This window comes from Streptomyces cinereospinus, from assembly GCF_042430725.1.
GTDB classification, from domain to species: Bacteria; Actinomycetota; Actinomycetes; order Streptomycetales; family Streptomycetaceae; genus Streptomyces; species Streptomyces cinereospinus.
In genome coordinates, this window is record NZ_JBHMCY010000021.1 from 1 (window position 1) to 56,866 (window position 56,866).

A 56,866-nucleotide genomic window follows, 5' to 3' on the forward strand; every position below is an offset into this window, starting at 1 on the left:
CGTCACGGACATGGCCCGCATCCGTCTTCAGCGCCGCATAATCCTTCTCCAACTGGGCCAGGTCACCGGTGAACTGCGGGATCTGCTCCGGTTTGATCACGCTCAACTGCCCCCGCTCGTCCGCGTGTCATCGGACCGATTCTCAACAGGATCTGTCGGATCATCATATAAGGGGGTGCTCTGAGTCCTGTGGGGCGCGAAGTTTGTTACGAGGGCAGGACGTTACGGCGAGTCCGGCTCCGTGGGCCGCCGAAGCTCGCCGCCGGGGGGTGCGGGGTGCCGGGGGTGCGGGTGTCCTGCCGGGCCAGGTGCAGGGCGGTGCGGGCGAGGGCGTCGGCGGTGAGGAGGTCGTCGTCGGACGGTCCCGCACCGGGGCGGTCCCCGGCCAGCAGGCGTTCGGCGGACGCCAGGCGCGTGCGGGCCTCGGCACCCACCGCCTCCCGGTGCGCCGCCACGAAGCCGGCCGCCACCGCGGTGGTGCTGCGGGCGACCAGCTCCGCGGCCACCGGCAGCACCCCCGCCCGCCCCGCCGCGACCGGCCGCACGGCCCGCACGATCCGGCGCAGGGCGTCGAGCGGGTCGAACGGCCCGCCGGTCAGCGCCTGGCGTACGCCGGCCAGCACGGTGTCGGCGTGCAGCAGCCGCGACCGCAGCTCGCCCACGGGGAGGTCACCGGCGACGGGTCCCGCCGCCATCCGGTCCCGCGCCGCCGCGATCTCCACCTCCGCCCCGGTCAGGACCGCCGGCAGCAGCGCCCGGGCCCTCGACAGCTCCCCGGCGAGACGGTCGACGGCGGCCACCGGGGCCGCGGCCCGGCCGAGCGCCTCCTCGGCCGCGCGCAGCCGGGCCGCGGCGCGGTCGGGGGCGCCCGAGTCGGCGCTCTGCCGCGCCTGGTTGAGCCGGAACGTCGTGCGCACCAGGTGGTCCTTGGCCCCTTCGACGGAGCCGGCGACCAGGTCCACCGCCGTGGGCCCGTACCGCCGCGCGAGGCCGGCCAGGGTCGCCTCCGCGGCCGGCGTACGGGCCGCCACCTCCCGGAACCCCGCCTCGGCGACCTCCAGCGCCGGGCCGAGCCCCTGCTCCAGGCCGCGTACCGCGTCGAACCCGGCCGCCACCGCGTCCAGCCGCCGCCCGGCCTCCGCGCACCGCCCGACGATCCCGGCGAGCGCCTGCCGCCGGGCCGACGCCTCGCACGGGACACCGTCGTCGTAGCGCTGCCGCATCGCGAACGCGGCCGACAGTTCCCACTCCGCCTGACGCACGGCCCGGGCGAAGGGCTCCACGGGCCCCGGGCCCGTCACGGCCTCGGCGCAGGCGAGCTCCTCGCGGCTGGTGCGCACCCACTCGTCGGCCTCGACCAGCAACGACCGGGCCCGCGCGTCGAGTTCCGGACCGGGCGGGGGGACGGCCGGCGCGGCGGACGGGACCGGGCCCGGGGCGGTGCGGTCGCGGGCCCGCCGGGTCCGGCGCAGATAGCCGTAGCCGGCCAGGACCGCCGCCGTGACCAGGGCGACGAGCGGCAGGACGAGGTCGGCGGTGGGCGTCTGCTCGACCTCCTGCCGCGCCGCGGGCGGGGCGGACCCCGCCGCGGCCGGGCGGTCACCGCTCGGCGCGGCGGTCAGCTCCGGCCACACCAGCCACAGGAGCGCGACCACGGTGCCGATCAGCGCGTGCACGACCCGTGCCGACAGGGGCGAAGTCGCACGCCGGTGCCGGCCGCGGGGCGGGAAGGACGTCACGTTTCGGAGCGTATGAGCAGGAATGCGGCTCCGCGAGTGGTGTGCATCTCTTACGGGGGATCCGGCTCCGTCGTGCGGTGGCGGCCGGAGGGCCGTCCGCCGTCGTGTCACCTGCTCGCCGCGCAGATGTCATCTGCGCTTTCCCCCCAGGGGTGCTCCCGTCGGTTGTGGAGGGGCTGTGCGCGGCCTACGGTCCACGCCACTTCCCCTACTCCCTGTGAGGGTCACCCAGTCATGCGAGCTTTACTCACCAGCAGCGTCGCCCGTCGGGCCCTGCGGCCCATCACCGCCCTCATCGACCAGCGCATAGCGCGTGAGGTCCGGCGGGCTGTCGGGACCACCTCCTACGACGCCGTGCGGCGGGAACTCCAGGCGGTGCGCGACCGGCAGCGGCCCCTGGAGCTGTTCTTCGACGGGACCGGGCGGGGTGTGTCGCGGATGCCGTCGGCGGTCCACCTGGACCGGCTGATCGAGGAGCTGACGCGGGTCACCGGCGACCGCGACGGCGCGGAGCGGGCCGTCGCGCAGGCGTTCCGGCTGCTCATCGCGATGGAGGCGCTGGGCGTCGGCCGGATCGCCGGCGGCACGATGAACATCTGCGGCAAGCTCTCCGCGGTGCCGCTGCTCGACCCGCCGAACGACGAGATCCTGGAGATCGGCACGCTCTACGGCATGTTCGCCGCGGCGCTGGTCCGGATGATGGAGCGGTCGGGGCGGGACCCGCGGCTGACGATCGTCGACCCGCTGGCCGGCCTCCAGCTGCAACCCGGCACCAGCATGGGCGGGGACGCGACGGGCACGCCCGTCCGGGAGGCCGCGGTGCGCGGCAACCTGGCGCTGGCGGGCCCGGCCGGTGCCGCGGCCCGGATCCGCCAGGGCTTCTCCGAGGACCCCGAGGTGCGCGCCGCCGTCTCCGACCGCGCCTACGGCGTGATCATCGTCGACGGCGACCACTCCGCCGAGGGCGTGGCCAAGGATCTGGAGTGGGCCGAGCAGATCATCGCCCCTGGCGGGATCGTCGTCCTCGACGACTTCGGGCATCCGAAGTGGCCGGGCATCAAGGAGGCCTTCGAGAAGCACATGGCCTCCGACACCCGGTTCACCTTCCTCGGACAGGTGGCGCACTCGGGGTACCTGCGGGCCTCACTCGGCTGACGCGGGCCGCCGGCGGATCTTGTCGCCGAGCCAGACCAGCGGGTCGTACTTGCGGTCCACGGCCCGCTCCTTCAGCGGGATCAGCGCGTTGTCGGTGATCCTGATGCCCTCGGGGCAGACCTCCGTGCAGCACTTGGTGATGTTGCAGTAGCCGAGGCCGTGGTCGTCCTGGGCGGTGCGCCCGCGGTCCAGACCGGCGTCGGCCGCCGCGTCCAGCGGGTGCATGTCCAGCTCCGCGACCCGCATCAGGAAGCGCGGCCCCGCGAACGCCTGCTTGTTCTCCTCGTGGTCGCGGACCACATGGCAGGTGTCCTGGCACAGGAAGCACTCGATGCACTTGCGGAACTCCTGCGACCGGTCCACGTCCTGCTGCATCATGCGGTACTCGCCGGGTCCCAGACCGGGCGGCGGCACGAAGGAGGGGACTTCGCGCGCCTTCTCGTAGTTGAAGCCGACGTCCGTGACGAGGTCCCGTACGACCGGGAAGGCGCGCAGCGGGGTGACGGTGACCGTCTCCGCGCGGTCGAACACCGACATCCGGGTCATGCACAGCAGCCGGGGGCGCCCGTTGACCTCGGCGGAGCACGAACCGCACTTGCCCGCCTTGCAGTTCCAGCGGACGGCGAGGTCGGGGGCCTGGGTGGCCTGCAGGCGGTGGACGATGTCCAGCACCACCTCGCCGTCGTTGACCTCGACCGCGAAGTCCTCCAGTCCGCCGCCGTCCGCGTCCCCGCGCCACACCTTGAAGCGGGCCTCGTAGCTGCTCACTCGTACAGCTCCTCTTCGGCGAGGTACTTGACCAGCTCCTCCTTGTCGAACAGGGCGAGCAGGTCGGCACGGATGGGTTCGGTGGTCTCGCGGGTGAGCCTGATCCGGCCCCGGACCGGGTCCGTGGCCGGAAGGCCGCCCGCGGGGTCGGTGAGCCGGCAGACCAGGTTGACCCGGCGCCACCTGCGGTCCATCGACGGGTGGTCCTCGCGGGTGTGGCCGCCGCGCGACTCGGTGCGCTCCAGCGCCGCGCGCGCCACGCACTCGCTGACCAGCAGCATGTTGCGCAGGTCCAGGGCGAGGTGCCAGCCCGGGTTGAACTGGCGGTGGCCCTCGACGCCCGCGCGCCGGGCGCGTCCCCGCAGCTCGGCCAGCTTCTCCAGGGCCTGCTTCATCTCCGGCTCGCGGCGGATGATGCCGACCAGGTCGTTCATCGTCTGCTGCAGTTCCTGGTGGAGGGTGTACGGGTTCTCCGGCGGCCCGCCGGCCGGCTCCTCGGTCTCCGCCTCGGCCGAGAACGGCCGCAGCGCCTCGGCCGCCGCGGCGGCCACCTGGCCGTCGTCCACCCGGGGGCGGGCCGCCGCCGTCCCGGCCGCGTACTCGGCGGCGTACTGTCCGGCCCGGCGCCCGAACACCAGCAGGTCGGACAGTGAGTTCCCGCCGAGCCGGTTGGAGCCGTGCATCCCGCCGGCCACCTCGCCGGCCGCGTACAGCCCCGGCACGCCCCGGGCCGCCGCCGAGTCGGAGTCGACGGCGATGCCGCCCATCACGTAGTGGCAGGTGGGCCCGACCTCCATCGCCTCGGCGGTGATGTCGACGTCGGCCAGCTCCTTGAACTGGTGGTACATCGACGGCAGCCGGCGCCTGATCACCTCGGCGGGCATCCGCGTCGACACGTCCAGGAAGACACCGCCGTGCGGGGAGCCCCGGCCCTCCTTGACCTCCGTGTTGATCGCCCGGGCGACCTCGTCGCGGGGCAGCAGCTCCGGGGGGCGCCGGTTGCGGTCCGGGTCGTCGTACCAGCGGTCGGCCTCGTCCTCCGTCTCGGCGTACTTCTCCTTGAAGACGTCCGGGACGTAGCCGAACATGAACCGCTTGCCGTCCGCGTTGCGCAGCACGCCGCCGTCGCCGCGGACGGACTCGGTGACGAGGATGCCCTTCACCGACGGCGGCCAGACCATCCCGGTCGGGTGGAACTGCACGAACTCCATGTTCAGCAGGGGCGCCCCGGCCAGCAGCGCCAGCGCGTGGCCGTCGCCCGTGTACTCCCAGGAGTTCGACGTGACCTTGAAGGACTTGCCGATGCCGCCGGTCGCGATCACCACGGCCGGGGCCTGGAGGACGAAGAAGCGGCCCGACTCCCGCTCGTAGGCGAAGACCCCGCTCACCCGGGAGCCGTCCTTCAGCACGCGGGTGACCGTGCACTCCTGGAACACCTTCAGCCGGGACTCGTGGTCGCCGGTTGCGCGGTGGTCCTCCTGCTGGAGGGCGACGACCTTCTGCTGAAGGGTGCGGATCAGCTCCAGGCCGGTGCGGTCGCCGACGTGGGCCAGGCGCGGGTACTCGTGGCCGCCGAAGTTGCGCTGCGAGATCCGGCCGTCCTTCGTACGGTCGAACAGGGCGCCCCAGGTCTCCAGCTCCCACACCCGGTCCGGGGCCTCCCGGGCGTGCAGCTCCGCCATCCGCCACTGGTTGAGGAACTTGCCGCCGCGCAGAGTGTCGCGGAAGTGCGTCTGCCAGGTGTCGTGCGGGTTGGCGTTGGCCATCGCGGCGGCGATGCCGCCCTCGGCCATCACCGTGTGCGCCTTGCCGAACAGCGACTTGCAGATCACCGCCGTCCGGGCGCCGCGCTCGCGGGCCTCGACGGCGGCGCGCAGCCCCGCCCCGCCGGCCCCGACCACGACGACGTCCCACTCCTGCCGCTCGACCACGGACATCAGAAGAACCTCGGATCCTCGAAGACACCGGACGCGATCAGGTAGACGTAGAAGTCGGCGAGCGCCACGCTCGCCAGCGACGTCCAGGCGAGCAGCATGTGCCGGGCGTTGAGCTTCCCCACGAACCGCCATGTCCGGTAGCGCACCGGGTGCCGGGAGAAGTGCTTGAGCTTGCCGCCGACGATGTGCCGGCAGGAGTGGCAGGACAGGGTGTACGCCCAGATCAGCACGATGTTGACGACGAAGACGAGGGTGCCGAGGCCCATGTGGCCCCACGCGTAGGTCTCGTCGCGGAAGGCGAGCACGGTGTCGTAGGTGAGGATGCCCGCGACCGGGATCGCCGCGTAGAAGAAGTAGCGGTGGACGTTCTGCAGGATCAGCGGGAAGCGGGTCTCGCCGGTGTACTTCCGGTGCGGCTCGGCCACCGCGCAGGCCGGCGGGGACGCCCAGAAGCCCCGGTAATACGCCTTGCGGTAGTAGTAGCAGGTCAGGCGGAAGCCGAGCGGGAAGATCAGGACGATGACCGCGGGGGAGACGCCCCACCAGCCGCCGAAGATCTCCCAGTTCGGGCCCGCCTTCATCGGCTCGCAGCTCTCCGCCAGACACGGGGAGTAGAACGGCGAGACGTACGGGGCCGCGTAGTAGTCGGCGCTCGCGAAGGCCCGCCAGGTCGAGTACACGACGAAGGCGAGCAGCCCGGCGGCGGTGGCGGCCGGCGCCAGCCACCAGCGGTCGGTGCGCAGGTGCGGGGCGCCGATCGCGGCACGGCGGGGCGACCGGACGCCGCCGGGGTGAGGGGGATCCGTGGCGGGGGGTTCCGTACCAGTGGCCAAGGCATGACTCCGGTCGGTCGGGACTCGGGCCGGTCAGGGAGCGCGTCGGTCGCGGGCGCCGAGTCCTTCGTCGTCCGTGTCGACCCACAGGCTGTTGTCGTACGGCGTGTCGGAGATGGTGACGAGCTCGGGCCGCCGCTGCGCGGCCGGTGTGCTGGCCGCCGCGCGGAGCAGCGCGACACTGTCGCGCAGGTGTTCGCAGTCGGTGCGGACGCGGCGCACGTCGAGCCCGCCGGAGCCGAGCTGCTGCTCCAGACGGCCCAGCGACCGGGACAGATCGTCCAGGCAGCGCTGCATCGTTGTCAGTTCGTCGTGCACGGACATGACGTGACCTCACTTCCGTCGGCCCGGCGGCCTGGGATGGCAACGGTCATGCGCCTGCGAGTGTTGCGCGTCACACCTGTCGCTGGGAAGGGACGTGCACCGATTGGCCGAGGCGCGCGGGTGCAGCCCGGGGTGCGTTGCGCCGCACGGGTGGGCTTCCCGGCGGGGGCCGCCGTGTCGCCCGGTGTTGCCGAACCCTTTCCTCTTCAGTGGCCGCGTACAGCCGAAAACATCTGATCAGCTCCATATACCACCAAAAGTGATCGTAACCCCCGCGGCTCCCGGAGGTAAGCAGAGATGTCCCACGACGGCGCCGGACCCAGGCCCTCACCCGCTGTGCTGCGCTCGGCCGCGTTCCTCGCCGCGGGCGTGCTCGCGGTGTCCGCGCTGACCGGGTGCGGCTCGGACGACGCGGCCGGCAAGCCGCTGGCCGGGCAGGACATCGCGCCGGCCGCCCGGGCCCGGGTCGCCGACGGGGGCACCCTGCGCTGGGCCGTGGACACCGTGCCGGAGACGCTGAACACCTTCCAGGCCGACGCCGACGCGACCACCACCCTGATCGCCCAGGCCGTGCTGCCGTCGATGTACCGGTTGGACGACAGCGGCCGGCCGGCCCTCCACCCCGCCTACCTGGAGTCGGCCGAGGTGGTCGACACCGAGCCGCGGCAGGTGGTCCTCTACAAGCTCAACCAGCAGGCCGTCTGGAGCGACGGCCGGGAGATCGGCGCGGCCGACTTCGCCGCCCAGTGGCGGGCCCTGTCCGGGAAGGACAGCGCCTACTGGACCGCGCGCAACGCCGGGTACGACCGCATCGAGCGGATCGAGCGGGGCGGCAGCGACCTGGAGGTCAAGGTCACCTTCGGCCGGCCCTACGCCGACTGGAAGTCGCTGTTCTCGCCGCTGTACCCGAAGGAGGTCATGGGCACGCCCGACTCCTTCAACGACGGGGCCCGCACCAGGCTCAAGGTCACCGCCGGACCGTTCGCCGTGCAGCGGGTCGACCGCAGGAAGCGCGAGGTCACCCTCGTGCGCAGTCCGCGCTGGTGGGGGGAGCCGGCCAAGCTCTCCAAGATCGTGCTCCAGGCCGTCCCGCGCGAGCGGCGGGCCGAGGCGCTGGCCGCCGGGACCGTGGACCTCGCCGAGGTCGACGCCGCCACCGCCCGGCGCGTCGACCTGGCCGGGCGGCCCCGGGGGACCGGCACGCCGCTCCAGGGCGCGACGGCGGAGGGCGCCGGGGAGACGGGGGCGCTGGGCCGCTACGAGGTCCGCAAGTCGCTCGAACCGGCCTACACCCAGCTCGCCCTCAACGGCGCCGGGGGTCCGCTCGCCGACGAACGCGTCCGCCGGGCCGTGGCCCGGGCCCTGGACCGCAAGGAACTGGCCGAGATCGTCCTCGAACCGCTGGGGCTGCCCGCGGTGCCGGTCGGCAGCCACCTCGCGCTGTCCGGGCAGGCCGCCTACGCCGACAACAGCGGGGCGCTCGGCGGCGAGGACACCAAGGAGGCGCAGGCGCTGCTCGCGGACGCGGGCTGGGTGCGCGGCGGCCCGCTGAAGGAGCGGCGGAAGAAGGAGGGGGAGAAGGCGGCGGGGGCGGAGGGGGACCCGGCGTCGCCGGAGACCGGGACGCCGGGGGCCGGACCGGGCGAGCCGGACGGGGAGGACGACGGGACGTACATCGTGGGGGAGGACGGCAAGGCGGGGGAGGGCCCCGAGGGCGGTGACCGGTCGCGGGACCCGCGCAGCCTCGCGCAGGACGGCAAGCAGCACGTCCAGCAGGGCGGCGGGGCGCAGGGGGCGTACGCCCCCAAGGGCACCGCAGCTCCGGGGGCCGCGGCCGGGCCGCTCGCCAAGGACGGGCAGCCGCTCACGCTGCGGTTCGTGCTGCCGGCGGGGCCGGGGTCGCGGACGCTGCACACGGTCGCGGACCGCGTCGCGCGGATGCTCCAGCGGGTGGGGATCCGCACGGAGACGGCGAAGGTCTCCGACGCGAGCTACTTCCGGGACCACATCGCGAACGGCGAGTACGACCTGGCGCTGTACTCCTGGCCCGCGTCGGCGTTCCCCGCGACCGACGCCCGGCCGATCTACGCCAAGCCGGTACCGGCCGCCGACGGCTCCCTGAACATCGAGCAGAACTACACCCGGGTCGGTACGGACCAGGTCGACCAGCTCTTCGAGCAGGCCGCGGCCACGCTGGACGAGGAGGAGTCCCGTGACCTGGTCCGCAAGGCGGACTCCCGCATCTGGGCCGCCGCCGGCTCCATCCCCCTCTACCAGCGCCCCCAGCTCACCGCCGCCCGCAGGAACCTGGCCAACACCGGCGCCTTCGGCTTCCGGACCCCGGTGTACGAGGACATGGGCTTCCTGAAGAAGGCCGCGAGACCCTCCCCCCGGACCTCCGCCGGCTGATCCGCGGGCGGCTGCCGGGCCGGGCGCGCCGCGGCCCGGGCCCACCTGCGGTGACGTATCCGCGCAAGCCCCACCCGCGGCGGCCCCGTACCATGGGGTGAGGCCGTGGCATGTCAAGCCCGGCAGGGCGCGCGTAACACAGTCCTACGCGTAGCCGTCCTCACCATCCCGGGAGTACGCCGCAATATGGCCACGCGCCACGACATCCGCAATGTCGCCATCGTCGCCCACGTCGACCACGGCAAGACGACCATCGTCGACGCCATGCTCAAGCAGGCCGGTGCCTTCGCCGCGCACCAGCTCGACTCCGTCGACGACCGCATGATGGACTCCAACGACCTGGAGCGTGAGAAGGGCATCACGATCCTCGCCAAGAACACCGCGGTGAAGTACCACCCGAAGGACGGCGGGGAACCGATCACCATCAACATCATCGACACCCCCGGCCACGCCGACTTCGGCGGCGAGGTCGAGCGCGGCCTGTCCATGGTCGACGGTGTCGTGCTCCTCGTCGACGCCTCCGAGGGCCCGCTGCCGCAGACCCGCTTCGTGCTGCGCAAGGCGCTCCAGCAGCGGCTGCCCGTCATCCTGTGCATCAACAAGACGGACCGCCCGGACTCCCGTATCGACGAGGTCGTCAACGAGACCTACGACCTCTTCCTCGACCTGGACGCCGACGAGGACCAGATCGAGTTCCCGATCGTCTACGCCTGCGGCCGGGACGGCGTCGCCTCCCTGACCAAGCCGGACGACGGCACCGTCCCGGCCGACTCCACCAGCCTGGAGCCGTTCTTCTCCACCATCCTGGAGCACATCCCGGCCCCGGCCTACGACGAGGAGGCCCCGCTCCAGGCGCACGTCACCAACCTGGACGCCGACAACTTCCTCGGCCGTATCGCGCTGCTGCGCGTCCAGCAGGGCGAGCTGAAGAAGGGCCAGACGGTCGCGTGGATGAAGCGCGACGGAACCGTCGGCAACGTCCGCATCTCCGAGCTGCTGATGACCGAGGCGCTCACCCGCAAGCCCGCCGAGAAGGCCGGCCCCGGTGACATCTGCGCCGTCGCCGGCATCCCGGACATCATGATCGGCGAGACCCTGGCCGACCCGGAGAACCCGGTCGCCCTGCCGCTGATCACGGTGGACGAGCCGGCCATCTCGATGGTCATCGGCACCAACACCTCCCCGCTGGTCGGCCGCGGCGGCACCGGCAAGGGCGCCGACGCCAAGGCGGCGGTGAAGGACCGCAAGGTCACCGCCCGGCAGGTGAAGGACCGCCTGGACCGCGAGCTGATCGGCAACGTCTCGCTGCGCGTGCTGGACACCGAGCGCCCGGACGCGTGGGAGGTCCAGGGCCGTGGTGAGCTGGCGCTCGCCATCCTGGTCGAGCAGATGCGCCGCGAGGGCTTCGAGCTCACCATCGGCAAGCCGCAGGTCGTCACCAAGGAGATCGACGGCAAGACGTACGAGCCCGTCGAGCGCATGACGATCGACGTGCCCGAGGAGCACATGGGCGCCGTCACCCAGCTCATGGGTGTGCGCAAGGGCCGGATGGACAACATGTCCAACCACGGTTCGGGCTGGGTCCGCATGGAGTTCGTCGTCCCGTCCCGGGGGCTGATCGGCTTCCGCACGGAGTTCCTGACCCAGACCCGCGGCACCGGCATCGGCCACTCCATCCACGAGGGCTTCGAGCCCTGGTTCGGCACGCTCCAGACCCGTAACAACGGCTCCCTGGTCGCGGACCGCTCCGGCGCCGTCACCGCCTTCGCGATGACCAACCTCCAGGAGCGCGGCGTGCTCTTCGTGGAGCCGGGCACCGAGGTGTACGAGGGCATGATCGTCGGCGAGAACTCCCGCTCCGACGACATGGACGTCAACATCACCAAGGAGAAGAAGCTCACCAACATGCGCTCCTCCACGGCCGACGTGACCGAGTCGATCGTCCCGCCGCGCAAGCTGTCGCTGGAGCAGTCCCTGGAGTTCTGCCGCGACGACGAGTGCGTGGAGGTCACCCCCGAGGCGGTGCGCATCCGCAAGGTCGTGCTCGACCAGCGTGAGCGGGCCCGCGCCGCGAGCCGCGCCAAGCACGGCTGACGGCCCCTCACCGGCCCTGTGACAGGACCCGGCCCCCTCCGTGGCGGAGGGCGCCGGGTCCTTGTGTTGCCCGCGTTCAGCTGCCTGTCAGTGGGCCGTGAAGCCCTGTTCGAATATCGGTGCTCCGACGATCAAGTTTCGGACATGTAAACAAAAATCCTTCCTGCTATGTCCGATTCGCCGTTTTCCTGTCTCACCTGTCAAGCGCGCGCAGGTGTCAATCTTTGCAATTTTTGTTCAAAAAATGGACGGTAGGGAGATCCCTCTGCCTTCCGCCCTTGACGCGCGTTGATTGACTTGGCGAAAGTTCCCCCAAACCACAGAACCTGCCGGTTTCTGTGCTGCGCTCAACTCTCCAACCCCCCGGGGGAAGAACACACATGACCAGTCCGACCAAGGCCGAGGGCTCCGGGTCCACGGTCGCCTTGGACCCAGAGCCGGCGTCGACCGCCGAGGCTGCCAAGCCCAAGGAGCTGGTGGGTCGTTCCCCCGGCCAGCTGATGTGGATCCGCTTCAAGCGGGACCGAGCAGGTGTCGTCTCGGCCTGTGTGGTGGTCTTCTTCTTCCTCATCGGCCTGCTCGCGCCGGTGATCTCGAAGCTGTACGGCAAGGACCCGTACACCGTCTACGCCGACGAGCGCCCGGAGCTGTTCGACAGTGCCGGTGTCCCCCTCATGCCCAACGGCGGCATCAGCGCGGAGTTCTGGTTCGGACTGGAGCCGGGCAACGGCTACGACGTCTTCACCAAGCTGATCTACGGCATCCGGAACTCGCTGGGCATCTCGCTCGCGGTGACGGTCGCCACCGTGCTCACCGGCATCGTCCTCGGCGTCGCGGCCGGCTACCTCGGCGGCAAGGTCGACTTCGTCGTCAGCCGGCTCGTCGACTTCCTGCTCGCCTTCCCGGCGCAGCTCTTCTTCATCGCGAGCATGCCGGTCGTGGTCTCGCTCTTCGTGGACCCGAAGGACGAGACGCCGGTGTACGTCAGGGTGGTGGCCCTCATCGCGGTGCAGTGGTTCCTGGGCTGGATGAGCCTGGCGCGCATCCTGCGCGGTACCACGCTCGCCCTGGCCGGGCGGGAGTTCATCGAGGCCGCCAAGGTCAGCGGGGCCTCCCCCTGGCGGATCATCCGCAAGGAGGTCCTGCCCAACGTGGTCACCCCGATCCTGGTGCAGTCCACGTACATGCTGCCCGCGTTCGTGACGGCCGAGGCCGGCCTGTCCTTCCTCGGTGTGGGCATCGTCGAACCGACGCCGGACTGGGGACAGATGTTCTCCAAGGCCTCCACGGAGCTGGTGATGCAGAACGACATCACCTACATGTTCTTCCCGGGTATCTCCATGATCATCTTCATCGTGGCGTTCAACCTGCTCGGGGACTCGGTCAGGGACGCCTTCGATCCCAAGACGGCGCGCTGACCGCAGGGTATGGGCATCCTCGCCCGAACCGCCGGGGGTGACGGTCACGCCGTCCCGGGTGGCACTTCATTGCATCGCACGTATGACACACAGATGGGTGGGAAACCGAGTGATGGGTAAGGGTGGACGCCACGCGTACGCCGCCGTCTCCCTGCTCGCGGCCGGCGCTCTCGCGCTCACCGGCTGCAGCGAGGGCGGCAGCCAGAACGGCACGGGCGACGAGCAGGACCAGCAGCACGCCGAGCGGCAGCAGGGCGCCAGCATCGCCTTCGGCGACGCCGAGGCCTCGACCGGCCCGGCCCCCGCGGTCCCCGGTGCCAAGCCCGGCGGCATGGTGACGGTGCTGCAGAGAGACAGCTACGCGCACCTCGACCCGGGCCAGATCTACGTCTCGGACGAGAATTCCGTCTCGCAGCTGATCCACCGCGGCCTCACCGGCTACAAGGCCACCAGCGACGACGGTCAGAAGCACGAGGTCGTCGGCGACCTCGCCACCGACAGCGGTACCACCACGGACGGCGGCAAGACGTGGACGTACACGCTGAAGGACGGGGTCGAGTGGGCCGACGGCACCCCGATCACCTCGGCTGACGTCCGCCACACCTTCGAGCGGCTCTTCGCGCCGTTCATCACCCAGGGCCCGACGTACATCCAGCAGTGGCTCGCCGACACCCCGGGCACCGACTACCGCGAGCTGCTCGAGGACGGTCCGTACGACGGCGAGCACCTGCCGGACTCGATCCTGGAGACGCCGGACGAGAAGACCGTCGTCTTCAAGTTCAAGAAGCCCAAGCCCGACCTGCCGTACGCGCTCGCGATGGCCGGCTACTCCCTCGTCTCCGAGCAGAAGGACACCCAGGAGAAGTACGACAAGGCCCCGATGACGGCCGGTCCGTACAAGATCCAGGAGTTCAAGTCCGGCAAGTCGATGACGCTGGTCAAGAACGGCAACTGGGACGCGGACACCGACCCGATCCGCCACCAGTACGTCAACCAGTTCAACGTCGTCTTCAACAAGCAGTACGAGGACTCCACCAAGAGCATCCTCGACGACTCCGGCGAGAACGCGACCTCGATCAGCTTCAACAACCAGGTCGACGCGGGCAACCTGTCCAAGGTGCTGGCCGACGCCCAGCTCAAGAGCCGCACGGTCTCCGGCTACATGCCGTACGTCGGCCAGGTCAACATCAACCTCTCGCAGCCCGAGATGAAGGACAAGAAGGTGCGCGAGGCCATCGCCCACGCGCTGCCCATCACGCCCTTCGTCCGCGCCTACGGCGGTGCCCAGGCGATGGAGGTCGCCGGCGGTCTGATCAGCCCGACCGTCAGCGGCTACAACCCCGACTTCGACCCGTTCGGCAAGAAGAAGAAGCCGGCCGGTGACCCGGAGAAGGGCAAGGAGCTGCTGACGGAGGCCGGCAAGGAGGGCATGAAGCTCACCTTCGGCTACATCAACACCCCGGAGGGCCAGCAGTACTCCACCGCCATGGCGGCGGGCCTGGAGAAGGCCGGCTTCGACGTCCAGCGCCAGGAGATCCCGGCCGAGACGTTCTACGACCAGGTCAGCAAGGTCGACAACAACTTCGACATCTACCACACCGCGTGGGGTGCCGACTGGCCGAGCGCCTCGACCGTGATCCCGCCGCTGTACGACGGCCGCCAGATCCAGGACGGTGCCTCGAACTACTCGCACATCAACGACCCGAAGGTCAACGCGGACATCGACCGGGTCAGCGCGATCACCGACCCGGCCAAGGCCGCGGAGGAGTGGAACAAGATCAACGAGTACGTCGTCAAGGATGTCGTCTCCAACATCCCGACCGCGTACTACAAGCAGACCCAGATCGCCGGTTCGCAGATCGGCGGCCTCGTGTACGACGACATCATCGGTGGTGTCGACCCGCGCAGGCTGTTCGTGAAGTAACCCTCCACCCCAACGGTGCACCGGGCGCCCCGCCCCCGGCGGGGCGCCCCCGCCCGCCCCGGCTTCCCACGCCCGAAAGCTGCTACTCACATGCTGCGCTTCCTCCTCCGCCGGTCCCTCGGCGCCGCCGTGATCCTGGTTCTGCTGACCGTGGTCGCGTTCCTGCTCTTCTTCGGCATGCCACGTGATCCGGCGCTGCTGATGTGCGGCAAGACCTGCACGCCGGACGCCCTGGCCAACATCCATCGGACCCTGGGCATCGACAAGTCGATCCCCGAGCAGTTCTGGATCTTCCTCCAGGGTCTCGTCATGGGCCGCGACGACTTCGCCCAGGGCCCGTGCCCCGCCCCCTGCTTCGGCTACTCGTACCACACGAACGAGGCCGTCTGGCCGACCCTGATGGACCGTCTCCCGACGACGCTCTCGCTGGCGGCCGGCGCCGCCGTGCTCTTCCTCCTCGTCGGCCTGGGCACCGGCATGCTGGCCGCCTGGAAGCGCGGCACGGTCATCGACAAGGCGTTCACCGCGGGCTCGATGGTCCTCAGTTCGATGCAGATCTACTTCCTCGGCCCGCTGGCGCTGGCGATCCTGGTGTTCCAGCTGCACCTCTTCGAGCAGCCGAGGTACACCAGCCTCACGGAGGACCCGGTCGCCTGGTTCTCGGGCCTGGTCATCCCGTGGGCGGTGCTCTCGACGATCTTCGCTGCGCAGTACACCCGCATGTCCCGCTCGTCGATGATCGAGCAGCTCCAGGAGGAGCACGTGCGCACGGCCCGGGCCAAGGGCATGTCCCGCCGGTACGTCTTCTTCCGCTACGCCTGGCGCGGCTCCCTCATCCCGATCGTGACGATCTTCGGCATCGACCTCGCCTCGCTGCTGGGCGGCGCCATCATCACCGAGTACACCTTCGGCCTGCCGGGCCTCGGCCGGCTCGCGGTGGAGTCCGTGAACTTCAGCGACCTGCCCCTGCTGCTGGGGGTGATGCTGTTCTCGGCTGCCATGATCCTTTTGTTCAACATCATCGTCGACGCGTGCTACGCCCTCATCGACCCGCGCGTGCGGCTGTCCTAGGAGCTTTCTGTGACCACTCTGACCAAGGAATCGGGAGCTCCGACCCCGGCCGGCGCGGGCGCCTTCCTCTCCGTCCGCGACCTGCACGTCCGGTTCACGACCGAGGACGGCATCGTGAAGGCCGTCGACGGGCTCAGCTTCGATCTGGAGCGGGGGAAGACGCTCGGCATCGTGGGCGAGTCGGGCTCCGGCAAGTCGGTCACCAACCTGACCATCCTTGGCCTGCACAACCCGCAGTTCGCCAGGATCGAGGGCGAGATCGTGCTGGACGGGCAGGAGCTGATCACCGCCCGCGAGCCGGAGCTGGAGAAGCTCCGCGGCAACAAGATGGCGATGATCTTCCAGGACCCGCTGACCGCCCTCTCCCCGTACTACACGGTGGGCCGCCAGCTGTCCGAGCCGTTCATGAAGCACACCGGAGCCTCCAGGAAGGAGGCGAAGGACCGGGCGGTCCAGATGCTGGAGAAGGTCGGGATCCCGCAGCCGAAGGTGCGCTTCGACGACTACCCGCACCAGTTCTCCGGCGGTATGCGCCAGCGCGCGATGATCGCCATGGCGCTGATGTGCGACCCCGACCTGCTCATCGCCGACGAGCCGACCACCGCGCTCGACGTGACCGTGCAGGCGCAGATCCTGGACCTGCTCAAGGACCTCCAGCAGGAGTTCGGCTCCGCGATCATCTTCATCACCCACGACCTCGGCGTGATCTCCAACATGGCCGACGACCTGCTGGTGATGTACGCGGGCCGGGCCGTGGAGCGGGGCAGCGTCAAGGAGGTGCTGCGCACCCCCCGGCACCCGTACACCTGGGGCCTGCTCAGCTCCATGCCCCGGCTGGACGGTGACATCCACCAGGAGCTCACCCCGATCCCGGGCTCCCCGCCCTCGCTGCTCACCCCGCCGTCCGGCTGCCCCTTCCACCCGCGCTGCGCCTTCAAGGACCAGGTGCCGGACAGCCTCTGCACGGACGTGCGGCCGCCGCTAGACGAGGGCCGCGCCGCCGCCTGTCATCTGACGGACGAGCAGAAGCAGACCATCTTCATCGACGAGATCCAGCCCCGGCTGCGCTAGGGAGAACCGAGATCATGAGCGACAACCTCACCCTCCCCGCACCGCCGGCCGCCACGGGCACCGCAGCGGAGACGCTGCTCGAGGTGACGGGCCTGACGAAACACTTCCCGATCTACGGCGGGTTCCCGGTCAAACGCAAGGTCGGTGCCGTGCAGGCGGTCGACGGGGTCGACCTGAGCGTCGGCGTCGGCGAGAGCGTCGGTCTGGTCGGCGAGTCCGGCTGCGGCAAGTCGACCACCGGCCGGCTGATCACCCGCCTGCTGGAGCCCACGGCCGGCCGGATCACCTACGCCGGCCAGGACATCACGCACGCCTCGCGCCGCCGGCTCGCACCGGTGCGGTCCGAGATCCAGATGATCTTCCAGGACCCGTACTCCTCGCTGAACCCGCGGCAGACCGTCGGCACCATCATCAAGTCGCCGATGGAGGTCAACGGGATCAATCCCGAGGGCGGCCGGGAGAAGCGGGTCCGCGAGCTGCTGGAGCTGGTGGGCCTCAACCCGGAGCACTACAACCGCTTCCCGCACGAGTTCTCCGGCGGTCAGCGCCAGCGCATCGGGGTGGCCCGCGCCCTGGCGCTGAACCCCAGGCTGATCGTCGCCGACGAGCCGGTCTCCGCCCTGGACGTGTCGATCCAGGCGCAGGTGGTGAACCTGCTGCAGAAGGTGCAGCAGGAACTGGGCATCGCGTTCGTGTTCATCGCGCACGACCTGGCGATCGTCCGGCACTTCTCGCAGCGCGTCGCGGTCATGTACCTCGGCAAGGTGGTCGAGGTCGGCGACCGGGAGTCCATCTACTCCGGGCCCCGGCACCCGTACACCCACGCCCTGCTCTCGGCCGTCCCCGAGGTCGCCGTCGACGACGAGGCCGGAGAACGCGAACGGATCAGGCTGTACGGCGACGTGCCCTCGCCGATCCACCCGCCGTCCGGCTGCCGCTTCCGCACCCGCTGCTGGAAGGCGCAGGACAAGTGCGCCACCGAGGAGCCGCCGCTGGTGCGGCTCTCGGGCAACCGCGAAGGCCACCTGACGGCCTGCCACTTCCCGGAGGAGCCGACCACCGAGGCGCGCGCGGAGGACGTCGTCCTGGACCCGGCGCTGAAGGCACTGGAGGAGGCCCAGGACCAGCACTGAGCCCGAGCTCACGGCCCCCGGAACCCGCCCGCGCGGCTTCCGGGGGCTCCGGCCTTCCCGGCCGCGGGCGGGACGGAGGGACGGAACCCAGGGCCTGTCCGACGATTCCCGCCCCCCGCCACGCCGTGCAGCGCGGGTCCCCCGGCACCCACTCCACCGCGCGGGTCCCGCGGCGCGCCCGCACGAGCTGGCGGCGGCCGGGTCGAGCCCGGTCAGCCGGCCCGCGAGCCCGCCCGGCCGGGCCCGCCGCAGTGACCGCCCGGTGCCGCAGCCCACGCCGGGCACGGAGCCGGCGGACATCACCCGGCCGGGGCGGAAGTCGTCATCGGGCCCCCAACGGATCGAGGGCGTCGTAGAACTCGGCGAGTAAGGCGTCACCGAGAAACGATCGACCCTCCGGGCAGTGCGCCTGCGGTACGGCCGATCCGTACGGGAATCCGGGGGGACGGGGCCCGGGAGGACGGGCCGGGAGCCCCGCGCCCCGCTAGCCCGAAGGGCCGCCCCCGTGTGCGTCACGCACCGTATGCGTCGATAGTGGGCGAAAGCGATCGACGAGGCGCCGGCGCCCGGCGCCGGCGGCAGCGATCCCGAGGAGGCACCCCATGCGTGGAGCACGGCACGCCCGACGGGCCGCGTGCGCGGCGGCGCTCGCCCTGTTGGCCGCCGCCGGCTGCGGCGGGGGCGGCGGCAGCGGCGACGGCGGCGCGGTGCTCAGCTCCTCCTGGGGCGACCCGCAGAACCCGCTGGAGCCCGCCAACACCAACGAGGTGCAGGGCGGCAAGGTGCTCGACATGATCTTCCGCGGGCTGAAGAGGTACGACCCGGCGACCGGCAAGGCCGAGGACATGCTCGCCGAGCGCATCGAGACCACCGACTCGCGCACCTTCACCGTCACCGTCAAGGACGGCTGGACCTTCAGCAACGGCGAGAAGGTCACCGCCCGGTCCTTCGTCGACGCCTGGAACTACGGCGCCAGCCTGCGCAACAACCAGCGCAACGCCTACTTCTTCGGTTACATCGACGGCTACGACGAGGTGCACCCCGAGGGCGGCGGCCGGCAGCGCGCCGAGACCCTGTCCGGTCTGGAGGTCACCGGCGAGCGCACCTTCACCGTGCGGCTCAGCCAGACGTTCTCCGGCTTCCCCGACACCCTCGGCTACGCCGCCTTCGCCCCGCTGCCCCGGGCCTTCTTCGACGACCACGACGCCTGGCTGAGCAGACCGGTCGGCAACGGCCCCTACACGGTGGACTCCTACGTCAAGGGCTCCCAGATGTCGCTGCGCGCCCGGGACGGCTACCCCGGCCCCGACAAGGCGCGCAACGACGGCGTGGACCTGAGGGTCTACACCGACAACAACACCGCCTACACCGACCTCATGGCAGGCAACCTGGACCTGGTGGACGACGTCCCCGCGGCGCAGCTGAAGAACGTCGGGAAGGACCTCGGCGACCGCTACCTCAACACCCCGGCCGGCATCCTGCAGACGCTCGCCTTCCCGTACTACGACAGGGACTGGAACAAGCCGGGCATGGACAAGGTCCGCAAGGGCCTGTCCCGGGCGATCGACCGCAAGCAGATCACCGAGACCATCTTCCACCGGACCCGCACCCCGGCCACCGACTGGACCTCACCGGTCCTCGGCGCGGACGGCGGCTACAAGGCGGGCCTGTGCGGCGAGTGGTGCGCGTACGACCCGGCCGCGGCGCGGAAGCTGATCGAGGAGGGCGGCGGGCTGCCCGGCGGCCAGGTGAAGATCACCTTCAACGCGGACACCGGCTCGCACAAGCAGTGGGTGGACGCGGTCTGCAACTCCATCAACAACGCCCTGGACGACGACCGCGCCTGCGTCAGCGACCCGGTCGGCACCTTCGCCGACTTCCGGGGCCGGATCACCGGCCGGGAGATGACCGGCCCGTTCCGCGCCGGCTGGCAGATGGACTACCCGCTGATCCAGAACTTCCTCCAGCCGCTCTACTACACCGGTGCCTCCTCCAACGACGGCAAGTGGTCCGACCAGAAGTTCGACGACCTGGTCGACCGGGCCAACGCCGAGACCGACACCGCCCGGGCCGTACGCACCTTCCAGCAGGCCGAGGAGGTCGTCCGGGACGCCATGGCCGCCATCCCGCTGTGGTACCAGAACGGCAGCGCGGGCTACTCCGAGCGGCTGTCCGACGTGCGGCTCAACCCGTTCAGCGTCCCGGTCTACGACGAGATCAAGGTCAGCTGAGGCGGCGCCATGGGACGGTACGTCGTCCGGCGGCTGCTGCAGATGGTCCCGGTCTTCCTCGGGGCCACCCTGCTGATCTTCCTGATGGTCCATGTGATGGGCGACCCCATCGCGGGCCTGTGCGGTGAACGGGAGTGCGAACCGGCGACGGCCGCGCGGCTCAGGCAGGAGTTCGGCCTCGACCAGCCGGTCTGGCAGCAGTACCTGACCTACCTGGGCAACATCTTCGCCGGCGACTTCGGCACCGCCTTCAACGGCCGGCCGGTCACCGAGCTGATGGCCGACGCCTTCCCCGTCACCGTCCGGCTGACCGTCGTCGCGATCCTCTTCGAAGTGCTCGTCGGCGTCACCCTGGGCGTGGTCACCGGCCTGCGCCGCGGCCGCCCCGTCGACACCACCGTCCTGCTGGTCACGCTGGTGGTCATCTCCGTGCCCACCTTCGTCACCGGCCTGCTTCTGCAACTGCTGCTCGGCGTCGAGTGGGGCCTGATCCGGCCGTCGGTGTCCGCCGAGGCCCGCTTCGGCGAGCTGATCGTGCCGGGCCTGGTCCTCGCCTCCGTCTCACTGGCCTACGTGACCCGCCTGACCCGCACCTCGCTGGCGGAGAACCGGCGCTCCGACTACGTCCGCACGGCCGTCGCCAAGGGCCTGCCGCGGCACCGGGTCATCACCCGCCACCTGCTGCGCAACTCCCTGATCCCCGTGGTCACCTTCATCGGCACCGACATCGGCGCCCTGATGGGCGGCGCCATCGTCACCGAGCGGATCTTCAACATCCACGGCGTCGGCTACCAGCTCTACCAGGGCATCCTGCGCCAGAACACGCAGACCGTCGTCGGCTTCGTGACCGTCCTCGTGCTCGTCTTCCTGCTCGCCAACCTCCTCGTCGACCTGCTGTACGCCGTACTCGACCCGAGGATCCGCTATGCCTGACATCAGGGAACCGCAGCGCGCCGTGGCCGGCACCGGCATGGGCGGCGCGATGGACCTCGCCGCCGGCGAGGCGGAGACGCTGGAGCGGGCGCCGGCCGGCCCGGACGGCGGCGGCCGGCCGGGCCGGCCCCGCTCCCTGTGGTCCGACGCCTGGCACGACCTGCGCCGCAACCCCGTCTTCGTCGTCTCCGCCCTGGTGATCGTCTTCCTGGTCCTCATCTCCCTGTGGCCGTCCCTGATCGCCCCCGGCAGCCCGCTGCGCTGCGACCTCGCCGAGGCCCAGGAGGGCTCCCGGCCCGGCCATCCCTTCGGCTTCGACGGCCAGGGCTGCGACGTCTACACGCGCACCGTCCACGGCGCCCGCACCTCCGTCGCGGTCGGCGTCTGCGCCACGCTCGGGGTCGCGCTCCTCGGCAGTGTCCTCGGCGGGCTCGCGGGGTACTTCGGCGGCGTCTGGGACTCGGTGCTCTCCCGGCTCACCGACGTCTTCTTCGCGATCCCGGTCGTCCTCGGCGGCCTGGTCCTGCTGTCGGTGGTGACCAGCAACACCGTCTGGCCGGTGGCCGGGTTCATGGTGCTGCTCGGCTGGCCGCAGATCTCCCGGATCGCCCGCGGCACGGTCATCACCGTCCAGCAGAACGACTACGTCCAGGCCGCCCGCGCCCTCGGCGCCTCCCACTCCCGGCTGCTGCTGCGGCACATCGCGCCCAACGCCGTCGCCCCCGTGATCGTCGTGACGACCATCGCGCTCGGCACGTACATCGCGCTGGAGGCCACCCTGTCGTACCTGGGCGTCGGTCTGAAGCCGCCCACCGTCTCCTGGGGCATCGACATCTCCGCCGCCTCGCCCTACATCCGCAACGCCCCGCACGCCCTGCTCTGGCCCTCCGGGGCGCTCGCGGTCACCGTGCTGGCGTTCATCATGCTCGGCGACGCGGTGCGCGACGCCCTCGACCCGAGGCTGAGGTGAGGCGCCGTCATGCTGCTCGACGTACGCGACCTGCACGTGGAGTTCCACACCCGGGACGGGATCGCCAAGGCCGTCAACGGCGTCAGCTACGGCGTGGACGCGGGCGAGACGCTCGCCGTGCTCGGCGAGTCGGGCTCCGGCAAGTCCGTCACCGCGCAGGCCGTGATGGGCATCCTCGACACCCCGCCGGGGCGGATCACCGGCGGCGAGGTCCTCTTCCGGGGCCGCGACCTGCTCAGGCTGAAGGAGGCGGAGCGGCGCAGGGTGCGCGGCGCCGAGATGGCGATGATCTTCCAGGACGCGCTGTCCTCGCTCAACCCGGTGCTGTCCGTGGGCGACCAGCTCGGCGAGATGTTCGTCGTCCACCGGGGCATGTCGAAGAAGGACGCCCGGGCCCGGGCCGTCGAGCTCATGGACCGGGTGCGCATCCCGGCCGCCCGGGAGCGGGTGAGGCAGTACCCGCACCAGTTCTCCGGCGGCATGCGCCAGCGCATCATGATCGCGATGGCGCTCGCCCTGGAACCGGCCCTGATCATCGCCGACGAACCCACCACCGCCCTGGACGTCACCGTCCAGGCCCAGATCATGGACCTGCTCGCGGAGCTGCGGCGCGAGCTGGACATGGGGCTCATCCTCATCACCCACGACCTGGGGGTGGTCGCCGACGTCGCCGACCGGATCGCCGTGATGTACGCGGGCCGGATCGTGGAGTCGGCGCCGGTGCACGACCTCTACAAGGCCCCGGCCCACCCCTACACGCGCGGCCTGCTGGAGTCCGTCCCGCGCCTGGACCGCAAGGGGCGGGAGCTGCACGCCATCAGGGGCCTGCCGCCGAGCCTGCTGGACATCCCGCCGGGCTGCGCCTTCCACCCGCGCTGCCCGATGGCCCGGGACGTGTGCCGGACGGACGTGCCCCCGCTGCACGAGGTGTCCGGACAGCGCCGGAGCGCCTGCCACTTCTGGAGGGAGTGCCTGGATGGCTGAGCCGATCCTGGAGGTCAGCGGGCTCGTCAAGCACTACCCGCTCACCAGGGGCGTCCTGTTCCGCAAGCAGGTCGGCTCCGTGAAGGCGGTCGACGGCGTCGACTTCACGCTCCACCGGGGCGAGACCCTCGGCATCGTCGGCGAGTCCGGCTGCGGCAAGTCGACGGTCGCCAGGATGCTGGTGCACCTGGAGCGGCCGACGGCCGGGGTGATCCGGTACAAGGGCGAGGACGTCACCCGGCTGTCCGGCAGGGCGCTCAAAGCCGTCCGGCGCAACATCCAGATGGTGTTCCAGGACCCCTACACCTCCCTCAACCCCCGCATGACGGTGGGCGACATCGTCGGCGAGCCCTACGAGATCCACCCCGAGGCGGCCCCCAAGGGCGACCGGCGCGGACGCGTGCAGGAACTGCTGGAGGTCGTCGGCCTCAACCCCGAGTACGTCAACCGCTACCCCCACCAGTTCTCCGGCGGCCAGCGCCAGCGGATCGGCATCGCCCGGGGCCTGGCGCTGCGCCCGGAGATCATCGTCGCCGACGAACCGGTCTCCGCGCTGGACGTGTCCGTGCAGGCGCAGGTCGTGAACCTGATGGAGCGGCTGCAGGACGAGTTCGGCCTCTCCTACCTCTTCATCGCCCACGACCTGTCCGTCGTCCGGCACATCTCGGACCGGGTCGCGGTGATGTACCTCGGCCGGATCGTGGAGACCGGCCGGGACACCGAGATTTACGACCACCCCACGCACCCCTACACGCAGGCCCTGCTCTCCGCCGTCCCGGTGCCCGACCCGGCGGCCCGCGCGCACCGCCGGCGGATCGTCCTCGCCGGTGACGTGCCCTCCCCGACCACCATCCCGTCCGGCTGCCGCTTCCGCACCCGGTGCTTCAAGGCCCGGGAGCGCTGCGCCCGGGAGGTCCCGCAGCTGGCGGTCCCCGCCGGGTACCGCCTGACCGGCGGCCCGGCCGCGCACCCCTCCGCCTGCCACTTCGCCGAGGACACGCAGGTCGTGGCGCCCGAGGAGCGGCGGTAACACACCGGCAACCGAGGTGACCCGGCTCCGATATACGGACGCGGCAGTCTCTGTGGCGTACGGCCGTGCGGGTGCCGTGAAGCGGGCCGGGGTGCGCCATGTCACCCCGGCCCGCCGCCGTCACCGGGGCAGGCCCAGCGACCGCTTGAGGAAGTCCACCTGAAGCAGCAGCAGGTTCTCGGCGACCTGTTCCTGCGGGGTCATGTGCGTCACGCCGGACAGCGGCAGCACCTCGTGCGGGCGGCCGGCGGCGAGCAGCGCGGAGGACAGCCGCAGGGCGTGGGCGACCACCACGTTGTCGTCGGCCAGACCGTGCACGATCATCAGCGGGCGGTGCGGTCCGGCCGCGGCGGCCAGGCCGTCGTCGGTGATCAGCGAGCTCCGGGCGTACGCCGCCGGCGCCTCGGCCGGGTGGCCCAGGTACCGCTCGGTGTAGTGGGTGTCGTACAGCCGCCAGTCCGTCACCGGGGCGCCGGCGATGCCCGCGTGGAAGACGTCCGGGCGGCGCAGCACGGCCAGGGCGGCCAGCCACCCGCCGTAGGACCAGCCGCGGATCGCGACCCGGGTGAGGTCCAGCGGGTGGCTGCGCGCCAGGTCCTGGAGCGCCTCGACCTGGTCGTCCAGGGAGACGGTGAAGTCGCCGCGGACCGCCTTCTCCCAGGCGGGCGAGCGGCCGGGTGTGCCGCGCCCGTCGGCGACGACCACCGCGAACCCCTGGTCGGCGAACCACTGGGAGGTCAGGTGCGCGTTGTGGGCGGCGACCACCCGGGCGCCGTGCGGACCGCCGTAGGGGTCCAGCAAAACCGGAAGGGGAGTGTCACCGTGGTAGTCCCGTGGCATAAGCACGGCGCACGGAATTCTCCGTGCGCCCCCCTCGGTGAGCGTCACGCGCGGGGACAGACCGGGATCTTCGGCGTACGACGGGATGGTCGCCACCGTCTTCCAGCCGTCGGCCGGCGGGGCCCCCGTCTCCCTCCGGCCGCCGCCGCGCAGCACCCGCACCGTGGCGCCCGGCCGGTCCGGCGTCGCCGAGACGAGGACGGTCACGTCCCCGGCGCGCACCGCCGAGTGCACCCCCGGCTCCCGCGTGAGGCGCTCCACGCCGAGTTCGTTGACGCGCCAGACGTGCACCTCGCCGGTCTCGGGGGCGGCCGCCTCCGCCCCGGCCGACGCCGCCACCAGCACGTCCTCGGCCGTGACGTCGAGCACGGCCCGCAGGTGCAACTGCGGTCCGGTCAGCGGGCGTTCCCCCACCGCGAGCACCCGCGCGCCGCCCTCGTCCGCGATCCGCACCAGGTGCCCCGAGGGGGACCAGCACGGCACTCCAGGGAAAAGATCAAGCCAAGTTCGATCTTCGTCGGCGTGCACCATCCGGGTCGCGCCGGTGTCCGGGTCCACCGCCAGGAACAGCTGGCTGCGCTGGTCACGCGCCTGCACCAGGATCAGCGGGGCACCCGCCGCTGACCAGTGCACTCGCGCCAGGTACGGATACCGCGGCCGATCCCAGACGACCTCGGTGCGGGCCCCGTCCAGGTCGATCACGAACAGCCGGACGTCCGCGTTCTCCGTCCCGGCAGCTGGATAGGGGACGTGTTGTGGGTCACGTTCCGGCTGGGCCGGGTCGGAGATCCACCACCGCCGCACCGGCGTGTCGTCCACGCGCGCCACCAGCAGCCGGTCCGACTCCGGCGCCCACCAGAAACCCCGCGAACGCCCCATCTCCTCGGCCGCGATGAACTCGGCCAGACCGTAGGAGACCGACTCCGCCTCCGGTTCCGCGAGCGCCCGGTCGCCCTCGCCCTCGGCGCCGGTCACCCGCAGGGCGCCCTGCGCGACGTACGCGACGTGCCGCCCGTCCGGGGCGGGACGCGGGTCGATCACCGGGGCCGGCGTGGGCAGTTCGCGGGCCGTGCCGGCCCGCAGCTCGGCTGCGAAAAGCCGCCCTGACAAGGCGAAAGACGCCAACTCCACGGCCGTGTCGGTGGCGTAGCCGACGATGCCGGCGCCGCCCTCGCGGCTGCGCTCGCGGCGCGCCAGTTCCTCGGGCGAGAGGCGCTCCGCGGCCCCGCCCAGCAGCGCGCGCGGGTCGGCCGCCAACCGCTCGGCGCGGTCCGCCAGGTCGAGCACCCACAGGGCGTTCGCCCGGTCCGTGCCGGAGGACGAGCGCAGGAACACGACACGGGAACCGTCGGGAGCCACGGTGAACGAACGCGGCGCGCCGAGCGTGAACCGCTGGGTGCGGGCGTGCCGTCTGGGGAAGGAGTCAGGCTCGGTCGTCATGCCCTGACCATATTGGCCATGCGCCCCCTTGTGCGGCTGTGCGCCATTCGATGCGCGCGTACGGATAGTTATGATCACTAGCGCTGTGTGGGTATGAACCTGCTGGCCGCTGTATGGATGTACACGTTTCCTCGCCCTGTTTCTCCACATCCCGGTTCTTGGAGGTGAGCCGCCGTGGCACTCTCGATTTCGGCGGTGGTGCTGCTGGCGATCATCGTCTTCCTGCTGATCAAGAAGTCAGGACTGAAGGCCGGGCATGCTGTCGTATGCATGCTGCTGGGCTTCTACCTGGCCTCGTCCACCGTCGCGCCCACGATCAGTGAGCTGACGACGAACATCGCGGGCATGATCGGCAGCATCAGGTTCTGAGCGGACCGGTCTGATCGTAGGGTGGGGTCCATGACGGAACGGCCCCCCCGGCGTCTGCTGCTGGTGCACGCGCACCCGGACGACGAGTCGATCAACAACGGCGCGACCATGGCCAGGTACGCGGCCGAGGGTGCCCAGGTGACCTTGGTCACCTGTACCCTCGGCGAGCGGGGCGAGGTCATCCCGCCCGGGCTCGCGCACCTGACCGGCGCCGCGCTCGGCGAGTACCGCCGGCGCGAGCTCGCCGCGGCCATGCGCGAGCTCGGCGTCGAGGACTTCCGGCTGCTCGGCGGGGCCGGCCGCTACCGGGACTCCGGGATGATGGGCCTGCCCGACAACGACGACCCCGGCTGCCTGTGGCAGGCGGACGTCGACGAGGCCGCCGCCCACCTCCTGGAGGTGATCCGCGAGGTGCGGCCCCAGGTGCTCGTCACCTACGACCCCGGCGGCGGCTACGGCCACCCCGACCACATCCAGGCCCACCGCATCGCCATGCGCGCCGCCGGCCTGGCCGCCGAGGCGGGCGTCGGCATCGCCAAGGTCTACTGGAACCGCGTCCCGCGCGCCGTCGCCGAGGAGGCCTTCGCCCGCCTCGCGGAGGCGCTGCCGGGGCTGGCCTTCGCCGGGAGCGCGGTGCTCGGCGACGTGCCCGGCGTGGTCGACGACGCCCGGATCACCACCGAGATCGACGGCACCGCGTACGCCGCCGCCAAGGCCGCGGCGATGGCCGCGCACGCCACGCAGATCGAGGTCGCCGAGCCGTACTTCGCGCTCTCCAACCAGCTGGCGCAGCCGCTGTTCGCCACCGAGTACTACGAGTTGGCGCGCGGCGAACGGGGCGCACCGGGCGTCCCCGCGGCCGGCGGCCCGGCGCGGGAGACGGACCTGTTCGCCGGGATCGGGGCGCCGTCATGAGCGACCGGCAGCCGATGCTCGCGCGGCCGCCGCGGCGTCCCTCCGCCGGGCGGGCGGCTTCCTGTGCCGGCCTGTTCCTGCTCGGCCTGGTGGTGGGGGGCGCCGGGGCGCTGGTGCAGGGCGCGTGGTTCCCGGGCGGGCTGCTGCTCGCGCTGGCGGGCGCGGCCGGGGCGTTCCTCGGCGGGGCCTGGGCGACCCGCGGCCGGGGCGGGGCGGTGGCGGGCGTGGCCGGCTGGATGCTCGCCGTCATCCTGCTCACCGCCAGCCGTCCGGAAGGGGACTTCCTCTTCGCCGCGGGCGTCGGCTCCTACGCCTACCTGCTGGGCGGCATGGCCGTGGCTGTGATCTGCGCCACCCTGGCGCCCGCGCGGCAACCCGGTGACAGGTCCGCCCGACGTGGCGCATGACGTACCGGTTCGCCGCGAGGCGCTCGTGCGAGTCCCGTGCGGGTTTCCCACCGGTCGCGGGATACCGGTCGGAAGCGGCCAGTATGGTGGAGCCGCCGCCGAGCTGCCCGCGTACATGAGGTCGTGACGGGCGGTGGAGCCAACCGGGAGAACCTGCCTTGAGTCGTGAAACTGACAGTCCGTCCTCCGGGCCCAACGGGCACGGGGGTACCGCATACCCCTCGGGCACGCCGCCCTACGGCACACCCACGGCTTCCGACAGCGGTGCGGACACGGGCCGTTCGGGCGCGGGGGCCGAGGACCGCAAGACCGAGACCACGCTGACGACCCGGATCCGGATCAACATCCCCGGATCGCGGCCCATTCCGCCGGTCGTCGTGCGCAAGCCCGTCGCGGACTCCGACGGCGCCGAGGGCGGGGAGAACGAGCCGGCGGCGCCGCGCGCGGCCACCGCCACGGGCACGGCCGAGTATCCCGCCGAGCAGCAACCGCCCAGGCCCGCCGAGGAGAAGACGAGCGACTGGTTCGCCCCCCGCAGGTCCGGCCCGGCCAGGACCGGTCAGGGCGGCGGCGCCAACGGAGCCGGTGCCCCGGGCGGTTCGGCCGGCCCCGGCGCCCCGGCGACCGCGGGCGGCGCGCGGCCCGGCGGTGCCGTCGGTTCCCCGACCGCGCCGGGCGGCTCCCGCCCCGGCGGTACGAAGGGCGCCGGGCTGCCCGGCGCGACCGGCGGCCCGGTGGCACCCGGCCACGGCGGCGGCACCGGTTCCTTCGACGTCACCGAGGCCCTCGCGGCGGGGCCGATGGGCGGCGGCACCGGCACCGGCAACGGCAACGGCTCCCGTCCGGGCGAGCAGCGCCGCGACGACCAGCCGTACGCCACGGGCCACCAGAACGGCCAGAACGGCCAGAACGGCCAGAACGGCCAGAACGCCCCGAACATCCCGCACACCCCGAACGGCCGGCACGGCCGGGGCGGTCAGGGGGAGCCCAACGGGCAGGCCCCGTACGGCGCCCAGGGCGCGTTGGCCGGCCGGGGCCCCGCACCCGACGGACCGAGCGCCCCCGGCGGCCCTCACGGGCAGCCCGGGCAGCCCGGGCAGTCCGGCCTGAGCGGTTACGGCGGCCTCGGTGGCCCCGGCCGTCCTGGCGGCCCCACCGGCCCGCAGGGCCCCGCCGGCCCGACCGGCGGTCCGGTCACCGGCGACGGCCCCCTCGTCCCGCCGAACGCGGCCGGCGCACCCGGCGCGGCCCCGGGTCCCGGCCCCGGCGGCCTGAGCGACGACACCGCCGTCCTCACCCCGCAGCAGCCGGCCCCCGAGCCGCCGCCCGGCAGTCCCTACGGCGTGTCCGTCGACAACGTCTCCGGGGACACCCTCACCAGCGGTATCCCGGTCGTGCCGCCCGCCGACCGCACCGCGCCGTTCGCGCCGGGCGGCCCCACCGACGGGCCGCTGCCGCACACCCCGCCGCAGCGGCCCGAGCCGGCGCGGCAGCCGGCGCCCGCCGCCGCGGCCAAGAAGAAGACGAAGAAGAAGGGCCGCAGCAAGCTGGTGCTGCTCGGCGGCGGCGTGATCGCGGCCGCCGGTGTCGCCTACGGCGCCGGTCTGCTGATGAACCACTCCGACGTGCCCAAGGGCACCACGGTGCTCGGCGTGGACATCGGCGGCGGCACCCGCGACGACGCCGTCAAGAAGCTCGACGAGGCCCTCGGCGACCGGATCGACAACCCGCTGACACTGTCCGTCGGCGGCGAGACCGTGTCGCTGCGGCCGGACCAGTCGGGCCTGCAGTTCGACGCCGACGCCACGGTCGCCGCCGCGGCGCGCAGCGACTACAACCCGGTCTCCGTGATCGGCTCGCTCTTCGGGCAGGAACGGGTGGTCGAGCCGGCCATGCCGGTCGACGAGGAGAAGCTGCACTCCGCCCTGGAGACCGCGGCGGGCGGCGCGGGCAGCGCCACCGACGGCACGATCAGGTTCGAGTCCGGCAAGGCGGTCGCCGTCTACGGCAAGGCCGGCCAGGGCATCGCCGTGGACCAGGCCACGGAGGCCGTCGCGGACGCCTACCGCAGCCAGGTGGAGACCGGCACGGCCGCGCCGGTCCGGGTGCCGACCACCACCAGGCAGCCGACGGTGCCGGACGCCGAGGTGGACCGGATGATGAAGGAGTTCGCCGAGCCGGCGATGTCCGGCATCGTCACCGTGCAGACGGACGCGGCCCACTCGATCGCCTTCAGCCCGGAGAACTCCCTGTGGAAGTTCCTCCGCGTCCAGGCGATCGACGGCAAGCTCGTCGACACCTACGACGAGGACGCCCTGACCGAGCTCTACGGCAAGACCTTCGACGGTGTGCTCGTCACCCGGGGCACCGGCCAGAAGACCCCGGTCACGGTCCAGGACGTGATCGGCGCCCTGCGCCCGGCCCTGAAGAGCACGACGAACCGCGTGGCGACGATCGACACCGACCCGAGCTGACGAGAAAGGGCACCCAGCCCCTGCCGGGTGCCCTCTCCGCGGGGCGCCCCGGGGGCGTCTCGCCACGCCCCGGTGCCGCGGCAGGCGACGTTCGCCCCGTCGCGACGCCCGGCACGCACTCCCGCCGCACCGGCCGAAGGCCCGAGTACGTCCGGTACGAGGGCTTCCGGCCGGCACGCCGGGAGCACGCACCGGACGCCGCTCCGCCACGGGCAAACGCTGCCCGCCGCGGCACACTAGTTCAGCAGCGCCCGCGCCGCCCGGGCCTCCCCCCGCACCCGCTCCGCCGCCCCCTCGTCCACGGCCCCCACCACCTCCGCGTACGCCTCCAACTCGGCCGCTCCGCCCAGAAAGTCCCCCCGCCGCACCAGCAACTGCGCCCGCTCGTAGCGCAGCCGGGCCGGATGCGAGGGCAGCAGCAGCGACAACTCCACGGCCCACAGCCCCACGTCCGACCGCTCGGCCCGGACGGCGGCCCACGCCCGGATGTTGTTCAGGATCCTGAGCACCACCTCCAGCGGATCGGCGGGCGCCAGCATCGAGGGGTCCAGCGGCGCCCCGGTCGCCCCCGCCACCAGCAACTCCGCGTCGCGCCCGGTCAGCACCCGCCCCCCGTCGAAGGGGTCCACGAGCACCTGGCCCTCCGTGCCCCCGGACGGCTCGCCGAAGCCGACCACGAAGTGCCCCGGCAGCGCCACGCCGTACACCGGCGCCCCCGCCCGCCGGGCCACCTCGATCCACACCACCGACAGCAGGATCGGCAGCCCGCGCCGCCGCCGGACCACGGTGTGCAGCAGCGACGACTCCAGCCGCTGGTAGTCCGCGGCCGAGCCGTGGAACCCGCACCGCTCACCCAGCAGCTCCCGCAGCGCCACGGCCCAGGCCCGCGCCCCGCCCGGCCGGAACGGCAGCAGCCCGGCCAGCCGGTCCAGCTCCGCCTGCGCGGCGTCGGCGCCCGCCTCGTCCAGCGTCCCGTCGGCCTGCGCGCCCACCAGCAGGCACAGCGTCGCCAGATCGGGCCGCTCGGCCCGTGCCTCCGCGGCGAACCGCCGGCGCAGCGCGGCGGACCGCTCCGGCGGCGGCGGGAGGAGTGGACGCATGACTACCTGCCCTCCGGCTCCCGGACGTGGTGGTACGTGTGGTGCGCGCCGAAGCCCAGCCCGGCGTACAACGCCCGTGCACCGGCATTGTCCGTCTCGACCTGGAGCCACGCCGCCGACGCGCCCTCGTCCAGCGCCCGCCGGGCCAGCGCGGCCATCACCTCGCTCGCCAGCCCCCGCCGGCGCAGGGCGGGGTCCACCTCCACGGCGGCGAACCCGGCCCACCGCCCGTCCACCACGCACCGGCCGATGGCCGCGGGAACGCCACCCGCGCCGGGCACGGCCGCGAACCACACCGAGGGACCGCTGCCCAGCACCCGCGACGCCACCTCGCCCACGCCCTTGCGCCGGTACCGCGCCAGCCACCCCGCGTCCGCCGTCCGGGACAGCACCACCCCGGCGCCCTCGGCCCGGTCGGCGACCGGCGCGAGGGCCCCGGTCCACAGCTCGGCGGACACCTCCCGCGTCCACCCCCGCCGCTCCAGCTCCGCGCAGAGCAGCTCCTGGGTGCCCTCGGCCCCGGTGGCGGTCTGGAGGTACGCCGGCAGGCCACGGTCGCCGTACCAGCGCCGTACGGCGGTCAGCGCCTCGTCCAGGGGCATGCCGGGGTCGCCCAGCGGCAGCACCGAGTTGGCGCGCCGGGTGAAGCCGGCGGCGGCGCGCAGCTCCCACCCGCCGAGCCGCTCGCTCTCCAGCGGCCGCCAGGCCCGCGCGGAGATCCGGGCGAGTTCCTCGTAGGAGGCCGCGGGGCCGCGGCGCCGGGCCGGTGCCGCGGGCACCACCTTCCCGGCGACCAGCGCGGACTCCTCGATCCGCACCCGTTCGCCGTCCCGTCGTGTGATCACCAGCACACCGTCGTTCCAGGATGTGAGAACGCCCACCGTGTCGGTGAATTTCTGCCCGATGGCGGACGGGTCCCCCAGCCGCCGTACGGAGACTCGTTTGCCCACGTCAGCAGCGGTGATACGGACCTCAAGGCGGCCAGCCGACGATATTTCCACGGGTCGGTTCACCCCTCCTGTTCGGATCGTGGCCAAGAACGGAGATACTAGGGGCGGGCATCGACGACGCCGCGCTCCCGCGCGCCAGGCGGCGGAGCCTGAGGAGGCCCGCCAGCGCCCTATCGAGGAGGAACGACAGCGTGACCTACGTCATCGCGCAGCCTTGTGTCGACGTCAAGGACAAGGCGTGCATCGAGGAGTGCCCGGTCGACTGCATCTACGAGGGCTCCAGGTCCTTGTACATCCATCCGGACGAATGCGTCGACTGCGGGGCATGTGAGCCGGTCTGCCCGGTCGAAGCGATCTTCTACGAGGACGACGTGCCGGAGGAGTGGAAGGACTACTACAAGGCGAACGTCGAGTTCTTCGACGAGCTCGGCTCGCCCGGCGGCGCCAGCAAGCTGGGCCTGATCGAGCGGGACCACCCCTTCGTCGCCGCGCTGCCCCCGCAGGGCGAGTGACCTCGTAAGCGGCCCCCACCGCGCCGCCTCGGTCCCGTACGGCCCGATCACCTTGATCGCCGCCGCACGGGACCGAGGCGTTTGACGCACCAGAAAGTGAGCCAGACACCGTGCCCGCAGTCTCCGACCGCCTTCCGACCTTCCCCTGGGACAAGCTCGCGCCGTACAAGCGGACGGCCGCCGCGCACCCGGACGGCATCGTCGACCTCTCCGTCGGCACCCCGGTCGACCCGGTCCCCGAGCTGGTCCAGAAGGCACTGACCGCCGCGGCGGACTCGCCCGGCTACCCGACCGTCTGGGGCACGCCCGAGCTGCGCGACGCGATCACCGGCTGGGTGAGCCGCCGCCTCGGCGTCCGGGACGTCACCCACCACCACGTCCTGCCGATCGTCGGCTCCAAGGAACTCGTCGCCTGGCTCCCCACCCACCTGGGCCTCGGCCCCGGGGACAGGGTCGCCTACCCCCGCCTCGCCTACCCGACCTACGAGGTGGGCGCCCGCCTGGCCCGTGCGGACCACGAGGTGTACGACGACCCGACCGAGCTGGACCCGGCGAACCTGAAGCTGCTGTGGCTGAACTCGCCGTCCAACCCGACCGGCGAGGTGCTGCCCAAGGAGGAGCTGACCCGGATCGTCGCCTGGGCCCGCGAGCACGGCGTGCTGGTCTTCTCCGACGAGTGCTACCTGGAGCTCGGCTGGGAGGCCGACCCGGTCTCGGTCCTCCACCCGGACGTCAACGGCGGCTCCTGCGAGGGCGTCGTCTCGGTCCACTCCCTGTCCAAGCGGTCCAACCTCGCCGGCTACCGCGCCGCCTTCCTGGCCGGCGACCCGGCCGTCCTCGGCCCGCTGCTGGAGCTCCGCAAGCACGGCGGCATGATGACGTCCGCGCCGACCCAGGCGGCGGTGGTGGCGGCCCTGGGCGACGACACCCACGTCCGCGAGCAGCGCGACCGCTACGCCGCCCGCCGCGCGGCCCTGCGCGAGGCCCTGCTGGGGCACGGCTTCCGGATCGAGCACAGCGAGGCCGGCCTCTACCTGTGGGCGACCCGCGGCGAGTCCTGCTGGGCCACCGTCGCCCACCTGGCCGAGCGGGGCATCCTGGTCGCGCCGGGCGACTTCTACGGCGAGGCGGGCGGCACCTTCGTCCGGGTGGCCCTGACGGCGACGGACGAGCGGGTGGCGGCGGCGGTCAAGCGCCTGGCGTGAACGCGAGGGCGGGGGCCCAGGGAACTCCCTGGACCCCCGCCGCGCCGGGCGCCCGGCACTCAGCCGAGCGGCAGCCCCTTGGCCGGCAGCGACTGCGTGGGCAGCCCGCCCTTGGTGAGCCCGTCCGTCGGCAGCCCGCCCTTGGCCGCGGTCGACGCGGCGTCGCCCACGAGGGCTCCGGCGGCCCCGGCGGCGTCACCCGCGGCCTTCTGCACCGCCGGGGCCGCCTTCTTCGCGGCCTGGCCACCGGTCTTGCCCGCGGCCGGCACGGCCGTCCTGACCGCCTTGCTGCCGGTGTCGCCGGCGGTGCCGGTGACGTTCCGCGCGGTGCTGTCCATGGTGTTGCCGATGGCCGCCCCGTCCAGGGCGGTCAGCCCGCCGAGGTTGGGGGCGGCGGGCAGCTCGGGGGCCGCGCTGGCGGAGCCGGCCGCACCGACCCCGGCAGCCGCTCCCGCTGCGACGAGCAGCGCGGCACGGGCGATCCGACGGGTCAGGGGGAGGGACATGGTGCTCCTTCGACGGGAGAGAACGGTGAAGTGTCCAGCCGCGCCCGGAAGGTGACCCCGCGATGTCGGTCGCGGTCCGGAGCTTCCGGGCTCGGACGCAGTGACTACCGCTCGAAGCCCGCGAAGGTTGCGGCGGCCGAACGTAAAGAGTTGGCAATGCGTCGCATTATCGGCTGCGGATAAAAACGGGCAAAGAGTACCCGGTCCGACAGTCTGCCGAATCCTTACGGCCCGGTGTTCCCAAGGGTTGTGCGACCTACGCGGGTGCGGTCGCGAAAACCTGTGCACCCCGTCGCGCCGAGGGGACGCACGTAACCCGTGGGGGTGACCGCTCGCACTACTGCGCAGTGACGATGCGGACGGCGTCCGCGGCTGCCGCGCCCTCCGCCCGGTCCGCGCTCTGCGCCCCGCCCGCCGCGGTGCGCCAGCGGCTGTCGGCGCGCCCCGCGGTCCACTCCCGCCCGGCGTACGAGACGCGCTCGATGTGCAGCGCCGAGGCGTTGGCCACGGCCCAGTGCGCGAGCTGCCAGCCGCGCTCCCGGGGGTCGCGCCCGTCGGCCTCCGCGGCCACGGGCACGGTCACCGTGCGCCCGCTGGTCTCGGTGACCAGGTCCGGGGTGGGAGCCGGCGCCGGGGTGCCCACCTCGGCCCCGGCCTGCTGCACGGCGTCCCGCCCGAAGTCCCGCACGAGCGCGGAGCGCACCGCGTCCGGACCGGCGGCCGGGGTCGCGCCCGGCCGGCCCTCGCAGGTCAGCGTGGCCGCGGCGCGCCCGGTGAGGGCGGCGGCGAGCAGCGTCGCGTCGGGCTCGTGCTTGGCGTACGCCTGCGGGAAGCCGCTGCGCTGCACGCGCTGGGCGGCGACGGTGAGGGGCAGCCGCGTGTAGCCGGGCACCTCGGCCAGATGGTCGTAGAAGATCCCCGCCGAGTAGATCGGGTCCATGATCTGCTCCTCGGTGCCCCAGCCCTGCGACGGCCGTTGCTGGAACAGGCCGAGCGAGTCGCGGTCGCCGTGGTCGATGTTGCGCAGCGCGGACTCCTGCAGGGCGGTCGCCAGGGCGATCGTGACGGCTCGCTCGGGCAGGCCGCGGGCGGTGCCGACGGCGCTGATCGTCGCGGCGTTGACGGCCTGTTCGGGGGTGAACTCGTACGTCGCCCCGTCGCCGTCGGCCGAGACGACCCGGCACCCCGGGCCGCCGGTGCCGCCGGTGAGGTACTGCACCGCGAGATAGCCCGCGACCGCGAGCAGGACGACGAAGGCCGCCCCGGCACGGAGGAGGCGGCCGCGACGCTGGAGAGTGGGGGACGGCTCTGGCACGCGTCCAAGGTACTGGAGAGTACGGAGTGACCGGAGCCGGGTGCGCAAAGTACCCGCAGGTCGGGGACGCTAGGGTCGGCGTATGGCCGACTCCCCGCTTGACCTCGCCCTGGACGCCGCCCGGCTCACCGCCCAGCTCGTCGACTTCCCGTCGGAGAGCGGCAACGAGAAGCCCCTCGCGGACGCGATCGAGAACGCGCTGCGCGCCCTGCCGCACCTCACCGTCGACCGGTACGGCAACAACGTCGTCGCCCGCACCGGCCTGGGCCGCTCGCAGCGGGTGATCCTCGCCGGGCACATCGACACCGTGCCGATCGCCGGCAACGTGCCCTCCCGGCTGGACGAGGACGGGGTGCTGTGGGGGTGCGGCACCTGCGACATGAAGGCGGGCGTCGCGGTGCAGCTGCGCATCGCGGCCACGGTCCCGGCCCCCAACCGCGACCTGACCTTCGTCTTCTACGACAACGAGGAGGTCGCCGCCGATCTCAACGGGCTGCGGCACGTCGCCGAGGCGCACCCCGAGTGGCTGGAGGGTGACTTCGCGGTGCTGCTGGAGCCGTCCGACGGCCAGGTCGAGGGCGGCTGCCAGGGCACCCTGCGCGTGCTGCTGAAGACCTCGGGCGAGCGGGCCCACTCCGCGCGCTCCTGGATGGGCTCCAACGCCGTCCACGCGGCGGCCCCGATCCTGGCCCGGCTCGCCGCGTACCAGCCCCGCTACCCGGTGATCGACGGCCTGGAGTACCGCGAGGGCCTGAACGCGGTCGGCATCTCGGGCGGGGTGGCCGGCAACGTCATCCCCGACGAGTGTGTCGTCACGGTCAACTTCCGCTACGCCCCGGACCGTACCGAGGAGGAGGCGATCGCCCATGTCCGCGAGGTGTTCGCGGACTGCGGCGTCACCGACTTCGTGGTCGACGACCACAGCGGCGCCGCGCTGCCCGGTCTGTCCCACCCGGCCGCGGCGGCCTTCATCGAGGCGGTGGGCGGCACTCCCCAGCCGAAGTACGGCTGGACGGACGTCTCCCGCTTCAGCGCGCTGGGCGTCCCCGCGGTCAACTACGGTCCCGGCAACCCGCACTTGGCGCACAAGCGGGACGAGCGGGTGGAGACCGCGAAGATCCTGGCGGGGGAGGAGCGGCTGCGCGCCTGGCTGACCGCGTGAGCGCGTGACCGCCCGGCGGGCGCGGGGGCGCGGGGGGCTCTCCGCGCGGGCGCTTTGTTGCAGACACGCGCATGTACCCCCTCCGTAACCGGCGTGGATCTACGCTGAGGTGGAAACACCCCGCAAGCGGAGGGAGCTCACATGGCTACCGGCAACCCCGAGGGCAAGCAGCGGCCGCCGGAGGAGCAGCGTCTCGGTCCGGTCCTCCGGCGGCGGAGCCAGGTGACGGCGAGCACCACGGACCAGCGGCTGCTGGACGAGCGCGCGCCCACCGACTGGGTGCACACCGACCCGTGGCGCGTCCTGCGCATCCAGTCGGAGTTCATCGAGGGCTTCGGCACGCTCGCCGAACTCCCGCCCGCCATCAGCGTCTTCGGCTCCGCCCGGACACCGCGCGAGACCTCCGAGTACGAGGCCGGCGTCCGGCTGGGCCGCGGACTGGTGGAGGCGGGCTTCGCGGTCATCACGGGCGGCGGCCCCGGGGCGATGGAGGCGGCCAACAAGGGCGCCTGCGAGGCGGGCGGCATCTCGGTCGGACTGGGCATCGAGCTGCCCTTCGAACAGGGCCTCAACCCGTATGTCGACATCGGGCTGAACTTCCGCTACTTCTTCGTCCGCAAGATGATGTTCGTCAAGTACGCGCAGGGCTTCGTGGTCCTGCCCGGCGGGCTGGGCACCCTGGACGAGCTCTTCGAGGCCCTCACCCTCGTCCAGACCCAGAAGGTCACCCGCTTCCCCATCGTCCTGTTCGGCACCGACTACTGGGGCGGCCTGGTCGACTGGCTGCGCAACACCCTGGTCGCCCAGGGCAAGGCGGCGGAGAAGGACCTGCACCTGTTCCACGTGACGGACGACGTGGACGAGGCGGTGGCGCTGGTCTCCAAGGAGGCGGGACGCTAGACCGCCCGACGCCCCGGGGCCGCACCCGCGCGGCCCCGGGAGGGGCCGGTCAGGCCAGGCCCCGGCGGGCGACCGCGGGCTCGCGCCACCCCGCGATCGCCGCCACCATGTCCAGCACCTGACGGGTCTCGGCGACCTCGTGCACCCGGTACACCTGGGCCCCGAGCCACGCCGACACCGCGGTCGTGGCCAGCGTGCCGATCACCCGCTCCTTCACCGGCTTGTCCAGGCTCTCCCCGACGAAGTCCTTGTTGGACAGCGACACCAGCACCGGCCACCCGGTCTCGACCATCTCCCCGAGCCGCCGCGTCGCCTCCAGGCTGTGCCGCGTGTTCTTCCCGAAGTCGTGCCCGGGATCGATCAGCACCGACTCCCGGGGCACCCCCAGCGCCACCGCCCGCTCGGCGAGCCCCAGGGTCACCCCCAGGATGTCCGCCATGACGTCGTCGTACGTCACCCGGTGCGGCCGCGTACGCGGCTCGGCGCCGCCCGCGTGCGTGCACACCAGCCCCGCCCCGTACCGCGCCGCGACCTCCGCCAGCCGCGGATCCACCCCGCCCCACGCGTCGTTCAGCAGGTCCGCGCCGGCCTCGCACACGGCCTCGCCGACCTCGTGCCGCCAGGTGTCCACGCTGATGACCACGTCCGGGAACCGGCGCCGCACCTCCGCCACGAACCCGACCGTGCGCCGCGCCTCCTCCTGCGCGGTCACCTCCTCGCCGGGACCCGCCTTGACCCCGCCGACGTCGATGATCGCGGCCCCCTCGGCCACCGCCTGCTCCACGCGCGCCAGGGCGGGTTCGTCGCGGAACGTGGCCCCCCGGTCGTAGAAGGAGTCCGGGGTCCGGTTCACGATCGCCATGACCACCGGCTCGCGCGGGTCGAACTCCCGCCTGCCCAGCCTGAGCATCCCCTGTGACCTCTCCTCGTTCGTGTCGTCGGACGGGCCCCAGGCCCGCACCGACCGCCTGTGACCCTAACTGTCAGACTCGCATGGCACGATCGGACCCTGACACATCCGTCGTCGGCGTACGCCACCCGTGCGCCGGCACACTCCGCGTGGGGACCCTCAGCGATGGTTATGTTCCTCTTCCTGGTCGTCGCCCTGGCCGTCGTGGCCGCCGCGGTGACCCTCGCCGTGGTCGGCGGCGGCGAGCGCGGCCCGCTGCCCGAGGCCGCGCCCGAACGCCTGCACGACCCGCTGCCCCCGTACCGCCCGCTCGCCCGCGAGGACGTCGACGCCCTGCGCTTCCCGCTCGCGCTCCGGGGCTACCGGATGACCGACGTCGACGACGCGCTGAACCGCCTCGCCGCCGAGCTGGCCGAGCGCGACGCCCGGATCGCCGACCTGGAGTCCGCCCTGGCCGGCGCGCAGGCCGCCGGCGTCCCGCTGGACGGGCCCGGCCAGGAAGAAGAGGGCCGGCGATGAGCGACGGCACCGCCCTGGCCGGCCAGGACGGCGCGCCGCGCTGCCCGTGGGCCCTGTCGACGCCGGACTACGTGACGTACCACGACGAGGAATGGGGCCGTCCGGTCCACGGCGACGACGCGCTGTTCGAACGGCTGTCCCTGGAGGCGTTCCAGTCCGGACTGTCCTGGATCACCATCCTGCGCCGCCGCCCCGGCTTCCGCGCCGCCTTCGCCGGCTTCCAGATCGCCACGGTGGCCACCTTCACCGACGAGGACCGCGAGCGGCTCCTCACCGACGTGCGCATCATCCGCAACCGCGCCAAGATCGACGCCACCCTCGCCAACGCCCGCGCGCTGGCCGGCTGGGCGCCGGGCGAGCTGGACGCGCTGATCTGGTCGCACGCCCCGGACGCGGCCACCCGCGCGGTCCCGAAGACGCTCGCCGACGTCCCCGCGGTCACGCCGGAGTCGACGGCCTTGTCCAAGGCCCTGAAGAAGCGGGGCCTGCGCTTCGTGGGGCCGACGACGGCGTACGCGCTGATGCAGGCGTGCGGCCTGGTCGACGACCATCTCGCGGACTGCGTGGCACGCCGCGTCGGCTGAACGGGCGCACGGGCGCACGGGCGGTCAGCGGCCCAGGTACGTGGGCTTCTCCTTGTTCACGAACGCCCGCACCGCGATCCCGTGGTCCTGCGACGCCCCCGCCCGCGCCTGGAGCTCGTCCTCCTTCTCCAGCGTCTCGGCCAGGGAGTGGCCGAGCCCGTACGCCACCGCCTCCTTGATCGCGGCGTACGCCACCGTCGGCCCCTCGGCCAGCGCGCGGGCCACCTGCTCGGCCTCCGCCCGCAGCCGCGCCGCCGGCACCACCCGGTTGGCGATGCCCAGCTCGTACGCCTCCTGGGCCGTGACGCTGCGCGGGAAGAGCAGCAGGTCGGTGGCGCGCCCGGGCCCGACCACCCGCGGCAGGGTCCAGGAGACGCCGGAGTCGGCGGTCAGCGCGACCCCCGCGAACGACGTGTTGAAGGCGGCGGTGTCCGCCACGACCCGGTGGTCGGCGGCCAGCGCGAAGCCGAGGCCGGCCCCGGCGGCGACCCCGTTCACGCCCGCGACCACGGGCTTCGCCATGTCCGCCAGCGCCCGCACGATCGGGTTGTAGTGCTCGCGGACGGTGCTCATCGTCCGTCCCCCGCCCGTCTCGCGGTCGGCGGCCAGCAGCCCGATGTGCTCCTTGAGGTCCTGGCCCACGCAGAACGCCCGGTCACCGGCCGCGGTCAGCAGCACCGCCCGGACGGCGCCGTCGGCCGCCGCGGACCGGACCGCCTCCCGGAGAGCGACCTTGGCCTCGATGTTCAGCGCGTTCATCGCCTCGGGGCGGTTCAGCGTGATCGTCGCGAGCCCGTCGCGCACCTCGTAGAGCACGGTGTCGGCCATGGGGATCCTCTCCTGTTCGGCGGCTCGGGCGTACCGGCCGGTACGCCCCGTCCAGGACAGCATGACGGAGATCACGGACGACGGCCCCGGGCACCCGTGTGAGCTGCGTCGAACGATTCGGCCCGATTTCCGGTCGGCGGAAGTGAGTGCGGTCGCGCAGTATCGCAGTCACATCGCCGAATTGAGTGGTTTTGCTCGCGCGCGTTGCCCAAGCGATGCCGACCGATGTTGGTCATCGGGTCGTGAGATGCGGGATAATGGCCTGGAAGCAATGTGTTCGATGCCGGTGTCGCGTGTCTGGCTTCACGGACCGCGCGTGCCCTTCAGCGGGCCGTCGGCCTTGACGATGAGCTGGTTTTCAGGAAGGGGAACGAGCATGGCGGCCATGAAGCCGCGGACGGGTGACGGCCCGCTCGAGGTGACCAAGGAGGGGCGGGGCATCGTCATGCGCGTTCCGCTCGAAGGCGGCGGTCGGCTCGTCGTCGAGCTGACCCCGGACGAGGCCGACGCGCTCGGCGACGCCCTCAAGAAGGTCGTGGGCTGACCCGCAGGCGACCATACCCCGCCTTTCGGCCGCCCCGGCACCGTATCCGGTGCCGGGGCGTCCGTCTGCCGCCCCGGCACCGGCCGGGCTCACCGTTTGACCGCGCACAGCAGCCCGTCGCCCACCGGCAGCAGCGACGGCACCAGCTCCTGGCTCTCGCGCACCGCGCGCAGCAGCTCGCGCAGCCGCAGCACCTCCGTGGGCTGCGGCCCCGAGTCCACCGTGCGCCCGTTGGCGAAGACGCCCTCGAACGCCACCAGCCCGCCCGGACGCAGCAGGCGCAACGATTCAGCGAGGTAGTCCAGCACCTCCAGCCGGTCGCCGTCGCAGTAGACGAGGTCGTAGCCGGCGTCCGCGAGCCGGGGCAGCACCTCCAGGGCGCGGCCGGGGATGAACCGGGCCCGGTTGCTGGCGAACCCGGCCGCCCGGAAGGCCTGCCGGGCGAACTGCTGGTGCTCCGGCTCGGGGTCGACGGTGGTCAGCACGCCGTCCGCGCGCATCCCGTGCAGCAGGTGTATCCCGGAGACCCCGGTGCCGGTCCCGATCTCGGCCACCGCCTTGGCGTCCACGGACGCCGCCAGCAACCGCAGCGCCGCGCCCGTGCCGGGCGACACCGAGCGCAGCCCTGCCTCCCGGGCCCGGTCGCGGGCCCAGTGCAGCGCGTCGTCCTCGGCGACAAAGGCGTCGGCGAACGCCCAGCTCGTCAGCCGGTTGCCGGTAATGACCCTCTCCTGTCCCCGTGGTTGCCTGGGCGTGACTGTATCCGTTGGCGCCGGGAACCCGCAGATGGGACCGGGCGTTTAGAGGGACGGGAGACGACGGCGGGGGACACGGTTGAGTCACGACGACGAGCGGGACGACGAGCACGTGCTGACGCAGCCGTACGAGCCGTGTCAGCGCAGATCAAATTTTCGTAAAACCGCTTATGGGGAGCTAACGGGCGAGGTGGCTATGGTAGGGGCTCCACTGGACACCACCAGAGCTGACAGGGGAGGTGCGGCTGCGCCTGTGGACCGCACAGGAGTGCTGCGGCGCTTCCTCGGGTCGGCGGGCAGGCCGAAATCCGTGAACGACACCGCTGCTGACCACAGCCACGCCGCTGGCCACGACCGGACCGCGACCTTCTCCACCGACGCGGACGGGCAGGCGTGGACTCCGCCCACCTGGGAGGAGATCGTCAGCACCCACAGCGGCCGTGTCTACCGGCTGGCCTACCGCCTCACCGGCAACCAGCACGACGCCGAGGACCTCACCCAGGAGGTCTTCGTCCGTGTCTTCCGCTCCCTGGCGACGTACTCGCCGGGCACGTTCGAGGGCTGGCTGCACCGCATCACCACGAACCTCTTCCTGGACATGGTCCGCCGCAAGCAGCGCATCCGCTTCGACGCCCTCGGCGAGGACGCGGCCGAGCGGCTGCCCAGCCGCGAGCCGTCCCCGCAGCAGGTGTTCAACGACGCGCACTTCGACGCGGATGTCCAGCAGGCCCTCGACACCCTCGCGCCCGAGTTCCGCGCCGCGGTCGTCCTGTGCGACATCGAAGGACTGTCGTACGAGGAGATCGCCGCGACCCTCGGCGTCAAGCTCGGCACGGTCCGCTCCCGGATCCACCGCGGCCGCTCCCAGCTGCGCAAGGCCCTCGCGCACCGGTCGCCGGAGGCGCGCGCCGAGCGCCGCTCCTTCATGCCCCGTGTCCCCGCTCTGGGGGGAGGGGGCGCGTCCGCGTGAGTGGCACACGGCCGACGGCTGCCGAGGAGCACCTCGCGGAGCAGCATCTGGGAGACCGCGTCGCCGCCCTGGTGGACGGCGAGCTCGGTCATGACACGCGTGAGCGCGTGCTGGCACACGTGGCGACCTGCCCGAAGTGCAAGGCGGAGGTCGACGCGCAGCGGCGGCTGAAGAACGTGTTCGCGGAGGCCGCCCCGCCGCCGCCCTCCGAGAGCTTCCTGGCCCGCCTGCAGGGGCTGCCCGCGGGAGGCGACCTCGACGGGGGCGCGCCGCTCCGGGGAGGCTTCGGCGGACTGCCCGCGGGACGGCCCGGCGGCAGCGGCGCCTTCGGCGAGCGGCGCGGCGAGCGCTTCGACTTCGCGTACGTGCCCACCGGCGCGCACCCGGCCGTACTGCCCGCCGCCGCGCAGCGCGGCTTCCGCATCCACGACGTCGGCCGCAGCGAGGCCGAGCGGGCGGCGGCCTCGCGCGGGCGCCGGTTCGCCTTCGTGGCCGCCGGGGCGGTGTCCCTGGCCGCGATCGCCCTGGGCGGCGTCACCACGGGCGCCCCGGGCGACACCGACACCAGGGGCGGCGCGGGGAGCAACGTGACGCCGGCCCGGGCGGGGTCGGGGGCCGCGACGGTGCCCGAGAACCAGCGCCGCCGCGGCACCGGGTCCCCGCTCGCGCAGAGCCAGGCAGGGCGCACGCCGGGGGAGAGCCCGGTGGCCGCGACCGAGGCGTCCGCGCCGCTGCTGCCCGGGGTGACGGCCCAGCCGGTGCACGCGCTGACGGCTCCCGTGATGGCCGACGCGACCGCGGCGTCCCCGCTGATACGTCCGCTGGCGGCGGCTCCGCCGATCGCGCTCACCAGCTGGTCGACGGCACCGGAGGTGATGACGCCCGGCCTGCTCGCGGCGCCCGTCGCCGACGGGACCCCCGCGCCCTCCGCGTCCTCCTCCGGCACACCTCGCTGACCGGCCCCTGCGCCGGGGCGCGCGAACCTGGTTGAATCCACGGAGAGCCGCGCCCACGCCCCGGCGTCCGGCGCGGAATCGACGCACTGCGGCGACACCGACGACGTGCCGGGCCGCGGCCAGCTGGTGGGGAGAGCATGAACGAGGGCACCGTGCCGACGCCGGGCAAGGGGGAGGGCGACTTCGAGCTGAGGCGCCCGGAGGAGGCGCCGCCGGCCGCTGGAGCGCCGGGGAGCGGTGAGGGGCCGGAGGAGGTGTCGCGGGGCGAGGCGCTGCCCCCTGACGACGTGCCGCCCGCCGGGGGTGTGCCGCGGGGTGACATGACCGCGTCCGGCGGGCAGGCGGACGCGGTACCGGCCGCCCCGCCCGCCGTCGCGGAGGCCAAGCCCCTCCACGACCCCGACCCGTACAGCACCCCGCCCTACGGCCAGCCCGGCCCCTGGGCGCCCGCTCCGCCCGTCCAGCACCCGGCGGTGGCCGCGCCGGCGCACGGTACGGCGACGGCAGGGCCTGCTGCGGCACCGCCGTACGGGGTGCCCGCGCCGGCCGCGCCGGCACCCGCCGCGGGCGCCCCGGCGTCTCCCGTCGTTCCGGCCCCGACGTCGTCGGCCCATGCTCCGGCCACCGCGCCGGCGCCCCTGACGGCCGGCGCCCCGGCGCCCGCCCCCGTCCCTCCGGCATCCACGACGGCCTTCGCGGCGCCCGTCCCGACCCCTCCCGCTTCCGCGCCGTCGACGCCGGCCGCGGCTCCGGCCGCCTCCGCACCCACGACGGCCGTTCCGGCCCCGGGAGCACCCGCTCCGGCCGTTCCCGGACCGCCTCCGGTCGTCTCCGCCTCTACGCCGGCCGTCCCGGCCTCCGCAGTCCCCGCCCCGGCTGCTCCGGTCGTTCCCGGACCGGCTCCGGCCGCCCCCGCGCCCACGACCGCCGCTCCCGTCCCCGGGGCACCCGCGCCGACCGTTCCAGCCCCCACCCCAGCCACCTCCGCACCCACGACCACCCCCTCCGCCGCCGACGCCCCCGGGTCGCCCCTCCTCACCGCGGACGCGCCGCCCACGGACGACCCCTGGCGCCGCTACGACCCCTGGGCCGCCGCGGGTGCCGCTCCCGGTGCCGGGGCCGTGCCCGCCGCTCCGCTTCAGCAGACCGGCGCCGCGGTGCCCAGCGAGCAGCAGCGGCACCGGCGCGGGCTGAAGATCCTCGTCGTCGGTACCGTGCTCGTCGCCCTGGTGTCCGGCGGCGTCGGCGGTCTCGTCGGCGCCTACCTGGAGCGCAACGGCGGAGCCGGGCAGGTGGAGCTGGAGCAGGCCGGGCGGGAAGCGGCCGGGCGGGACGCCGGCAGCGTCGCCGGGATCGCGGCGCGGGCCCTGCCCAGCGTGGTCACCCTGCACGTCAGCGGCTCCGGCGAGGCGGGCACCGGCACCGGCTTCGTCCTCGACGCCCGGGGCCACATCCTCACCAACGACCACGTCGTGGAGCCCGCCGGCGACGACGGCGAGATAACGGTCACCTTCCACAGCGGGCAGACCGCACAGGCCGAGGTCGTCGGCCGGGACAGCGGCTACGACCTCGCCGTCGTCCGCGTCCGCGGCGTCCGCGGGCTCAAGCCGCTGCCCCTCGGCAACTCCGACAACGTCCAGGTCGGCGACCCGGTCGTCGCCATCGGCGCCCCCTTCGACCTGGCCGGAACGGTCACCTCCGGCATCATCAGCGCCAAGGAGCGCCCCATCACCGCGGGCGGCGAGAGCGGCGGTGCCGACGACGTCTCCTACGTCGACGCCCTGCAGACCGACGCCCCCATCAACCCGGGCAACTCCGGCGGCCCCCTGCTGGACGCCCGGGCCCGCGTGATCGGCATCAACTCCGCCATCCGCTCCGCCGGCGGCGACGGCGCCGAGCCGGACGGCGGCCAGGCCGGCTCCATCGGCCTCGGCTTCGCCATCCCGATCAACCAGGGCAAGCGCGTCGCCGAGGAACTGATCAACACCGGCAGGGCGACCCACCCGGTCATCGGCATCACCCTCGACATGGACTACACCGGCGACGGCGCCCGGGTCGGCACCGAGGGCGGCGACGGCGGCGCCCCGGTCACCCCGGGCGGGCCGGGCGACCGGGCCGGGATCGAGCCCGGCGACGTCATCACCGAGGTCGACGGCCAGCGCGTCCACTCCGGTGAGGAGCTGATCGTCAAGACCCGCGCCCACCGCCCCGGCGACCGGCTGGAGCTGACCCTGCGGCGGGACGGCGAGGTGCGGACGATCTCGCTGGTGCTCGGCTCCTCGGACGGCGATTGAGTGAACGGTCGACGACCGGGCGAACGCACACAAACCTCGCAGACGGGACCGCGAACCGCCGCCCACACGGCGAACAACCGGGAAAACGCTCACTTACCCGCCCGTGCGGGGCACGGGACGGTACCGGTCGGACAGGATCGACCGGTACCGTGGATCCGGCCCGGGACATCGCAAGGAGCTTTCAGGTGTTCAATGACATAGGACCGCTGGAGCTGGTGACGCTCGTCGTCCTCGCCGTGCTCGTGTTCGGTCCGGACAAGCTCCCGAAGGTCATCCAGGACGTGATGCGCACGGTCCGGAAGATCCGTGAGTTCTCGGAGAGCGCCAAGCAGGACATCCGGCAGGAGCTGGGCCCGGAGTTCAAGGACTTCGAGTTCGAGGACCTCAACCCCAAGACGTTCATCCGCAAGCAGCTGGACAACGACGACCTGGGGCTGACGGAGATCCGTAACGGCTTCGACCTGAAGAAGGAGATGGCCGAGGTCACGGACGCGGTCCACGGCCGCGACGCCGAGCCGTCCGCCGCCTCCGGAACCCCGGGTGCCCGTGTCGACATGACGAAGAAGCCCGACGACCGCCCGCCCTTCGACGCGGACGCCACCTGACACCGGCGGGCCACCCGCGCCTCCCGCCCGTCACCCCGCCTCCCCCGCGCCTGCCGTCCCGCCTGTCACCTCGCCGGTTCCCGGCGTCCGGCACCGCCGTCCCCGACGCCCCCACGGCTGGAACACGACGCCCGGGCGACCCACGCGCCGGGCGCGTTCCCGGCTGCCCGCAGTGGTGTGGATATGCTGCCGAGTTGTTGTGCGGACCGGACGAGTTGCGCCCGAAGGGGGGCGGGCCGTCCGGTCCGACGAGAGCGAGGAGGCGTCCGGGCATGGAGACGACGAGTCGGGCAGTCGCGCAGGCGCCGGCCGCGGAGGGCGGGCAGCAGGTCCCCTCCGCCCGGCGTACGGTCGACGGCTACCTGCGTGCGCCTTTCCCGTGGTACGGCCTTGACGAGGCGTTCACGGGCCCGCGCTGGCTGATGCAGGTGGGTGTGACGGCCGACGGAGCGGTGGAGCACGGTTCGATCGGGCACGGTGACGAGCCGACGGTGCGCGCCGAGGGGGTCGCCGAGGAACGGGAGCGGTTCGCGGTCGTGGTGACGGTCGCCGCGCACCCGGTACGGCGCAGCGCCGACGGCACGGGGCTGCTGGAAGCGACGTCGGTCTCCTCCGCGGCCTGGCTCGCGGGCGTGGGGCTGCTGTCCTTCACCTGGCCCGGGCAGATGGACCACAGTCTGCGGGACCACTGGCTGGAGCAGCAGACGGAGACCGCGTGGGCGCTGGCGGACGACCTCGCCGGGGAGGAGTGGTCGACGCTGTCGCTGCCCGTCGACGGGGTGCCGACGTCCTTCCACTACCGCGAGTCCGAGTTCGGCTGGGTGCTGGCGGGCTCGACGCAGGAAGGGGTCCACGTGGGGGCGTACGGCCGGGGCATGAGCGCGTACGGGCTCGGCTTCGCGATGATCAAGGACATCACCGACTACGCGTGAGGCCGGGGCGCCGCCGGGACGGGGCGCCCTCCCCTTCGCCGAGCCGAGCGGGCCGCGCCCTCGCGAGGCCGCGGCCCCGGGCCCGCAGCCGCGCGGGCCGGTCCCCTGAGCCGGGCCCGCAGCCGCGCGGGCCGGCTCCTGAATCGGGCCGGCAGCCGCGCGGGCGGGCCCTGCGCCGGGCCGCGCGAGGCCCCTCAGAACTTGTTGCGCGGCGTGATGCCCAGCGACAGCCCCGACAGGCCCCGCTGGCGGCCGCCCAGCTTGCCCGCGATCGAGCGCAGCGCCGCGCCCGCCGGGGAGTCCGGGTCGGTCAGCACCACCGGCTTGCCCTCGTCGCCGCCCTCGCGGAGGCGCACGTCGATGGGGATGCTGCCGAGGACCGGGACGTTCGTGCCGGTCGTGCGGGTCAGGCCGTCGGCGACCAGCTGGCCGCCGCCCGTGCCGAAGACGTCGACCATCTCGCCGCAGTGCGGACAGGGCAGCCCGGACATGTTCTCGACCACGCCGACGATCTTCTGGTGGGTCTGCACGGCGATGGAGCCCGCGCGCTCGGCCACCTCGGCCGCCGCCTGCTGCGGGGTCGTCACGACCAGGATCTCGGCGTTGGGGACCAGCTGGGCCACGGAGATGGCGATGTCCCCGGTGCCCGGGGGCAGGTCCAGCAGCAGGACGTCCAGGTCGCCCCAGTACACGTCCGCCAGGAACTGCTGGAGCGCGCGGTGCAGCATCGGGCCGCGCCACACGACGGGCGCGTTGCCCGGCGTGAACATGCCGATGGAGATGACCTTCACACCGTTCGCGGACGGCGGCATGATCATGTTCTCGACCTGGGTCGGCCGGCCGTCGGCGCCCAGCATGCGCGGCACGGAGTGACCGTAGATGTCGGCGTCGACGACCCCGACCTTCAGGCCGTCGGCCGCCATCGCCGACGCCAGATTGACCGTGACCGACGACTTGCCGACGCCGCCCTTGCCGGAGGCGACCGCGTACACGCGGGTCAGCGAGCCCGGCTTGGCGAAGGGGACCTCGCGCTCGGCCTGGCCGCCGCGCAGGGCGTTCGCCAGCTCCTTGCGCTGCTCGTCGCTCATCACGTCGAGCGTGACGTCGACACGGGTGACACCGTCGACCCGGGAGACCGCCTCGGTCACGCGCCGCGTGATCGTCTCGCGCATCGGGCAGCCCGAGACCGTCAGGTACACGGTGACCGCGACCGCACCGTCCGCGCCGATCTCCACCGACTTGACCATCCCCAGCTCGGTGATGGGCCGGTTGATCTCGGGATCGTTCACCGTCGCCAGTGCCTCGCGCACCGCGTCTTCCGTAGCCATAAGGACGATGGTACGGCGCCGCCGGTGCCCCTCGGTAAGCCCGTCAGCGGTCGTCTACGTCACGCACCCCTGACCGTTCTGCCGGGAATACGCGGTGACCGTCCGGGTGTCCGTCCTGGAGTTCCTTGACCATGTCCTGCAATTCGGAGCGGATCCAGTCCCGGGTCGCCACCTCGCCGAGCCCGATGCGCAGCGCGGCGATCTCCCGGGTCAGGTACTCGGTGTCCGCGATCGACCGCTCGTTCTGCCTGCGGTCCTGTTCGAGGTTGACCCGGTCGCGGTCGTCCTGCCGGTTCTGGGCGAGCAGGATCAGCGGGGCGGCGTAGGAGGCCTGCAACGAGAGCATGAAGGTCAGGAAGATGAACGGGTACTCGTCGAAGCGCAGGCCCGCGGGCGCCGACAGGTTCCACAGCACCCACGCCACGATGACGACCGTCATCCAGACCAGGAACCGCCCGGTGCCGATGAAGCGGGCGACGCGCTCCGACAGCTTCCCGAACGCCTCCGGGTCCCACTCGGGCAGCAGCCGGGGCCGGCGGGGACGCGGCTGGTCGAGCCGGGCGCGCGGGCGTGTGGCCGCGGTGGCCCCGGCGGGCACGCGCTCCCGCCCGGTCTCGCGCCACGCCTCGCGCCGCACCACCTCACGCTCCGGAGCCATGGGCGGTCACCCCCTCGCCCTGGTCGAGCTCGAACTCGTCGGACTCCCGCCAGTCCTCGGGCAGCATGTGGTCCAGCACGTCGTCCACGGTCACCGCGCCCAGCAGCGACCCGGACTCGTCGACGACGGGCGCCGAGACCATGTCGTACGTCGCGAAGAACCCGGCGACCAGGGGCAGCGCCGCGTCCGGGGCGAGGGGCTGCAGATCATCGTCGAGGATCGAGCTGACCAGGGAGTACGGCGGGTCGCGCAGCAGCCGCTGGAAGTGGACGGTGCCCAGGTACTTGCCGGTCGGCGTCTCGTCGGGCGGGCGGCAGACGTAGATCTGGGCGGCCAGGGCGGGGGAGAGGTCGGGGTTGCGGACCCGGGCGAGGGCGTCGGCGACGGTGGCGTCGGGCCGCAGCACGATCGGCTCGGTGGTCATCAGCCCGCCGGCGGTGTGCTCCTCGTAGGCCATCAGGCGCCGCATGTCGGCCGCGTCGGCGGGCTGCATCAGGCTCAGCAGCCGCTCCTTCTCCTCCTCCGGCAGCTCGGCCAGCAGGTCGGCCGCGTCGTCCGGGTCCATCGCCTCCAGGACGTCCGCGGCCCGCTCCTCCTTCAGCTTGCCGAGGATCTCGATCTGGTCGTCCTCGGGAAGCTGTTCGAGTACGTCGGCCAGGCGGTCGTCGTCGAGGGCGGCGGCGACCTCGGCGCGCCGCTTCGCCGACAGGTGGTGCAGGACGTTGGCGAGGTCGGCGGGGCGCAGCTGCTCGAAGGTGGCGAGCAGGCTCTCGGCGCCCTGCCCGTGCTCCTCCAGCGAGAAACCGGTGACGCCGGACCACTCGACGGTCAGCGCCTCGTCCTTGGCCCGCCGGAAGGCGCCGCCCTTCCTGCCCTTGCGGACGAACACACGGTCGATCTCCCAGTCGCGGCGGGCCGGCAACTGCTGCACCGACAGGTCCAGCACGGTGACCTGCTCGCCGGTCTCGGCGAGGGTGACGCGCCTGTCGAGCAGCTCGCCGAAGACCAGCCGCTCGGTGGGGCGCTGTTCGAACCGGCGGACGTTGAGCACGCCGGTGGTGATGACCTGTCCGGACTCGATGCCGGTGACCCGGGTCATGGGCAGGAAGATGCGGCGGCGGGTGGCGAGTTCGACCACCAGCCCGAGCAGTCGCGGCGGCTTGCCGCCGACCCGCAGCATGGCGACCAGATCGCGCACGCGGCCCACCTGGTCGCCGTTCGGGTCGAAGACGGCGGTGCCGGAGAGGTGCGAGACGAAGATCCGGGGGGCGCCCGCGGCCATGGCCGCGCCTCCTTTGCCTGGCGTGCGGTGCGTTTGCTCCGCTTGTGCTGAACTGCTCGCTCGGATGGCCTTCAGGCTAGCCCGTCCCGATCGGATCCGCCCTGGTGAGCGTCCGGACGGACTGGCTCCGCCGCCCGCCCGGCACCCCGGTACGCTGCGTTACGCCGCTCAGGACCGACGTCAGAAAGGCAGCACCATCTGTGACTGCGATGCGCCAGGGCCGTACGCGCCGGAACGCACTGGTGAGCGCGATGTGCGCACTGGTCGTGACGGGGACGGGACTGACCGGGTGTGGCAGCGAGGACCCGGACGCGGGCACGAACGGCGTCGGGAAACTGCCCGCCGACAAGATCCAGGCGACGACGCGTGCGGCGGCCGAGGCCGCGCCGGCGGTGCGGCTGTCGGGGACGGTGGTCGTGGGCCGGAGCACCTACCGGCTGGACATGCGCCTGAAGTCGGACGGCGGCACCGGGTCCGTCACCGCCGGGGACGCGACCTTCCAGCTGCTGCGCGTCGGTGAGGAGCTGTTCCTCATGGCCGACGCGGAGTTCTGGAGCAACGGCGAGGGCGACACCTCCGACGCCTCCGACACCACCGCCGCGGCCGACAAGCTCGACGGCAAGTTCGTGAAGGTGCCGGAGGGCGACCCGTCCTACAAGCGGTTCAGCGGATTCACCGACAAGAGTGTCCTGCTGGACAGCCTGCTGACGCTGCACGGCACCCTGGCGACCGACGGCCGCCACCAGCAGTTCGGCGTGCGCACCATCCGTATCAGCGGAGACCAGGGCTCCGGCGGCACCCTGGACGTCTCCCTGGAGGGCCGGGCGTACCCCCTGCGCCTGGTCCGCGCGGGCGGCGCGGGCACCCTGACGTTCTCGGACTGGGGCAAGGACTTCGCCCTGGAGCAGCCCGCCGAGGACGAGACGGTGGACTACGGCCAGCAGCTGCCGACGTCGTAGCCCGGGTCCGTGCCGACGCCGCTCGCGGACGCCGCAGCCCTATCCGCGCCGCCGCCGCTTGCGGAAGAGCAGCCGCGGCAGCCCCGCCGGGATCGGCTCCCGTGTCGTCGCGGGCGTCGGCAGCGGTGCCTCGGCCAGCGAGCCGTCCGGCAGCGGCGAGAGCGGGCCGGCCGGCTCCAGCCGCAGCACCCGGCACTCGCGGGCCCACCGCTCGGGCATCGCCTCGCCGTCGGGGGCGTTGAGCCGCTTGCCCTTCAGCTCGGCGACGGCCGCCGCCCACCGCTCGGAGCCGGACGGCAGCTCCACCACCCGCGCCGTCCAGGCGACCAGCCGGCCGCCCTTGTCCTTGCTGCGGACGGTCACCTCGGCCGCGCCGCCGTCGGCCAGCCGCGGCAGCGGCTGCTCGCCCGGGCCGTCGCCGACCACGCAGGCGGCACCCTCGTGCCACACGTGCCACAGTGCCCGCGCGGCCGGCGCACCGGCGCCCCGCACCCAGATGAGGCCGGACTTCTTGGTGGCCTCCTCGACGAGGGCCTGGTCGAGCAGCTCGCTAGTCATGGCAGCAGGGTAGCGAGGCCGCTCAGAGCCAGCCGTTGCGCTTGAGCGTGCGGTGGATGCCGAGGCAGATCACCGCCGTGATGCCGAGCACCACCGGGTAGCCGAACTTCCAGCGCAGCTCGGGCATGTAGTCGAAGTTCATCCCGTACACGCCGCACACCATCGTGGGTACCGCGATGATGGCGGCCCAGGAGGTGATCTTGCGCATGTCCTCGTTCTGCGCGACGGACGCCTGCGCGAGGTTGGCCTGGAGGATGGAGTTGAGCAGCTCGTCGAAGCCGGTGACCTGCTCCTGCACCCGGGCGAGGTGGTCGGCGACGTCCCGGAAGTACTTCTGGATGTCGGGGTCGATCAGCCGCATCGGCCGCTCACTGAGCAGCTGCAGCGGCCGCATCAGCGGCTGCACCGCCCGCCGGAACTCCATCACCTCACGCTTGAGCTGGTAGATCTGCCCGGCGTCGGTGCCCCGCGGGGTGCCCTTGCGGCCCGGCGAGAAGACCTCGGTCTCCACCTCGTCGATGTCGTCCTGGACCGCGTCGGCGACCGCGATGTACCCGTCGACCACGTGGTCGGCGATGGCGTGCAGCACCGCCGAGGGGCCCTTGGCGAGCAGCTCGGGGTCGTCCTGCAACCGGTGCCGCAGCGCGCGCAGCGAGCCCTGCCCGCCGTGCCGGACGGTGATGAAGAAGTCCCGCCCGGTGAAGCACATCACCTCGCCGGTCTCGACGATCTGGCTGTTGGCGGTGAGTTCGTCGTGCTCGACGTAGTGGATGGTCTTGAAGACGGTGAACAGGGAGTCGTCGTAGCGCTCCAGCTTCGGCCGCTGGTGCGCCTGCACGGCGTCCTCGACCGCCAGCGGGTGCAGCCCGAACTCTCCGGCGATCCCCGCGAATTCGGCCTCGGTGGGCTCGTGCAGCCCGATCCACACGAAGCCCCCGTCGCGCCGCACCCGGCGCATCGCCTCGTGCGGGGTGAGCGGCCCCGGCGTCTCGACGCGGGCGCCGTCGCGGTAGACGGCGCAGTCGACGACGGCGGTGGTGGTCTTGGGGTCGCGCGTGGTGTCGTACGCCCCGGTGTCCTTGCGCAGCGCGGCGGGACGCGAGGGGCGGACCGCGGCACGGAGGTCACGGATCATCGACATGGCAGGCTCCTTCGCAACGAGCAGCGAGAGGCCGCGGACTCCGGGTGGAACTGCCCGGAATGGGGACGTCCTACGAGCGTCTTCCCGCCCTACGGGCACGGAAGCATGTTTGGCACGTCCACAAAGCGGGGAGCACCGCACCGTCGCGGTGGCGAACTTCGCTGCTGATTCAGCTGCTGATGCAGGTCATACAGATCAAGCAGAGGCAAAACGAAACGAAGTGCTCTTCCGCGGCGACACACGACGGACGCGCATGCGAGAGGTGGCGGCAGGCCAGAGCCAGAGCAACGTCAGCGGCCGGAAGAGCGGGTGGTACTGCACGGTCGACTTCGGTCCATTGCAGCCCCACCTCCTCCGGCCGGTCCCTCGTAAGGGAGTGTCGTCGGCGTCGGGACCTGATCGCGACGCTACTGCGTGCTGCCCCGAACCACCGGCCAAGAGTATCAGCCGACCGATGTGTCAAGGCGCTGCTTTGCCCGGTCCTGACGAGTCCTATGCTCACCGCATGGCTGATGTTCTCCCACTGGTCGAGGCCAGGTTGCGCTCCGCGCTCGGCGAACCGGACGCGCGCGCCGCGGTCACCTTCCTCGGTACCGACCGGGTCGAGGTGCTGCGTTTCCGGGAGGGGGACGTCGTCCGCTACGCCACCCTCGGCATGTCCGCCCAGCCCATGACGGACCCCACCGCGGTCCTCGCCGACCCGGTCCAGGGCCCGCGCGCCGAACTGGTGCTCTCCGTGCGGTCCGGTCGCGCCGACACCGACAAGGCGCTCCGCCCGCTCGCCGTCCTCGCCGCGTCCCCGCAGGTCGAGGGCGTCGTCGTGGCCCCCGGCGCCTCGCTGGACGTCGGCGAACCGCTGTGGCCGGGCGCCCCCTTCACCTCGGTCCTGGTCGCCGAGCCGGGCGGCCTGGTGCAGGACCTGGAACTGGACCCGCCCCTCGATCCGGTCCGCTTCCTGCCGCTGCTGCCCATGACCCCGAACGAGGCCGCCTGGAAGCGCGTCCACGGCGCCCAGGCCCTCCAGGAGCGCTGGCTCACGCACGGCACCGACCTGCGCGATCCGGTCCGCGCGTCGGTGCCGCTGGACTGAGCGAGGGCGTGACCAAGGTCACCAAAGTCTCCTCTCGCACCGGTCAGTTGGCGAAGACCCCCACACCGTCCTCGGTGGCGTGCCGCACCTCCAGTTCCTCGGCCCGCGCGGTCAGCGCCCCGCGCCGGACGGTGACCACGGCCGCGCCCGGCACCGCCGTGACCGCCGCCGCCACGAACGGGACGTGCGCGTCGGTCCACTCCTCGACCTTGGGCGCGAAGCAGGGCGCGGCCGCCGCGGTGAACCACCGCACGAAGGCGCGGCCCGTTCTCGCCACCGGCCGAGGCGGGTCCGGCGCCCCGAGCGCCGGCTCGGTGTGGACGGTGCTGGTCACGCCGATGAAGGCACCGGAGAGAACCGTGCGGACGGCGGCCGCGGTGTGGTCGCCGCAGCCGAGAACGGCGCGTTGCCCGGTCCCGGCCGGTCCCGGAACCCGACGAGCCCGCCGACCGGGCCGGAGGTGCCGGACACGAGGTGCAGAGCAGCGAGACCTGGCGGCGGTGGCGTCCAGGCCCTGGGCCATGGACGGCAGGATCGGGCCGGCGCCGGCCCGCTGCCCGAGAAGGCGACTACGGAGGCGCCGGCGGTGGTCCAGGCCGCCCTGGGCTGCCGGAGGACTCCCGTGCCGGCGTGCATGCCCGGGACTCGCTCGCCGGCGGCGCCCATGAATGAGTGGCGTACGCACCTGATAAAAGGGCGTCGCTGATCAATGTAGAGTGCATCTACCTGTCCGGGGTGGCGTCCCGGCGGGGGTTCACTCCGGCGTTCGCCCCGGAGTTCCCCCCGGACGGGTGATCGTCCTTGACGTGGCGCAGCAGGGGTAGGAGCGTGGGGCCCTATGAGGGGCGAACCCAGTTGCCCGAAGTGCGGTGGCCGGGTCAGGGCTCCCGGACTCTTCGCCGATGCCTGGCAGTGCGACGTGCACGGCACCGTCCATCCGCTGCAGCCTGTGATCCCGCCCAGCGTCGAGGCCCTCAGTGTCGTGGTGGCCCGCACGCAGGTACCGGTGTGGATGCCGTGGCCCCTGCCGGTCGGCTGGCTGTTCACGGGCGTGGCCTGCGCCGGTGACGACCGCAGCGGCGGCCGGGCCACCGCGGTGGCCTGCTCGGGGCCCGGTCCGCTCGGCGGCATGGGGGAACTGATCCTGGTCGCCGAGGAACTCGGCGTCGGTCTCGGCGCGCGCTACGCCGGCATCGCCGGGCCGGACCCGGGCCCGTACATGAACGTCGAGAAGCCGCCGGAGGTCAAGGTCCTGGCCGCGGGGCGGCCCACGCCGCTGTGGCACGTCTCCGGGTCGCCGCACGACCGGGCGGTGTTCGCGGGTGAGGCCATGGGGCTGTGGCTGTGGGCCGTGGTGTGGCCCGAGCAGTCGGGGCTGCTGATGTACGACGAGCTGGTACTGACGGATGTGCGGGAGGCGGGTGCGGAGGTGGAGCTGGTGCCGTGCGGCGCGCTGTCGCCGCGCCTGCTCGAACCGTGAGGCGGGCCGGGGTGGGCGCGGTGCGCGAGGCGGGGCTGGGCGAGTCCGGCCTGTAGGGGCGGGTGGTGCGTGCGGTGTGCAGGCGGCGAACACGGTGTGTAGGGGGTGCAGCCGCCTTGTGGGTGTGACAGGGGCACGGTTCCACCGGCTATCCTTGGGTGTCCCTTCCGTTCCGGCAGCGCTTGGAGCCCGCGTCGTGCGCATCGACCTGCACACCCACTCCACCGCGTCCGACGGAACGGACACGCCCGCCGAGCTGGTGCGCAACGCCGCCGCCGCCGGTCTGGACGTCGTCGGGCTCACCGATCACGACACGACCCGGGGGTACGCCGAGGCGATCGCGGCACTGCCCGA

At 72.8% G+C, this 56,866-nt stretch carries 51 protein-coding genes and 1 pseudogene (1 of these 52 cut by a window edge); 33 read left to right on the forward strand and 19 right to left on the reverse strand.

Annotation, left to right across the window (positions count from 1 at the left end; genetic code table 11):
* Positions 1-206: 206 nt before the first annotated feature.
* The gene (locus ACFF45_RS13425; protein WP_381345981.1) at positions 207-1,739 is read right to left on the reverse strand and encodes a hypothetical protein; all 1,533 of its coding nucleotides are present in this window, start codon (positions 1,737-1,739) and stop codon (positions 207-209) included.
* Positions 1,740-1,973: 234 nt separating this feature from the next.
* On the opposite strand from ACFF45_RS13425, the gene ACFF45_RS13430 reads away from it, so the two are divergent.
* Positions 1,974-2,894 carry a class I SAM-dependent methyltransferase gene (locus ACFF45_RS13430; RefSeq protein WP_381345983.1) on the forward strand — a complete coding sequence of 307 codons (921 nt, stop codon included), beginning with the start codon at positions 1,974-1,976 and terminating at the stop codon, positions 2,892-2,894.
* Here the strand turns inward: ACFF45_RS13430 and ACFF45_RS13435 are convergent.
* The 4 genes from ACFF45_RS13435 to ACFF45_RS13450 are packed head-to-tail and all read right to left on the reverse strand — an operon-like array spanning position 2,883 to position 6,756.
* Complete coding sequence (locus ACFF45_RS13435; protein WP_381345984.1) at positions 2,883-3,662, reverse strand: succinate dehydrogenase/fumarate reductase iron-sulfur subunit; 780 nt, start codon at positions 3,660-3,662, stop codon at positions 2,883-2,885. The two genes, ACFF45_RS13430 and ACFF45_RS13435, sit on opposite strands and share 12 nt — an antisense overlap.
* Positions 3,659-5,599 (reverse strand): fumarate reductase/succinate dehydrogenase flavoprotein subunit, encoded by a 1,941-nt coding sequence (locus ACFF45_RS13440; RefSeq protein ID WP_381345986.1) that lies wholly within the window; start codon positions 5,597-5,599, stop codon positions 3,659-3,661. The genes ACFF45_RS13435 and ACFF45_RS13440 overlap by 4 nt, the downstream gene beginning before the upstream one ends.
* Positions 5,599-6,432 carry a succinate dehydrogenase subunit SdhC gene (sdhC, locus tag ACFF45_RS13445; protein WP_381345988.1) on the reverse strand — a complete coding sequence of 278 codons (834 nt, stop codon included), beginning with the start codon at positions 6,430-6,432 and terminating at the stop codon, positions 5,599-5,601. Before sdhC ends, ACFF45_RS13440 begins: the two co-directional genes overlap by 1 nt.
* Before the next feature lie 33 nt (positions 6,433-6,465).
* Positions 6,466-6,756 (reverse strand): Rv0250c family protein, encoded by a 291-nt coding sequence (locus ACFF45_RS13450; protein ID WP_381345990.1) that lies wholly within the window; start codon positions 6,754-6,756, stop codon positions 6,466-6,468.
* A 297-nt stretch (positions 6,757-7,053) separates the two neighbouring features.
* On the opposite strand from ACFF45_RS13450, the gene ACFF45_RS13455 reads away from it, so the two are divergent.
* The 12 genes from ACFF45_RS13455 (at position 7,054) to ACFF45_RS13510 (ending at position 24,024) form a co-directional block, all read left to right on the forward strand.
* On the forward strand, positions 7,054-9,165 hold the full coding sequence (locus ACFF45_RS13455) for an ABC transporter family substrate-binding protein (RefSeq protein WP_381345992.1): 2,112 nt from the start codon (positions 7,054-7,056) through the stop codon (positions 9,163-9,165).
* Between the two features lie 186 nt (positions 9,166-9,351).
* Positions 9,352-11,259 (forward strand): translational GTPase TypA, encoded by a 1,908-nt coding sequence (gene typA, locus ACFF45_RS13460; RefSeq protein ID WP_381345994.1) that lies wholly within the window; start codon positions 9,352-9,354, stop codon positions 11,257-11,259.
* A gap of 380 nt (positions 11,260-11,639) precedes the next feature.
* Entirely contained in the window at positions 11,640-12,677 is a 1,038-nt protein-coding gene (locus ACFF45_RS13465; RefSeq protein WP_381345995.1) for an ABC transporter permease, read from the forward strand.
* Between the two features lie 112 nt (positions 12,678-12,789).
* Entirely contained in the window at positions 12,790-14,601 is a 1,812-nt protein-coding gene (locus tag ACFF45_RS13470) for an ABC transporter substrate-binding protein (protein ID WP_381345997.1), read from the forward strand.
* Between the two features lie 90 nt (positions 14,602-14,691).
* Positions 14,692-15,672, forward strand: coding sequence for an ABC transporter permease (locus ACFF45_RS13475; protein WP_381345999.1), 981 nt, complete (start codon positions 14,692-14,694; stop codon positions 15,670-15,672).
* Positions 15,673-15,681: 9 nt separating this feature from the next.
* Entirely contained in the window at positions 15,682-16,743 is a 1,062-nt protein-coding gene (locus ACFF45_RS13480) for an ABC transporter ATP-binding protein (RefSeq protein ID WP_381346001.1), read from the forward strand.
* Positions 16,744-16,757: 14 nt separating this feature from the next.
* On the forward strand, positions 16,758-17,876 hold the full coding sequence (locus ACFF45_RS13485; protein WP_381346003.1) for an ABC transporter ATP-binding protein: 1,119 nt from the start codon (positions 16,758-16,760) through the stop codon (positions 17,874-17,876).
* Between the two features lie 602 nt (positions 17,877-18,478).
* The gene (locus ACFF45_RS13490; RefSeq protein WP_381346005.1) at positions 18,479-20,107 is read left to right on the forward strand and encodes a peptide ABC transporter substrate-binding protein; all 1,629 of its coding nucleotides are present in this window, start codon (positions 18,479-18,481) and stop codon (positions 20,105-20,107) included.
* 9 nt (positions 20,108-20,116) lie between these two features.
* A complete protein-coding gene (locus ACFF45_RS13495; protein ID WP_381346006.1) occupies positions 20,117-21,040 on the forward strand; it encodes an ABC transporter permease in 924 nt (307 codons plus the stop codon).
* A complete protein-coding gene (locus ACFF45_RS13500; protein WP_381346008.1) occupies positions 21,033-22,010 on the forward strand; it encodes an ABC transporter permease in 978 nt (325 codons plus the stop codon). Before ACFF45_RS13495 ends, ACFF45_RS13500 begins: the two co-directional genes overlap by 8 nt.
* A 9-nt stretch (positions 22,011-22,019) precedes the next feature.
* Positions 22,020-22,994, forward strand: coding sequence for an ABC transporter ATP-binding protein (locus ACFF45_RS13505; protein ID WP_381346010.1), 975 nt, complete (start codon positions 22,020-22,022; stop codon positions 22,992-22,994).
* Positions 22,987-24,024 (forward strand): ABC transporter ATP-binding protein, encoded by a 1,038-nt coding sequence (locus ACFF45_RS13510; protein WP_381346012.1) that lies wholly within the window; start codon positions 22,987-22,989, stop codon positions 24,022-24,024. Before ACFF45_RS13505 ends, ACFF45_RS13510 begins: the two co-directional genes overlap by 8 nt.
* Positions 24,025-24,144: 120 nt before the next feature.
* Here the strand turns inward: ACFF45_RS13510 and ACFF45_RS13515 are convergent, their stop codons facing one another.
* A complete protein-coding gene (locus ACFF45_RS13515) occupies positions 24,145-26,304 on the reverse strand; it encodes a S9 family peptidase (protein ID WP_381346014.1) in 2,160 nt (719 codons plus the stop codon).
* A gap of 174 nt (positions 26,305-26,478) precedes the next feature.
* Between ACFF45_RS13515 and ACFF45_RS13520 the strand changes: the two genes are divergently transcribed.
* The 4 genes from ACFF45_RS13520 to ACFF45_RS13535 all read left to right on the forward strand — a co-directional run bounded on the left by ACFF45_RS13520 (position 26,479) and on the right by ACFF45_RS13535 (position 30,469).
* Positions 26,479-26,673 carry a hypothetical protein gene (locus ACFF45_RS13520; protein WP_381346016.1) on the forward strand — a complete coding sequence of 65 codons (195 nt, stop codon included), beginning with the start codon at positions 26,479-26,481 and terminating at the stop codon, positions 26,671-26,673.
* Positions 26,674-26,703: 30 nt separating this feature from the next.
* Complete coding sequence (gene mshB, locus ACFF45_RS13525; RefSeq protein ID WP_381346018.1) at positions 26,704-27,588, forward strand: N-acetyl-1-D-myo-inositol-2-amino-2-deoxy-alpha-D-glucopyranoside deacetylase; 885 nt, start codon at positions 26,704-26,706, stop codon at positions 27,586-27,588.
* Positions 27,585-27,995: a DUF6113 family protein gene (locus ACFF45_RS13530; RefSeq protein ID WP_381346020.1), complete on the forward strand. Its 411-nt coding sequence runs from the start codon at positions 27,585-27,587 to the stop codon at positions 27,993-27,995. The genes mshB and ACFF45_RS13530 overlap by 4 nt, the downstream gene beginning before the upstream one ends.
* 158 nt (positions 27,996-28,153) lie before the next feature.
* Entirely contained in the window at positions 28,154-30,469 is a 2,316-nt protein-coding gene (locus ACFF45_RS13535; RefSeq protein ID WP_381346022.1) for a hypothetical protein, read from the forward strand.
* A gap of 236 nt (positions 30,470-30,705) precedes the next feature.
* On the opposite strand, the gene ACFF45_RS13540 is transcribed toward ACFF45_RS13535, so the two are convergent.
* Positions 30,706-31,569 (reverse strand): transglutaminase family protein, encoded by an 864-nt coding sequence (locus ACFF45_RS13540; protein ID WP_381346024.1) that lies wholly within the window; start codon positions 31,567-31,569, stop codon positions 30,706-30,708.
* Positions 31,570-31,571: 2 nt separating this feature from the next.
* Positions 31,572-32,570, reverse strand: coding sequence for a GNAT family N-acetyltransferase (locus ACFF45_RS13545; RefSeq protein WP_381346025.1), 999 nt, complete (start codon positions 32,568-32,570; stop codon positions 31,572-31,574).
* 140 nt (positions 32,571-32,710) lie between these two features.
* On the opposite strand from ACFF45_RS13545, the gene fdxA reads away from it, so the two are divergent.
* Both fdxA and ACFF45_RS13555 read left to right on the forward strand, forming a co-directional pair.
* Positions 32,711-33,031: a ferredoxin gene (gene fdxA / locus ACFF45_RS13550; RefSeq protein ID WP_023546973.1), complete on the forward strand. Its 321-nt coding sequence runs from the start codon at positions 32,711-32,713 to the stop codon at positions 33,029-33,031.
* 110 nt (positions 33,032-33,141) lie between these two features.
* Positions 33,142-34,236: a bifunctional succinyldiaminopimelate transaminase/glutamate-prephenate aminotransferase gene (locus ACFF45_RS13555; protein ID WP_381346027.1), complete on the forward strand. Its 1,095-nt coding sequence runs from the start codon at positions 33,142-33,144 to the stop codon at positions 34,234-34,236.
* A gap of 59 nt (positions 34,237-34,295) precedes the next feature.
* On the opposite strand, the gene ACFF45_RS13560 is transcribed toward ACFF45_RS13555, so the two are convergent.
* On the reverse strand, positions 34,296-34,742 hold the full coding sequence (locus tag ACFF45_RS13560; protein WP_381346029.1) for an ATP-binding protein: 447 nt from the start codon (positions 34,740-34,742) through the stop codon (positions 34,296-34,298).
* 337 nt (positions 34,743-35,079) lie between these two features.
* A complete protein-coding gene (locus tag ACFF45_RS13565; protein ID WP_381346031.1) occupies positions 35,080-36,057 on the reverse strand; it encodes a VldE C-terminal domain-containing protein in 978 nt (325 codons plus the stop codon).
* An 82-nt stretch (positions 36,058-36,139) separates the two neighbouring features.
* Between ACFF45_RS13565 and dapE the strand changes: the two genes are divergently transcribed.
* Together dapE and ACFF45_RS13575 are read left to right on the forward strand one after the other, a co-directional pair.
* Positions 36,140-37,219, forward strand: a complete 1,080-nt coding sequence (gene dapE / locus ACFF45_RS13570) for a succinyl-diaminopimelate desuccinylase (protein ID WP_381346033.1) — start codon at positions 36,140-36,142, stop codon at positions 37,217-37,219.
* Between the two features lie 141 nt (positions 37,220-37,360).
* Positions 37,361-38,119: an LOG family protein gene (locus ACFF45_RS13575; RefSeq protein ID WP_381346034.1), complete on the forward strand. Its 759-nt coding sequence runs from the start codon at positions 37,361-37,363 to the stop codon at positions 38,117-38,119.
* A 49-nt stretch (positions 38,120-38,168) separates the two neighbouring features.
* Here the strand turns inward: ACFF45_RS13575 and folP are convergent, their stop codons facing one another.
* Complete coding sequence (gene folP / locus ACFF45_RS13580; protein WP_381346036.1) at positions 38,169-39,029, reverse strand: dihydropteroate synthase; 861 nt, start codon at positions 39,027-39,029, stop codon at positions 38,169-38,171.
* A gap of 165 nt (positions 39,030-39,194) precedes the next feature.
* Between folP and ACFF45_RS13585 the strand changes: the two genes are divergently transcribed.
* Complete coding sequence (locus ACFF45_RS13585; RefSeq protein ID WP_381346038.1) at positions 39,195-39,548, forward strand: DivIVA domain-containing protein; 354 nt, start codon at positions 39,195-39,197, stop codon at positions 39,546-39,548.
* Positions 39,545-40,132: a DNA-3-methyladenine glycosylase I gene (locus ACFF45_RS13590; RefSeq protein WP_381346040.1), complete on the forward strand. Its 588-nt coding sequence runs from the start codon at positions 39,545-39,547 to the stop codon at positions 40,130-40,132. Before ACFF45_RS13585 ends, ACFF45_RS13590 begins: the two co-directional genes overlap by 4 nt.
* A 24-nt stretch (positions 40,133-40,156) precedes the next feature.
* Here the strand turns inward: ACFF45_RS13590 and chcB are convergent, their stop codons facing one another.
* Entirely contained in the window at positions 40,157-40,966 is an 810-nt protein-coding gene (gene chcB, locus ACFF45_RS13595) for a 2-cyclohexenylcarbonyl CoA isomerase (RefSeq protein ID WP_446697134.1), read from the reverse strand.
* Between the two features lie 370 nt (positions 40,967-41,336).
* Between chcB and ACFF45_RS13600 the strand changes: the two genes are divergently transcribed.
* A complete protein-coding gene (locus ACFF45_RS13600) occupies positions 41,337-41,504 on the forward strand; it encodes a DUF3117 domain-containing protein (protein ID WP_003966491.1) in 168 nt (55 codons plus the stop codon).
* A gap of 89 nt (positions 41,505-41,593) precedes the next feature.
* Here ACFF45_RS13600 and ACFF45_RS13605 read toward each other — a convergent pair whose 3' ends face one another.
* The gene (locus tag ACFF45_RS13605; RefSeq protein ID WP_381346113.1) at positions 41,594-42,292 is read right to left on the reverse strand and encodes an O-methyltransferase; all 699 of its coding nucleotides are present in this window, start codon (positions 42,290-42,292) and stop codon (positions 41,594-41,596) included.
* A gap of 235 nt (positions 42,293-42,527) precedes the next feature.
* Here ACFF45_RS13605 and sigE point away from each other — a divergent pair, with 235 nt between their 5' ends.
* The 5 genes from sigE to ACFF45_RS13630 all read left to right on the forward strand — a co-directional run bounded on the left by sigE (position 42,528) and on the right by ACFF45_RS13630 (position 48,016).
* Positions 42,528-43,229, forward strand: a complete 702-nt coding sequence (gene sigE / locus ACFF45_RS13610; RefSeq protein ID WP_381346114.1) for an RNA polymerase sigma factor SigE — start codon at positions 42,528-42,530, stop codon at positions 43,227-43,229.
* Entirely contained in the window at positions 43,226-44,185 is a 960-nt protein-coding gene (locus ACFF45_RS13615; RefSeq protein ID WP_381346044.1) for a zf-HC2 domain-containing protein, read from the forward strand. Before sigE ends, ACFF45_RS13615 begins: the two co-directional genes overlap by 4 nt.
* Positions 44,186-44,322: 137 nt before the next feature.
* Entirely contained in the window at positions 44,323-46,479 is a 2,157-nt protein-coding gene (locus ACFF45_RS13620) for a S1C family serine protease (protein ID WP_381346046.1), read from the forward strand.
* A 185-nt stretch (positions 46,480-46,664) separates the two neighbouring features.
* Entirely contained in the window at positions 46,665-47,084 is a 420-nt protein-coding gene (locus ACFF45_RS13625; protein WP_381346048.1) for a sec-independent translocase, read from the forward strand.
* A 272-nt stretch (positions 47,085-47,356) separates the two neighbouring features.
* Positions 47,357-48,016: a hypothetical protein gene (locus ACFF45_RS13630; RefSeq protein WP_381346049.1), complete on the forward strand. Its 660-nt coding sequence runs from the start codon at positions 47,357-47,359 to the stop codon at positions 48,014-48,016.
* 194 nt (positions 48,017-48,210) lie between these two features.
* Here ACFF45_RS13630 and ACFF45_RS13635 read toward each other — a convergent pair whose 3' ends face one another.
* From ACFF45_RS13635 to ACFF45_RS13645, 3 genes are read right to left on the reverse strand one after another with little or no spacing between them, the layout of a single operon-like run.
* Entirely contained in the window at positions 48,211-49,344 is a 1,134-nt protein-coding gene (locus ACFF45_RS13635; RefSeq protein WP_381346051.1) for an Mrp/NBP35 family ATP-binding protein, read from the reverse strand.
* 43 nt (positions 49,345-49,387) lie between these two features.
* On the reverse strand, positions 49,388-50,002 hold the full coding sequence (locus tag ACFF45_RS13640; RefSeq protein WP_381346053.1) for a DUF1003 domain-containing protein: 615 nt from the start codon (positions 50,000-50,002) through the stop codon (positions 49,388-49,390).
* Complete coding sequence (locus tag ACFF45_RS13645; protein ID WP_381346055.1) at positions 49,986-51,284, reverse strand: magnesium transporter MgtE N-terminal domain-containing protein; 1,299 nt, start codon at positions 51,282-51,284, stop codon at positions 49,986-49,988. Before ACFF45_RS13645 ends, ACFF45_RS13640 begins: the two co-directional genes overlap by 17 nt.
* Positions 51,285-51,535: 251 nt before the next feature.
* Here ACFF45_RS13645 and ACFF45_RS13650 point away from each other — a divergent pair, with 251 nt between their 5' ends.
* On the forward strand, positions 51,536-52,243 hold the full coding sequence (locus ACFF45_RS13650) for a hypothetical protein (protein WP_381346056.1): 708 nt from the start codon (positions 51,536-51,538) through the stop codon (positions 52,241-52,243).
* A 39-nt stretch (positions 52,244-52,282) separates the two neighbouring features.
* Here the strand turns inward: ACFF45_RS13650 and ACFF45_RS13655 are convergent, their stop codons facing one another.
* Both ACFF45_RS13655 and ACFF45_RS13660 read right to left on the reverse strand, forming a co-directional pair.
* On the reverse strand, positions 52,283-52,801 hold the full coding sequence (locus ACFF45_RS13655) for a hypothetical protein (protein ID WP_381346058.1): 519 nt from the start codon (positions 52,799-52,801) through the stop codon (positions 52,283-52,285).
* Positions 52,802-52,823: 22 nt separating this feature from the next.
* On the reverse strand, positions 52,824-53,942 hold the full coding sequence (locus ACFF45_RS13660) for a magnesium and cobalt transport protein CorA (protein ID WP_381346060.1): 1,119 nt from the start codon (positions 53,940-53,942) through the stop codon (positions 52,824-52,826).
* Between the two features lie 505 nt (positions 53,943-54,447).
* Between ACFF45_RS13660 and ACFF45_RS13665 the strand changes: the two genes are divergently transcribed.
* On the forward strand, positions 54,448-55,032 hold the full coding sequence (locus ACFF45_RS13665) for a suppressor of fused domain protein (protein WP_381346062.1): 585 nt from the start codon (positions 54,448-54,450) through the stop codon (positions 55,030-55,032).
* 43 nt (positions 55,033-55,075) lie between these two features.
* Here ACFF45_RS13665 and ACFF45_RS13670 read toward each other — a convergent pair.
* Positions 55,076-55,432: pseudogene (locus tag ACFF45_RS13670) on the reverse strand (MFS transporter); the annotation flags it as partial.
* A 438-nt stretch (positions 55,433-55,870) separates the two neighbouring features.
* Between ACFF45_RS13670 and ACFF45_RS13675 the strand changes: the two are divergent.
* Positions 55,871-56,512 carry a DUF6758 family protein gene (locus tag ACFF45_RS13675; protein WP_381346064.1) on the forward strand — a complete coding sequence of 214 codons (642 nt, stop codon included), beginning with the start codon at positions 55,871-55,873 and terminating at the stop codon, positions 56,510-56,512.
* A 196-nt stretch (positions 56,513-56,708) separates the two neighbouring features.
* Positions 56,709-56,866 carry the start of a PHP domain-containing protein gene (locus tag ACFF45_RS13680; protein ID WP_381346066.1) on the forward strand. The gene runs 700 nt beyond the window's last position, so 158 of the gene's 858 nt are visible here — the first part of the coding sequence; the start codon lies at positions 56,709-56,711; the stop codon falls past the right edge of the window.

Excerpts from the sequence above, each read along its gene's own strand:
- ACFF45_RS13465 (WP_381345995.1), top strand. The coding sequence starts at position 11,640 with ATGACCAGTCCGACCAAGGCCGAGGGCTCCGGGTCCACGGTCGCCTTG.
- ACFF45_RS13590 (WP_381346040.1), top strand. The coding sequence starts at position 39,545 with ATGAGCGACGGCACCGCCCTGGCCGGCCAGGACGGCGCGCCGCGCTGC.
- ACFF45_RS13620 (WP_381346046.1), top strand. The coding sequence starts at position 44,323 with ATGAACGAGGGCACCGTGCCGACGCCGGGCAAGGGGGAGGGCGACTTC.
- typA (WP_381345994.1), top strand. The coding sequence starts at position 9,352 with ATGGCCACGCGCCACGACATCCGCAATGTCGCCATCGTCGCCCACGTC.
- ACFF45_RS13430 (WP_381345983.1), top strand. The coding sequence starts at position 1,974 with ATGCGAGCTTTACTCACCAGCAGCGTCGCCCGTCGGGCCCTGCGGCCC.
- ACFF45_RS13660 (WP_381346060.1), bottom strand. The coding sequence starts at position 53,942 with ATGTCGATGATCCGTGACCTCCGTGCCGCGGTCCGCCCCTCGCGTCCC.
- ACFF45_RS13440 (WP_381345986.1), bottom strand. The coding sequence starts at position 5,599 with ATGTCCGTGGTCGAGCGGCAGGAGTGGGACGTCGTCGTGGTCGGGGCC.
- ACFF45_RS13505 (WP_381346010.1), top strand. The coding sequence starts at position 22,020 with ATGCTGCTCGACGTACGCGACCTGCACGTGGAGTTCCACACCCGGGAC.
- ACFF45_RS13655 (WP_381346058.1), bottom strand. The coding sequence starts at position 52,801 with ATGACTAGCGAGCTGCTCGACCAGGCCCTCGTCGAGGAGGCCACCAAG.
- ACFF45_RS13640 (WP_381346053.1), bottom strand. The coding sequence starts at position 50,002 with ATGGCTCCGGAGCGTGAGGTGGTGCGGCGCGAGGCGTGGCGCGAGACC.
- mshB (WP_381346018.1), top strand. The coding sequence starts at position 26,704 with ATGACGGAACGGCCCCCCCGGCGTCTGCTGCTGGTGCACGCGCACCCG.
- ACFF45_RS13645 (WP_381346055.1), bottom strand. The coding sequence starts at position 51,284 with ATGGCCGCGGGCGCCCCCCGGATCTTCGTCTCGCACCTCTCCGGCACC.
- ACFF45_RS13575 (WP_381346034.1), top strand. The coding sequence starts at position 37,361 with ATGGCTACCGGCAACCCCGAGGGCAAGCAGCGGCCGCCGGAGGAGCAG.
- ACFF45_RS13455 (WP_381345992.1), top strand. The coding sequence starts at position 7,054 with ATGTCCCACGACGGCGCCGGACCCAGGCCCTCACCCGCTGTGCTGCGC.
- folP (WP_381346036.1), bottom strand. The coding sequence starts at position 39,029 with ATGCTCAGGCTGGGCAGGCGGGAGTTCGACCCGCGCGAGCCGGTGGTC.
- ACFF45_RS13560 (WP_381346029.1), bottom strand. The coding sequence starts at position 34,742 with ATGTCCCTCCCCCTGACCCGTCGGATCGCCCGTGCCGCGCTGCTCGTC.
- ACFF45_RS13650 (WP_381346056.1), top strand. The coding sequence starts at position 51,536 with ATGTGCGCACTGGTCGTGACGGGGACGGGACTGACCGGGTGTGGCAGC.
- ACFF45_RS13485 (WP_381346003.1), top strand. The coding sequence starts at position 16,758 with ATGAGCGACAACCTCACCCTCCCCGCACCGCCGGCCGCCACGGGCACC.
- ACFF45_RS13475 (WP_381345999.1), top strand. The coding sequence starts at position 14,692 with ATGCTGCGCTTCCTCCTCCGCCGGTCCCTCGGCGCCGCCGTGATCCTG.
- ACFF45_RS13450 (WP_381345990.1), bottom strand. The coding sequence starts at position 6,756 with ATGTCCGTGCACGACGAACTGACAACGATGCAGCGCTGCCTGGACGAT.
- ACFF45_RS13675 (WP_381346064.1), top strand. The coding sequence starts at position 55,871 with ATGAGGGGCGAACCCAGTTGCCCGAAGTGCGGTGGCCGGGTCAGGGCT.
- ACFF45_RS13510 (WP_381346012.1), top strand. The coding sequence starts at position 22,987 with ATGGCTGAGCCGATCCTGGAGGTCAGCGGGCTCGTCAAGCACTACCCG.
- ACFF45_RS13630 (WP_381346049.1), top strand. The coding sequence starts at position 47,357 with ATGGAGACGACGAGTCGGGCAGTCGCGCAGGCGCCGGCCGCGGAGGGC.
- dapE (WP_381346033.1), top strand. The coding sequence starts at position 36,140 with ATGGCCGACTCCCCGCTTGACCTCGCCCTGGACGCCGCCCGGCTCACC.
- ACFF45_RS13530 (WP_381346020.1), top strand. The coding sequence starts at position 27,585 with ATGAGCGACCGGCAGCCGATGCTCGCGCGGCCGCCGCGGCGTCCCTCC.
- ACFF45_RS13490 (WP_381346005.1), top strand. The coding sequence starts at position 18,479 with ATGCGTGGAGCACGGCACGCCCGACGGGCCGCGTGCGCGGCGGCGCTC.
- ACFF45_RS13665 (WP_381346062.1), top strand. The coding sequence starts at position 54,448 with ATGGCTGATGTTCTCCCACTGGTCGAGGCCAGGTTGCGCTCCGCGCTC.
- ACFF45_RS13635 (WP_381346051.1), bottom strand. The coding sequence starts at position 49,344 with ATGGCTACGGAAGACGCGGTGCGCGAGGCACTGGCGACGGTGAACGAT.
- ACFF45_RS13585 (WP_381346038.1), top strand. The coding sequence starts at position 39,195 with ATGGTTATGTTCCTCTTCCTGGTCGTCGCCCTGGCCGTCGTGGCCGCC.
- ACFF45_RS13540 (WP_381346024.1), bottom strand. The coding sequence starts at position 31,569 with ATGCGTCCACTCCTCCCGCCGCCGCCGGAGCGGTCCGCCGCGCTGCGC.
- ACFF45_RS13515 (WP_381346014.1), bottom strand. The coding sequence starts at position 26,304 with ATGACGACCGAGCCTGACTCCTTCCCCAGACGGCACGCCCGCACCCAG.
- ACFF45_RS13600 (WP_003966491.1), top strand. The coding sequence starts at position 41,337 with ATGGCGGCCATGAAGCCGCGGACGGGTGACGGCCCGCTCGAGGTGACC.
- ACFF45_RS13470 (WP_381345997.1), top strand. The coding sequence starts at position 12,790 with ATGGGTAAGGGTGGACGCCACGCGTACGCCGCCGTCTCCCTGCTCGCG.
- ACFF45_RS13495 (WP_381346006.1), top strand. The coding sequence starts at position 20,117 with ATGGGACGGTACGTCGTCCGGCGGCTGCTGCAGATGGTCCCGGTCTTC.
- ACFF45_RS13500 (WP_381346008.1), top strand. The coding sequence starts at position 21,033 with ATGCCTGACATCAGGGAACCGCAGCGCGCCGTGGCCGGCACCGGCATG.